The 57,671-nt window shown below is 66.3% G+C and carries 43 protein-coding genes and 1 pseudogene (2 of these 44 cut by a window edge); 29 read left to right on the top strand and 15 right to left on the bottom strand.

Annotation, left to right across the window (positions count from 1 at the left end; genetic code table 11):
* The 5 genes from ARC78_RS01705 to ARC78_RS01685 form a co-directional block, all read right to left on the bottom strand.
* On the bottom strand, positions 1 to 1,856 hold the 5' portion of the coding sequence (locus ARC78_RS01705) for a TonB-dependent receptor (protein ID WP_057505602.1). 985 nt of this gene lie to the left of the window's left edge; the window shows 1,856 of its 2,841 coding nt (coding positions 1-1,856); its start codon is at positions 1,854 to 1,856; the stop codon falls past the left edge of the window.
* Positions 1,857 to 1,922: 66 nt separating this feature from the next.
* The gene (locus ARC78_RS01700; RefSeq protein WP_057505601.1) at positions 1,923 to 2,804 is read right to left on the bottom strand and encodes a helix-turn-helix domain-containing protein; all 882 of its coding nucleotides are present in this window, start codon (positions 2,802 to 2,804) and stop codon (positions 1,923 to 1,925) included.
* A 115-nt stretch (positions 2,805 to 2,919) separates the two neighbouring features.
* Positions 2,920 to 5,223, bottom strand: coding sequence for a winged helix-turn-helix domain-containing protein (locus tag ARC78_RS01695; protein ID WP_054658727.1), 2,304 nt, complete (start codon positions 5,221 to 5,223; stop codon positions 2,920 to 2,922).
* Between the two features lie 250 nt (positions 5,224 to 5,473).
* Entirely contained in the window at positions 5,474 to 6,160 is a 687-nt protein-coding gene (locus ARC78_RS01690) for an ion channel (RefSeq protein ID WP_054658729.1), read from the bottom strand.
* A gap of 20 nt (positions 6,161 to 6,180) precedes the next feature.
* The gene (locus ARC78_RS01685) at positions 6,181 to 6,762 is read right to left on the bottom strand and encodes a DUF4136 domain-containing protein (RefSeq protein ID WP_054658731.1); all 582 of its coding nucleotides are present in this window, start codon (positions 6,760 to 6,762) and stop codon (positions 6,181 to 6,183) included.
* Between the two features lie 540 nt (positions 6,763 to 7,302).
* Here ARC78_RS01685 and ARC78_RS01680 point away from each other — a divergent pair.
* The gene (locus ARC78_RS01680) at positions 7,303 to 8,865 is read left to right on the top strand and encodes a BCCT family transporter (RefSeq protein ID WP_057505600.1); all 1,563 of its coding nucleotides are present in this window, start codon (positions 7,303 to 7,305) and stop codon (positions 8,863 to 8,865) included.
* Between the two features lie 188 nt (positions 8,866 to 9,053).
* Here the strand turns inward: ARC78_RS01680 and ggt are convergent, their stop codons facing one another.
* Positions 9,054 to 10,760 (bottom strand): gamma-glutamyltransferase, encoded by a 1,707-nt coding sequence (ggt, locus tag ARC78_RS01675; protein WP_054659775.1) that lies wholly within the window; start codon positions 10,758 to 10,760, stop codon positions 9,054 to 9,056.
* Between the two features lie 158 nt (positions 10,761 to 10,918).
* Here ggt and ARC78_RS01670 point away from each other — a divergent pair, with 158 nt between their 5' ends.
* From ARC78_RS01670 to ARC78_RS01600, 15 genes are all read left to right on the top strand, one after another.
* On the top strand, positions 10,919 to 11,722 hold the full coding sequence (locus ARC78_RS01670) for a prepilin-type N-terminal cleavage/methylation domain-containing protein (protein WP_057505599.1): 804 nt from the start codon (positions 10,919 to 10,921) through the stop codon (positions 11,720 to 11,722).
* A 5-nt stretch (positions 11,723 to 11,727) separates the two neighbouring features.
* Positions 11,728 to 12,294: a hypothetical protein gene (locus ARC78_RS01665; RefSeq protein WP_054660178.1), complete on the top strand. Its 567-nt coding sequence runs from the start codon at positions 11,728 to 11,730 to the stop codon at positions 12,292 to 12,294.
* Positions 12,291 to 13,676 carry a hypothetical protein gene (locus ARC78_RS01660; RefSeq protein ID WP_145974263.1) on the top strand — a complete coding sequence of 462 codons (1,386 nt, stop codon included), beginning with the start codon at positions 12,291 to 12,293 and terminating at the stop codon, positions 13,674 to 13,676. The genes ARC78_RS01665 and ARC78_RS01660 overlap by 4 nt, the downstream gene beginning before the upstream one ends.
* Positions 13,673 to 14,182: a hypothetical protein gene (locus tag ARC78_RS01655; RefSeq protein WP_054660174.1), complete on the top strand. Its 510-nt coding sequence runs from the start codon at positions 13,673 to 13,675 to the stop codon at positions 14,180 to 14,182. Before ARC78_RS01660 ends, ARC78_RS01655 begins: the two co-directional genes overlap by 4 nt.
* A complete protein-coding gene (locus ARC78_RS01650; protein WP_057505598.1) occupies positions 14,179 to 14,784 on the top strand; it encodes a hypothetical protein in 606 nt (201 codons plus the stop codon). Before ARC78_RS01655 ends, ARC78_RS01650 begins: the two co-directional genes overlap by 4 nt.
* A 1-nt stretch (position 14,785) precedes the next feature.
* Entirely contained in the window at positions 14,786 to 15,589 is an 804-nt protein-coding gene (locus ARC78_RS01645) for a type II secretion system protein (protein ID WP_054660153.1), read from the top strand.
* 33 nt (positions 15,590 to 15,622) lie between these two features.
* Positions 15,623 to 17,344: a pilus (MSHA type) biogenesis protein MshL gene (gene mshL / locus ARC78_RS01640; protein ID WP_199398885.1), complete on the top strand. Its 1,722-nt coding sequence runs from the start codon at positions 15,623 to 15,625 to the stop codon at positions 17,342 to 17,344.
* A gap of 317 nt (positions 17,345 to 17,661) precedes the next feature.
* A complete protein-coding gene (locus tag ARC78_RS01635; RefSeq protein WP_057505597.1) occupies positions 17,662 to 18,258 on the top strand; it encodes a hypothetical protein in 597 nt (198 codons plus the stop codon).
* 8 nt (positions 18,259 to 18,266) lie between these two features.
* On the top strand, positions 18,267 to 19,649 hold the full coding sequence (locus ARC78_RS01630) for an ExeA family protein (RefSeq protein WP_158499971.1): 1,383 nt from the start codon (positions 18,267 to 18,269) through the stop codon (positions 19,647 to 19,649).
* Positions 19,636 to 21,351: a GspE/PulE family protein gene (locus ARC78_RS01625; protein WP_199398884.1), complete on the top strand. Its 1,716-nt coding sequence runs from the start codon at positions 19,636 to 19,638 to the stop codon at positions 21,349 to 21,351. The genes ARC78_RS01630 and ARC78_RS01625 overlap by 14 nt, the downstream gene beginning before the upstream one ends.
* A complete protein-coding gene (locus ARC78_RS01620) occupies positions 21,348 to 22,604 on the top strand; it encodes a type II secretion system F family protein (protein WP_057505596.1) in 1,257 nt (418 codons plus the stop codon). The genes ARC78_RS01625 and ARC78_RS01620 overlap by 4 nt, the downstream gene beginning before the upstream one ends.
* Before the next feature lie 13 nt (positions 22,605 to 22,617).
* On the top strand, positions 22,618 to 23,301 hold the full coding sequence (locus ARC78_RS01615; RefSeq protein ID WP_054659372.1) for a prepilin-type N-terminal cleavage/methylation domain-containing protein: 684 nt from the start codon (positions 22,618 to 22,620) through the stop codon (positions 23,299 to 23,301).
* A 12-nt stretch (positions 23,302 to 23,313) separates the two neighbouring features.
* On the top strand, positions 23,314 to 25,962 hold the full coding sequence (locus ARC78_RS01610; protein ID WP_057505595.1) for a hypothetical protein: 2,649 nt from the start codon (positions 23,314 to 23,316) through the stop codon (positions 25,960 to 25,962).
* On the top strand, positions 25,959 to 27,053 hold the full coding sequence (locus ARC78_RS01605) for a prepilin-type N-terminal cleavage/methylation domain-containing protein (protein WP_057505594.1): 1,095 nt from the start codon (positions 25,959 to 25,961) through the stop codon (positions 27,051 to 27,053). Before ARC78_RS01610 ends, ARC78_RS01605 begins: the two co-directional genes overlap by 4 nt.
* Positions 27,050 to 28,372 carry a prepilin-type N-terminal cleavage/methylation domain-containing protein gene (locus tag ARC78_RS01600; protein ID WP_145974262.1) on the top strand — a complete coding sequence of 441 codons (1,323 nt, stop codon included), beginning with the start codon at positions 27,050 to 27,052 and terminating at the stop codon, positions 28,370 to 28,372. Before ARC78_RS01605 ends, ARC78_RS01600 begins: the two co-directional genes overlap by 4 nt.
* Positions 28,373 to 28,602: 230 nt before the next feature.
* On the opposite strand, the gene ARC78_RS01595 is transcribed toward ARC78_RS01600, so the two are convergent.
* Positions 28,603 to 29,460 (bottom strand): AfsR/SARP family transcriptional regulator, encoded by an 858-nt coding sequence (locus tag ARC78_RS01595; RefSeq protein ID WP_083468463.1) that lies wholly within the window; start codon positions 29,458 to 29,460, stop codon positions 28,603 to 28,605.
* A gap of 628 nt (positions 29,461 to 30,088) precedes the next feature.
* Here ARC78_RS01595 and ilvC point away from each other — a divergent pair.
* The 9 genes from ilvC to gdhA all read left to right on the top strand — a co-directional run bounded on the left by ilvC (position 30,089) and on the right by gdhA (position 40,380).
* Positions 30,089 to 31,063, top strand: a complete 975-nt coding sequence (ilvC, locus tag ARC78_RS01590; protein WP_054658905.1) for a ketol-acid reductoisomerase — start codon at positions 30,089 to 30,091, stop codon at positions 31,061 to 31,063.
* A 39-nt stretch (positions 31,064 to 31,102) separates the two neighbouring features.
* A complete protein-coding gene (gene ilvG, locus ARC78_RS01585; RefSeq protein ID WP_057505592.1) occupies positions 31,103 to 32,830 on the top strand; it encodes an acetolactate synthase 2 catalytic subunit in 1,728 nt (575 codons plus the stop codon).
* Positions 32,814 to 33,065: an ACT domain-containing protein gene (locus ARC78_RS01580; protein WP_054658906.1), complete on the top strand. Its 252-nt coding sequence runs from the start codon at positions 32,814 to 32,816 to the stop codon at positions 33,063 to 33,065. The genes ilvG and ARC78_RS01580 overlap by 17 nt, the downstream gene beginning before the upstream one ends.
* A 111-nt stretch (positions 33,066 to 33,176) precedes the next feature.
* The gene (locus ARC78_RS01575) at positions 33,177 to 34,277 is read left to right on the top strand and encodes a threonine dehydratase (protein WP_057505591.1); all 1,101 of its coding nucleotides are present in this window, start codon (positions 33,177 to 33,179) and stop codon (positions 34,275 to 34,277) included.
* Positions 34,274 to 35,830, top strand: a complete 1,557-nt coding sequence (locus ARC78_RS01570; protein ID WP_057505590.1) for a 2-isopropylmalate synthase — start codon at positions 34,274 to 34,276, stop codon at positions 35,828 to 35,830. The genes ARC78_RS01575 and ARC78_RS01570 overlap by 4 nt, the downstream gene beginning before the upstream one ends.
* Before the next feature lie 35 nt (positions 35,831 to 35,865).
* Positions 35,866 to 37,284, top strand: coding sequence for a 3-isopropylmalate dehydratase large subunit (gene leuC / locus ARC78_RS01565; protein WP_054657435.1), 1,419 nt, complete (start codon positions 35,866 to 35,868; stop codon positions 37,282 to 37,284).
* Positions 37,284 to 37,862 (top strand): 3-isopropylmalate dehydratase small subunit, encoded by a 579-nt coding sequence (gene leuD / locus ARC78_RS01560; protein WP_054657433.1) that lies wholly within the window; start codon positions 37,284 to 37,286, stop codon positions 37,860 to 37,862. The genes leuC and leuD overlap by 1 nt, the downstream gene beginning before the upstream one ends.
* Positions 37,852 to 38,913 (top strand): 3-isopropylmalate dehydrogenase, encoded by a 1,062-nt coding sequence (gene leuB / locus ARC78_RS01555; protein ID WP_057505589.1) that lies wholly within the window; start codon positions 37,852 to 37,854, stop codon positions 38,911 to 38,913. Before leuD ends, leuB begins: the two co-directional genes overlap by 11 nt.
* Positions 38,914 to 39,036: 123 nt before the next feature.
* Positions 39,037 to 40,380, top strand: a complete 1,344-nt coding sequence (gene gdhA, locus ARC78_RS01550) for an NADP-specific glutamate dehydrogenase (protein WP_054657431.1) — start codon at positions 39,037 to 39,039, stop codon at positions 40,378 to 40,380.
* Between the two features lie 31 nt (positions 40,381 to 40,411).
* Here gdhA and ARC78_RS01545 read toward each other — a convergent pair whose 3' ends face one another.
* From ARC78_RS01545 to ARC78_RS01535, 3 genes and pseudogenes are all read right to left on the bottom strand, one after another.
* Positions 40,412 to 43,297, bottom strand: coding sequence for a ligand-binding sensor domain-containing diguanylate cyclase (locus ARC78_RS01545; RefSeq protein WP_057505588.1), 2,886 nt, complete (start codon positions 43,295 to 43,297; stop codon positions 40,412 to 40,414).
* Positions 43,298 to 43,470: 173 nt separating this feature from the next.
* A complete protein-coding gene (locus ARC78_RS01540) occupies positions 43,471 to 46,632 on the bottom strand; it encodes an efflux RND transporter permease subunit (protein WP_057505587.1) in 3,162 nt (1,053 codons plus the stop codon).
* Between the two features lie 3 nt (positions 46,633 to 46,635).
* Positions 46,636 to 47,760 (bottom strand): annotated as a pseudogene (locus ARC78_RS01535) (efflux RND transporter periplasmic adaptor subunit).
* Positions 47,761 to 47,869: 109 nt separating this feature from the next.
* Here ARC78_RS01535 and ARC78_RS01530 point away from each other — a divergent pair.
* From ARC78_RS01530 to ARC78_RS01520, 3 genes are all read left to right on the top strand, one after another.
* A complete protein-coding gene (locus ARC78_RS01530) occupies positions 47,870 to 48,532 on the top strand; it encodes a TetR/AcrR family transcriptional regulator (protein WP_054657425.1) in 663 nt (220 codons plus the stop codon).
* Positions 48,533 to 48,667: 135 nt separating this feature from the next.
* Complete coding sequence (locus ARC78_RS01525; RefSeq protein ID WP_054657423.1) at positions 48,668 to 49,315, top strand: protein-L-isoaspartate O-methyltransferase family protein; 648 nt, start codon at positions 48,668 to 48,670, stop codon at positions 49,313 to 49,315.
* Between the two features lie 19 nt (positions 49,316 to 49,334).
* The gene (locus tag ARC78_RS01520; RefSeq protein WP_054657421.1) at positions 49,335 to 50,693 is read left to right on the top strand and encodes a TolC family outer membrane protein; all 1,359 of its coding nucleotides are present in this window, start codon (positions 49,335 to 49,337) and stop codon (positions 50,691 to 50,693) included.
* Between the two features lie 78 nt (positions 50,694 to 50,771).
* Here ARC78_RS01520 and waaA read toward each other — a convergent pair whose 3' ends face one another.
* Positions 50,772 to 52,067, bottom strand: a complete 1,296-nt coding sequence (gene waaA / locus ARC78_RS01515; protein ID WP_057505586.1) for a lipid IV(A) 3-deoxy-D-manno-octulosonic acid transferase — start codon at positions 52,065 to 52,067, stop codon at positions 50,772 to 50,774.
* 75 nt (positions 52,068 to 52,142) lie between these two features.
* Here waaA and ARC78_RS01510 point away from each other — a divergent pair, with 75 nt between their 5' ends.
* The gene (locus ARC78_RS01510; protein ID WP_054660620.1) at positions 52,143 to 53,063 is read left to right on the top strand and encodes an LpxL/LpxP family Kdo(2)-lipid IV(A) lauroyl/palmitoleoyl acyltransferase; all 921 of its coding nucleotides are present in this window, start codon (positions 52,143 to 52,145) and stop codon (positions 53,061 to 53,063) included.
* Between the two features lie 24 nt (positions 53,064 to 53,087).
* Here ARC78_RS01510 and ARC78_RS01505 read toward each other — a convergent pair whose 3' ends face one another.
* The 4 genes from ARC78_RS01505 to ARC78_RS01490 form a co-directional block, all read right to left on the bottom strand.
* Positions 53,088 to 54,425 carry an O-antigen ligase family protein gene (locus ARC78_RS01505; protein ID WP_057505585.1) on the bottom strand — a complete coding sequence of 446 codons (1,338 nt, stop codon included), beginning with the start codon at positions 54,423 to 54,425 and terminating at the stop codon, positions 53,088 to 53,090.
* Positions 54,406 to 55,518, bottom strand: a complete 1,113-nt coding sequence (locus ARC78_RS01500) for a glycosyltransferase (RefSeq protein ID WP_054659757.1) — start codon at positions 55,516 to 55,518, stop codon at positions 54,406 to 54,408. Before ARC78_RS01500 ends, ARC78_RS01505 begins: the two co-directional genes overlap by 20 nt.
* Positions 55,519 to 55,526: 8 nt before the next feature.
* On the bottom strand, positions 55,527 to 55,724 hold the full coding sequence (locus ARC78_RS01495) for a zinc-finger domain-containing protein (protein ID WP_054659759.1): 198 nt from the start codon (positions 55,722 to 55,724) through the stop codon (positions 55,527 to 55,529).
* A 112-nt stretch (positions 55,725 to 55,836) separates the two neighbouring features.
* Positions 55,837 to 57,671 carry the 3' portion of an NADP-dependent malic enzyme gene (locus tag ARC78_RS01490; RefSeq protein WP_054659761.1) on the bottom strand. 460 nt of this gene lie beyond the right edge of the window, so the window shows 1,835 of its 2,295 coding nt (coding positions 461-2,295); its start codon lies beyond the right edge, outside the window; it ends in the stop codon at positions 55,837 to 55,839.

Below are 57,671 nucleotides of genomic sequence, written 5' to 3'. Positions count from 1 at the left end.
ATCGACGGCGCGCGGAAGCCCTCGGCGTAGGTGCCGCGGACCAGCAGTTCATCCAGCGGACGCCAGGTGACGCCGAACTTGCCGTTCACGGTGTCGCCGAAGTTGCTGTAATCCGAGTAACGGCCGGCAACGTTGACGGTCAGTTCCTTGGCGAAGGCCATGTCGGCCAGCACCGGGATGTTCAGCTCGAGGTAGACCTCGTCCAGGTCGTACTTGCCGTTGGTGGTGCTCTGCGCCAGACCGGTGTACTGGCCCGACTGCATGAACGCATCCGGCACGTAGCGTGCGTCTTCTTCGCGGTGTTCGATACCGACGGCGAAGCCCAGGTCGCCGGCCGGCAGGGTCATGATCGAACCGGCCAGGTCAGCGGTGAACGCGGTGGTCTTGGAGACACCGGTGGTGGTGAAGGTCGGGAACAGGAATTCCTGCAGATCCTTGTCCGCCAGCGAGCCCGGGCCAGCCACGCCGATCGGCAGCAGCGGATTCCAGGCCAGGCAGCCGTCGATCGGCTTGGCGGCGGTGCCACAACGGGCAACGCCATTGGCGTCGATGAACGACGGGCCCAGCGCCTGACGTGCAGCGATCAGGCTCATGTCGCCGTGGTTGCTCTTGACCGACTCGTTGCGGTTGAACAGCGCGCCGACATTCCAGTCAAACGACTTGCCGGCAAAATCGAAGAAGCCGCTGACCGACGGCGCGAAGCGCAGGGTCTTGAGCTGGCTGTCGGTGGTGCGCGGCACTTCCGAAAGACGACGACGGAAGTCGATCTGCTCGCCGATCGGGTTGAACACCGAGTCGGCGGACATCGGGGTATTGATGGCCTTGGATGCCGACTGGTACGGATAACCGGCGATCTGCTGGTCGGTATTGCGCTCGTTGTACAGGATGTCCGCGTTGAACGAGATGTTGTCGGTGAAGTCGTAGGTGCCGTTGACGTAGACCGACTTGCGCTCGATACCGGTCTGCAGGCTCATCTCGGTATTGGCGTTGGTGTACTCATCCTGGGTGATCGGATGGTAGTCCGCAACGTTGTTCGGATTGCCGCCTTCGTTCAGGGTGCACCATGCATCGGCGCCGCCCGGGCCGCACGGGCCCAACCAGCTGCCCTTGTTGGTCAGCGCACTCCAGTCAGCCGAGGTCGAGTTCGGACCCAGGCTGCCATCACGCGAGTACCAGCGATCCTTGGCCATCACCGGATCCTGCTTGCTGTACTCGGCCGACAGGGTCAGGCTGCCACGCTCGCCGGTGGCGCCCATGGTGAAGGAGTACTGCTCCAGGTCACCGTCGCCTTCGCCGTACTGGCCGATATGGACGTTGGCTTCGGCGCCGTCGAAGTTCTTGCGGGTGATCACGTTGACCACGCCGGCGATGGCGTCCGAACCGTAGATGGCCGAGGCACCGTCCTTCAGGACTTCAATGCGCTCGATGGCCGACATCGGGATCTGGCTCAGATCCTGGTAGCCGCCGGAGGTGGCGCCCAGGCGCTTGCCGTTCATCAGTACCAGGGTGCGGTTGGCGCCCAGATTGCGGATGTCGATGTAATAGCCACCCACATTCTCGCCCGAAGCCAGCGATTCCGAACGCGAGATGGCCGGGGAGCCGGCCGAGGTCATGTTCTGCAGCACATCGGCAACCGAAGTGAAGCCCTGCTTTTCCAGGTTTTCACGGCTCAGCGTCAGGATCGGCTGCTGGGTCTCCATGTTGGCACCGCGGATGCGCGAGCCGGTGACTTCCAGGCGGTCCAGCGTGGTGGCGCCAGCAGCGGCGTCCTGCGCCGAGGCAAAAGCCGGGGTCAGCGCAATGGCAATGCCGGCCGGGAGCAAGCCCAACCGCACAGCGGGAGTACGAAAATTCATCAATCTCTCCGATTACGTTAGTGGTGCGTTAAACACCCCTGAACGTTACGTTCGAGTCGCATCGTTTTATTTGCGCAACCCAATCGGAAACTTTGCCGATTCTGGCGGCAACATTTCCATCGCCTCGCGATAGCGGGTGGCCGAGGTGCCGTACTTGGAGCGGAATGCCCGCGCAAAGCTGCAGCAATTGTCAAAGCCACTGGCAGCGGCCACTTCACCGATCATCATGTCGGTATCGCGCAGCAACATGGCCGCACGTTCAAGACGCAGGCGTGCAGACAACGACTGCGGACTTTCCTCGTACAGGCTCTGGAACGTCTTGGACAGGTACCAGCTGGAGAAGTTGGTCAGCTCGGCCAGTTCACCGATACGCACCACCCGGTGGCTGTTGCCTTCCAGGTACATGCGCGCCCGCTGCATCCGCCCGAACACCTGCCGCTTGCGCATGCGTGACCGTCCCGGGCACCGCTGCACGCCGCCGGACATCTCCCGCTGCAGCGAGGCGATATGCAGCAGCAACGGCCGCAGGTGATGGATGCTGGTACCCGGCCCTTGCGCTTCGCGCCACAGGCGCAGTGCCAGCCGGGCCTCGGCCTGGGTCATGCGGCCACGGCCGGTATAGACGCTGCTGTCGGCCAGCGTTCCGAGCATGCGCAGCGCGTCACTGTCGAGGCTCACGCCGATACACATCCCGTCGCGCCCGGCCTGGATCAACGGCCGCGACTCCTTCTCGAACGCGATCCACTCGCGCTGGCGCAGGCGGAACTTGCCTTCCTTGGACTCCACCCAGGCGCTGCCACGCAACTGCAACCACACCGTGAACACCGTTCCGGAGGTCTGCAGACTGCCCAGCCGGGCAACTCCCACACAATTGGGTCGCTCGCCCTCTTCAGCCTGCTTCTCGAATGACACCGACTGGCCGCGATCGACCCAGGATACCTGCCGCATGTGACACACCATCATTTGCCGTCAATGGCCGATGGTTTTGCCAACTCTGGCGCCCCAGGTCAGGAAGTTCCGGCGAGTTTGCTCCGAAAATTTCCAGATGCCACTTGCGAAAGAATCACGAAAGCGGTTTTTTCAACCAGGGCAACCACTTGGCCGCACCAAGCGAAGGCCACGGCACACGCTCCGCTACCGGCATCAGACCGATATCGGTGCCGTCGGCGATGGCCAAAGCGACATAAACAGCGCTGCCATCGGGTGCCATGCTCAAACCGTTGCGCGATCCGTAGCGTCGCGCGTCCAGACACAGGCTGCGATCCGGCTGCTCAATGGCGGTGAGCTGACTGGCACAGTCCGGAGCGATATGCAGATAGTGCACCTTGCCGGTGCCCGTCACCGCCCACGTGCGATAACGCCAGCGCGTAGGCGCCTCCGTGCTGAGCAGCCTGATACTGCTCTGGGCCAACGTCGGGCCCACCTGCCACAAGCCGGCGTGCGCCAGCCGCGTGAACAGAACACGATCTCCTGCCCTGTCCAGCCGTACCTGGGACACCCCCTCCATCGAGGCAAGGCGCCGCCATGGCTGCTGCCGGCGGTCGAACAGGGTCAACCGCATCCGGTCATCGTTGTCGCGCTCGAGCACCAGCACGCTGCCCGGTTGTGATCCATAGATCGCCTGCAACGGCTCATGCACCGGCACCGGCAATTTCTTCCAGTGCCCCTCTTCGGGCGTCACCTCATAGATGCCGGGCATGCCCTCGCCGTCACGCCCGGCAACCAGCAGGCTGTGGCCATCGGCGGACCAGTCCATCGGCTGCCGCGCTTCCGGACGGAAACCTTCGATCACCTGCAACGAATCGGGATCATCCAGCCTTCCCCACCACAGCGCGAACGTGCCCGAGCGGTTGGAGGTGAATGCAAGGCGTTTGCCGTCTGGCGACACCATCGGCTGACCGTCCCGCCCCGAAGATGCGAACAACCGCTGCGGCTTGCCGCCTTGCTCTCCCAATGGAAACCGGAACAGCGCGTACCTGGGGTGGTCCCGCTTGAACGCCAGGCTGCGTCCCTGCCGCGACACCGACGGGCTGTCGGCGTCATCCACGCCCAGATCACGCAGCAGGCCGGTTGTCACATCCAGGCGATACAGACGGGACTCGCTGTCCACACGTCGGCCGAACACCAACTCGGTCGCACCGAGCCAGCTCCAGCCGCGTATTTCCGCCGCATCCTCGGTCACACGCCTGGCGTTGCGACCATCGGCATCCATCACCCACAGATCCCCCACCTGCGGATTGCGCACGAAACCGATCCGCTTGCCATCGGGCGAGTAACGCGGCGCGTAGTCGAAATCGTCATTGCCCGTTTCATAGCGCAACGACGACCAACGGCCGGATACCAGATCCAGTACCCGGATACCCCGGCTGGCCTGGCTGCCTGTCATCGAGCCGAAGAGCAGGCTGCGCCCGTCGGGCGACCAGTCGAAGCTGAGCATCTCGGTGCCATCACAACGCGCCACCCGCCGCGCACTGCCCCCTGTCGCCGACACCAGCAACACCTCGCACATGTCCCCCGGATGGAATCGCGCGAATGCGATCTCGCGCCCATCCGGCGACCATGCCGGAAAGCGGTCGGAAGCCTGCGCAGGTGGCGCGACAAGCGGCGCGGCGGCGGTATTGCCCGTGCTCTGTATCCACAGACTGGAAAGCCCCTCCTCCTCCTTGGCGAACACCACCAGCGAACCGTCGGGCGACAGGGCCGGACTGGTCTCGAAGGCTGCGGTAGAGGTGATGAGCCGGTAGGGGCGCTCCGGACTACCCACCACACGGGTACCACGGGTATTGACCACATCCGGATCGGCAACCGCCGGCGCGGTCCACAACAACCAGAACATCACCACCGTACTGGCCAGCAGCGCAAGGCCGACAGCAATCAACACCTGGCGTCGCAGCCGCCGGCGTATCGAGCGCCTGGGCACATCGGCCGCATGCGTTGCGCCAGCTTGCGCGCCGTGAACCAGCGCCGTTTCGCTTAACGGCGACCGTCCCGCAGGAATAGAACCCTGGCCCTCCCACGACACCGGTGCCAGCAAGCGGTAACCGGTCTTGGCGATGGTTTCGATATACGCCGCGCCATCAATTCCGCTCTCGCCCGAAGTGAAGGCCTTGCGCAAATGCGTGACCGCCTGGGTGAGCACATCGTTGGTCGGCATGGTGTCCGGCCACACCTCGGCGAACAGCTCATCACGCGTGACGACCTGGCCGGCCTTGCGGACCAGCACCAGCAGCACTCCGATACTTTTGGGCGTCAATCGGCGCAACCGCCGTGCGCCGGGCACATGCACCTCACGCGAGGACAGCACCACGACACATTCACCGATCAGCAAGCGATCGGACACCGGTTTTTCGTTGTTGGATATATCCATGCCACTCAGGGAAGGAATTGCCGGAGGACACAATCCTGTGTCCGCCCCCTGGAAGCAGGGCTACCAGTGAACCGCCAAAGTCCGCAAACGGCGTCAACGCAAAGCGCAAATGAATTAGATCGAGCAAATATTAGCCTATCGAGGTTCCTCGCGTATCCACGCGGGACGACATCAGGCTCTCTCTCGCCGACGAATACACATAATCTGCTGCAAAATTCGCGCCTCCGGGCGCGAAATTTTTATCTGGCGTTCATTTTTTTCCGGCTTTGTGGATCGTCAGTCCGACCAGTCGGGAAACAACCAGAGCCACATACATCACGCCTGAAAACTGCTCCAGCATCACCAGCGCGCGGGCCTGCGGCAGCACCGGCACGACATCACTCAGGCCCACTCCCGAGAGCAAGCTGAAGCTGAGATAAAGCAGCTCCGTCCACGTCCGGAAATCGCCCTCGCTGGTGGCGACAAAGCTGCCGGGGATCCAGTGCTGGCAGACCGAAAACGCGAAAGCGAATGCCCAGGCCAGCAGGGTGAAGGTCGCGCCGGCGGCGAACAGCTCATCGCGGGTGACCTTGTGATCCTGCAACATGTAGGCGATCAGGCTCCATGTCGTATAGAAGTACAGCAGACATTCGAATAACTGCGCCACCATCGTCACCGAATAGCGATCTAGCAAGGCGCCGGCGACCGAGAAAATCACGGCCGGTATCGCCAGCACCAGTGCAATCCAGATGGTGAGCGGACTGCGACGCACCACCCACACCGACAAGCCCAGCACCGCCATGCCGAAGGCGCCGAACACCGCACGTCCTGCCGGCATGTTTTCCATCACCGGATACAGCAGCACGCCCAGCAGCTGCACGCCCAGCAACCAGGCAGACGGGTGCTTGCGTGCCAGTACGATCCATCTCAGCTGGGCGCGCGCGAAAGCACCGGACATCCTCGCCATGCGACGGGACTCTAGGGGGTGGTGGCGGCCGCACGATAGGGGTATTCGGCAAATATCGCCGCCACGGCCGCGTCGATCCGCTCGCCGCGACGCTGCGGATCGGAACGGCCGACGGTGCCAACCGCGATGCCTTCCCAGACCAGCCGCTTCAGACGGGCATCGATCACATCCACATTGAGTGTGCCCTCGGTGTACTGGTACACATCGGTACGGTCACGCCAGTAAGGCACAGCCACATAGCCGCGGGCGCGATAGCTGTAGTAATAGTCGTAGTCCACTTCCGGCATCGTGGTGACACGCGTCTTGTCTTGCAGGTACGCGTTGAGGTTCACCCACAAATCCGGATTGCGCTCATCGAACACATAACCCCGCGCCTCCATCTGGGTACGAACCGCCGCACGGATGCGGTTGCTGGTGATGGTGGTGTAACCGTGCTGCTCCAGGGCCAGCGGTGTGTAGAACGCGAAACTACGGTAGCGCGAGAAGTCCGCGCTGGGATCCGCCTGGCTGGCCACACGCGGGGTGCTGGCGCAGGCGGCAAGCATCAGTACCAAGGACAGCCCGACAAGCCGGAAAACGGTGCGAAGTTCCATGACGACTTCCCAGTGGTGGACGGAAGAACGCTAGCACGTCCAACCGGTGCCGGCGGTCAAACAGCCGCCGGATGCGCTGTGCCCGGACCTCCGGGCAATGGCGGGTGTTGGAAAGGGATAACCGGGCCCGCGCGCGGGGACTTGAGGGTCTCCGCCCTGCCGGGGTGTGGCGCCCCCACCCCGTCCACGGCTTGCCCGATCACCCTCACCCGCTGCCCCGGTGAGGGTGACCTGACTGGGATGCGTCACTCCATGCCATGTCCTCGCAGCGGACTCATCGCCCCATCGGCAACGCCGCGCAACGCCGCGCAACGCAGGACGGTGCCGTGTCAGCCGGTCACCGCCGCACCACGCCCCGTCATCGACCGCTAACAAAATGGTGACATTCCGTTCAGTAGCATGATGATCGTCGCGCCAATTCCAGTGGCCCTACTCCGGGCTCGCCTGCAGCGCCTTGCCGCGCCTGCCCGCGGAGAACCCCCTGCTGCGCAGATACCGGCTCAGCTCCCTTCAATCCCCTTTGACTGGAGAAGCTCCTTTATGGTGTTTCGTGTCTCCATCGCACTGGTTGCCCTGCTGGTGCTCATCGCCGGTATCGCACCCGGTCCGTTCAACGAGGTGGTGCAGACCGCGCTGACCGAGGTGGTACGCGGCGCCGGCTGGCTGTATCTGCTGATCGTGTTTCTGACGCTGCTGTTCCTGCTGTATCTGGCCTTCGGCCGACTGGGCAACCTGCGCATCGGCGGCGAGGATGCCGAACCGGATTTCTCCCGCGCCAGCTGGCTGTCGATGCTGTTTGCCGCCGGCATGGGAATCGGCCTGGTGTTCTGGGGTGCCGCCGAGCCGATCTCGCACTTCGTTACTCCGCCCGAGGGCCTGCCACCGCAAAGCATGGACGCGGCGCGCGCTTCGATGCGCTATGCGTTCTTCCACTGGGGCCTGCACCCGTGGGCAATCTATGCGCTGATCGGGCTGGCGATGGCCTGGTTCCAGTACAACCGCAATGGACGGGGACTGATCAGCGACATGCTGCAACCGGTCATCGGACATCATCACCGCGGCTGGTTCGGCAAGCTGGTGAACATCACCGCTGTGGTGGCCACCGCCATCGGCGTAGCCACGACACTGGGCTTTGGCACCATCCAGATCGCCGCCGGCCTGCAACGGGTGTTCGGGGTGAGTGCCGGCGTCCCATTGCAACTGACCGTGATAGTGGTGGCGTTCGTGCTGTACATGGCCTCCACCGCCAGCGGCGTGGAACGGGGCATCAAGTGGCTGTCCAACTTCAACCTCGCCCTGGCGGCGGTGCTGCTGCTCGGCCCCACCGGCTTCATCTTCGATACGTTCACCACCACGCTGGGCTCCTATCTGAACCAGCTGGTGACAATGAGCCTGCGCATGTCGCCCTTCTCCGGCAGCACCTGGGTGGCGGACTGGACGATCTTCTATTGGGCGTGGTGGATCGCATGGGCGCCTTTCGTCGGCTCGTTCATCGCGCGCGTTTCACGGGGTCGCAGCGTGCGGGAATTCGTGGTGGGCGTGGTGCTGGCTCCCACGCTGCTCGGCTTCCTGTGGTTCTCCGTGTTCGGTGGAACCGCACTGTGGTCGCAGCTGTTCGGTCATGCCGATCTGGTACAGGCATTGGGCAACGGCTATGAGACGGTGCTGTTCACGATGTTCGACAGCCTGCCCGCCTCACTGCTTCTTTCCGTCCTTGCGCTGGTACTGCTGACCATCTTTTTCGTTACCTCGGCCGATTCGGCGGTCCTGGTGCTGGCCAGCATGTCCATTGACGAAGCCGGCGACCCGCCGCTGTCGCGCAAACTGGTCTGGGGCGTGGCCGTTGCGCTCATCGCCGCAGTCCTACTGCTGGCCGGCGGACTGGACGCATTGCAAAGCATGATCACCATCGCGGCGCTGCCCTTCGCATTGCTGATGGTGCTGGTGATGGTGTCGCTGTACCGGGTACTGGATGCCGAACACCACCGGCAGCGCCGCCTGGCACAGCGCACCCGGCACATCATCGAGGCATGGATAGAACGCGAACAGATGGCCCAGGAGGACGCCCGGGCCAAGGCGGAACGCACCGTGGGCGGTGATTGAGCGGCGCCCACACCTGGGCGGTGCGTGCCATCGCTGAGCAAAGCGGCCCGCCGCTTTCCGTCCGGGAACGCAGGGCGGCGGATCAGTGACACGCATGGCCTGCGTGTCTGCGAGGACAGCCCCCAAGCGCGCTTGCCTGCGCTGCCGTCAGTCCCGCCCGTTGCCGGCGGCGGCCTTCCCAGCCGGACTCAGTAGCCAGCCGCCTGCCCGTCCTTGCGGCTCTCCGATGCGCCGTAATACACCCCGCTGTCCGGGTCACGCAGGATCGCCTGATAGCCACCATAGGGACCGTCGGCGAATACCACCCGGTGGCCTTTGCGCATCAGCGCGCGGATGGTTTCGTACGGGAACCCGGTTTCCAGATTGACCTCGCCGCCGTCGCTCATCGCCAGCGCCTGTCCGGTCGGCTCGGTCGAACCTTCGTGCTGGATGCGCGGGGCATCGCCGGCCTCCTGCAGGTTCATGCCGAAATCCACCAGGTTCATCACGATCTGCGCATGCCCCTGTGGCTGCATCGCGCCGCCCATCACGCCAAAGCTCGCATAGGGCTTGCCGTCCTTGGTGATGAACGCCGGGATGATGGTCTGGAACGGCCGCTTGCCGGGTGCATAGCCGTTGGGATGATCCTTCTGCAGGACGAACATCTCGCCACGATCCTGCAGGATGAAGCCCAGCCCCGGCGGCGCCATGCCACTGCCCATGCCGCGATAGTTGGACTGGATCAGTGACACCATCATGCCGTCGGCATCGGCCACGGTCATGTAGATGGTGTCGCCCTCCTCCAGCTGACGGGGCGTGCCCGGCTGCACTTGCGTCAACGCTTTGTCTGGCGAGATCAACGCGCGCCGCTGCGCGGCGTAGTCCTTGGAAATCAGCCGCTGCACCGGCGCCGGTGAGAACGCCGGGTCGGCATAGAAGCGCGCCCGATCGGCGAAGGCCAGTTTCTTGGCCTCCACGAACAGGTGGACATGTTCGGGCGAGCCGAACGGGATCTTCGAGAAGTCGTAGCCCTCCAGGATATTGAGGATCTGCAGCGCGGCGATGCCCTGGCTGTTGGGCGGCAGTTCCCAGACGTCATATCCCCGGTAGTTGCTGCTGACCGGCTCCACCCACTCGCCGTGGTGGCTGGCCAGGTCCTCGTAGCTGAGATAGCCGCCATTGGCCTTGAAGTAGGCGCCGATGGTGCGGGCGATCGGCCCCTTGTAGAACGCGTCACGACCGCCCTCAGCAATCTGCTGCAGTGTGTCGGCCAGATTCGGATTGCGCCAGATCTCGCCCTTGCGCGGGGCGCGACCGTCGATGGTGAACTGTTCCTTGAACCCGGGATACGACGACAGCTTGGGCACCGAACGGTCCCAGTAATAGGCGATCACCTCCGCCACCGGATGGCCGTCACGGGCGTAGCCGATGGCGGGTGCGAGGTTGTCGGCCATCGGCTTGCGGCCGAAGCGCTCATGCAGCGCGAACCAGCCATCCACCGTGCCGGGCACCGATACCGGCAGCGGCCCGGTGGCCGGGATCTCCTTCAGTCCCCGGCGCTGGAGTTCGGCCAGGGTCAACGAACGCGGCGAACGGCCCGAGCCGTTGTAGCCATACAGCTTCTGCGTCTTCGGATCCCAGACGATCGCGAACAGGTCCCCGCCGATCCCGTTGCCGGTCGGCTCCATCAAACCGAGTGCGGCATTGGCGGCGATGGCCGCGTCCACCGCCGAGCCGCCGGACTTCATCACCTCCAGCGCGATCTGCGTGGCCAGCGGCTGCGAGGTCGCCGCCATCGCATGCGGCGCGATGACCTCCGAACGGGTGGCAAACCCGGTACCGGTGATGCGGTCGGCGGCAAATGAGAACGTCGCGGGAACCACGGCCATGGCCAGCAACAGCACGCTACGGATCATCGGAAGGTACCTGTCGGGAATACCCAGAAGATAGTCCAGCGCCCCGCGTTCGCCCAGCTCTTACGCGTGTCTTACGACGCTCCCGTATCTAGTCGCCTGAAACACACCACCCGCGCCAGCAACAGCGGGCACACCGGTTCTTCCAAAGGGGCTCTTCAATGCAAATCCGATCCAACCGCCGCCAAGGCGGCTTCACGCTGGTCGAAATGGCCGTGGTGCTGGTCATCATTGGTGTAATCATCGGCGCAGTGATGATCGGCCGCGATGTCCAGCGCAACGCCGAGTACACCCGGATCAAGCAGAAGTTCGTCGACCAGTGGGTGGTGGGTTACAACAGCTACCACCAGCGTTTCGGCGCCCCGGTGGGTGACAACCAGGCCGCGCCGCGGCTGATGGTCGCCGGTATCGACTTCAACGGTGCCGCCGGTTCGCTGTCCGGCGGCGACATGGCCGGCGCGACCTCGCCCGGTGCCATCTGCAATGCCGCCGCCCCGCAGGGCATCACCGCGGCAAGCACCAATGGCCTGCAGCTGCGCGACATGATGCGCCGCGCCGGCATCAGCCTGCCGCCGGGTCGCGGCGAAGGTTTTGAAGACCGCTATGTCTACCTGGATACCAACGGCAATCCGCAGGAAGTGCAGGTCTGCTTCCAGTGGAATCCGCCGGGTACCGGCTCCGGCTCGGGCAACGTGATGGTCATCTCCGGCCTGACCCCGGACCTGGCGCGCTCACTGGACCAGATGATCGATGGCAAGCCCGATCCGCAATCCGGCGCGTTCCGCCAGCAGGGCGTCGCCGCCAAGACCGCCACGGACAATGCCAACACCGCCGGTATCGAATGGCAGGGCAACAACACCGAGGCCTTCAATACCTCCGGCTCCGGCACGGCTGGCGCAAACGGCACCAACACCGATACCGAACAGGTGTTGACGATGACCGCCCACTACAAGATGAACCAGTAATAGCCATGGCCATCGCCTCGCCGCTGGGCCGGCTGCGCCGGTCACGTCGTCTCTCCCTGCTGGTGTTCGCCGGGACGCTTCTAGCCCTGGTCGCCGCCGCCGCGTGGTTCATCACCGCACGGACCGGGCTGGCAACGGCCTATGACCAGCTCAGCAACCGCAACGAGTTGCTGGCGCTGGCGAAAATGCACCAGCAAGAGGCACAACTGAAGGTCGACAACGCGCGTTCGGCGGGCCAGCTGATGGATCAGCTGGCGGCGCTGGACATGCGCCCGGAGGTCTGGGGCGAACGCCTGATCAACCTGAACCAGACGCAGCTTTCGCGCGCGGACGCCAGTTCGCTGTTGGCCGGCATCGCCCCGGCACCGGAGCGGATCTTCGGTGCCGATACCTTCGAACTTTCAGTAACCCATGTCGAAGAAGGGCTGTTCCATCTGCCACTGGAGCTTGGTGACCGGCCTCCGGCGCCGTTATCGCTGACATTGCGCGGCAGCCTGCTGTTCCGCACCGCCGGCCCGCCCGATACCACCGGCATCGTTGCGCAGACCACCCACGCGAGCGCCCAACCATGAGCATGCAAAGCATCGTCCAGCTCCACGGCCGCTGGCTGGCATTCGGCCACGATACCGTGGCGGTCACCGACAGCCGTCCACGCCTGGAAGGACCGGCCTGGCTGTTCGCCGAATTCGAAGGCGGCGTCAGCAGCGTCATCTCGCTGGAAGGCAGCCCCGCCCATGCGGTTGCCCTGATCGAAAAGCGCTTGCGCGCTGACGGCATGATCGACGGCGAGGGCAAGATCCTGATCCACAAGAACCGCTCCATGGGAGCCGGCTATCAATCGCTGTTCACCGCGGTACCGCTCGAGCTCTGGCAGCAGACCTATGCGTGGGCCGAGGCCCAGCCGGACCACTGTCTGGTGGTGCCCCTGACCTCGCTGATGTGGAGCGCGATCAAGAGTGGCGAAGGTCTGGTCATCCATGCCGGGCGGCAGCTGTGCGTGCTGGCGGTACGCAAGCACGACATCATCTGCCGTTCCTCGATGGCCTACAGCGAGGATGTCACCGACCTGACGATGACCGCCGGTGCCCTCGCCCAGCAGGTCGCCGATGACCTGGCACGCGGCGACGAGGATGCCGAGCCGCTGCAGTTCCAGTGGTGTTCGCTGTTTGTTCCCGCGGCCGAACCGGGCCAGGTACCGATGAACGAGGCGCTGGCGGAGATCTTTTCCGTCAACACCGGTGCGCGCGTCACCCAGGTTCCGATGCGGACTTTCAGCGATGCCGAGGGCCGGCGCTGGTCCAGTGGCATCGACTGGGTACGTGCCCATGCCTCCACCCGCGACGCGGTCAACCCGTTGCCCAGCCGTGCCGCCTATCTGGCCGAGTGGGCCTTGCCACTGGCTTCCGCAGCCTCGTTGCTGATCACCATCGCACTGGGTGCGCTCGGCGCGCGGTGGACCCTCAGCGCCAACGACGCCGAAACGCGCAGTGAGGCCATCTCCGCTGAAATCGCGGCACTTGAGAGCCAGACCCTGCAATTGGCCGGTGACGCTGCACTACCGGCCGGATTCGACAACGCGCTGCAGTTCGTCGAGAAAGCCAAGGGTCTTGCCGACAGGGTGAATCCGGTCAGCGGCCTGGAGGCCGTCCGTCGCGCCGCCAGTGATGAGGTGCGGATCCTGCGCGTGCGGGTGGAACAACCGCCCAGCCAGCCCGGCATGCCGGTACTGCCGGGGGCTGGACCACAGCGCACCCTGCGCGTGGATGGAATGGTGGATGCCGGGCGCGGCACACCCGGCATGCAGGTGGCCACGTTCGTGGAGCGCCTGCGCCGTGAAGGTTTCGATCCAGTCCCGCTGGATCCGCAGTCTGGCGGCGGCACCCGCGCCGGAGGGGGCGTCTTTTCCTATCTGCTCAAAACCGTTGCCACGGGCACGCCGGAGCCGACACCGTGAAGAAAAAGTACATCGCGATGACCGCACTGACGCTCTGGCTTGGTGTTTCGGGCTGGCTGGCGTCAATGGTGATCGTCAAACCGGCGGTGCTGTTCCTCGGCAACAACGCCGAGGAAAGCACGCAAGCGGCGCAACTGCGCGCATCGATCAACCGCAACCGCCAGGTGCTGGAGCTGGTCGCGCGGCTGCGCCCGGTTACCACCCCAAGCGCGGGAGAATCCCTCATCGCCCTGCCGCCGGCCACCGACGCGGCGCCGTCCCTCACGGACGGCAGCGCCACCGGCCCCGACACATTCGCAGGCCCGGTCAGCGTGTCCATGGTTCTTGTCACCAACGGCCGCAGCAGTGCCGTGGTCAACGGCCAACCGGTGAGAACCGGCTCGCGGCTGGACGATGGCTCGCGCGTGCTGGCGATCGGCCGTGACTGGGTGCGGCTGCGCAGCGCCGATGGCCAGACCAGCGTGCTGAAGGTACGCAATCCGGTCATGAGTGGAGACACGCTGTGAAGCCGGCAGCAAAGATCGTGCTGGGCGCCGGCGCCCTGGCACTGGTGGGCGTGCTGCTGGTCGCCGGCTTGCAGCGACAGCCCTCCGCCGCCGTGGCGCCCGCGCAATCCGCTGTGGAAACCGTGTCCAGCGGGCTCCCGCCAGCCGCGACCGCCACGCAGGACACGGTGGCCCCGTGGCAGAGCAGCGGCGCCGCGCAGACAGCCACGCCGGATACCGGTATCGCCACGGCACCCGCGTTTCCCCGCCGTCCGGCCAAACCGGCCGCCGCCACACAGCTGAGCCTGCAGCAGATGGACCAGCAGCTTGCACAGAACGAAGCCCAGGCACAGGCATTGCTGCGCCAGCTCGATACGGCCGCTGCCACGGGCTCATTGCCAGCCAACGTCAATATCGAAGCGGCACGCGCCAACATCCAGATCGCGTTGCAGGCGCAACGGCTCGGCCGCGAGATGGCCATGCTGATCCAGCAGCCCGACTCGCCGCAGCGGCAGGCACGCATCTCCCAGGTCAGTGACGAGCTGGGCCGCCTGCGGGCCCAGTTGCGCTATGACATCTCCAGTGCGGCATCCGCGGCACCGGCCCCGGCGGCCCCCCGCTGATATGGCTTTGCCGCGCCGCCAACGGGGATTCAACCTGGTCGAGCTGTCGGTGGTCACCGGCATCATCGGCCTGCTGAGCGCGCTGGGCGTGGGCGCCTTCGAGCTGTACGGGCAATCGCGTGACCACGCCCGCGCGCAGGCGGAGCTGGCCGAAGCACGCAATGCGCTGCGTGCCTTCCTCGTGCGCAATAAACGGCTGCCCTGTCCGGACAGCAGCGAGGCCGCCGGCAGCAGCCATCTCGGCCGCGAAACCCCGGGCACGGGCACCGCCGTTGCAAGCTGCCCGGCGGCACTGCGTGTGGGCTGGCTGCCGTACGAATCGCTGGGCCTGAGCCTGCCACCGCTCGAACAACGGCTGCGTTATGCCGTCTACCGGAAAGCCGGCACCGACCTGACCCGCCCGCTCCCCCGGTCCGCCGAATTCACCGATCAGGATGGCACCGCAGGCCTGTTGGCCACGCTGGCCGACGTGACGGCTCAACCCGGATCAACCGGCCAGCCGTACTACAAGGTCCCCGCTGGCACGGCCTTCTATCCGGCCGATCCCGCCGGCGCGACTCCGGCCTGCGACGAGGCCGGCGACACCGTCAATCCTGCATTCGCACTGGTAGCCCCCGGCCGCGACAGGGACGGCGACAGCGCCAGCCCGCATCCGCGCTTCGATACCGTCAACAACGGCTTTGCCTCGGGAAGTTCCCTGTGCATGGCCAATCCCGACCGCCCTTCCAGTTTCCGCCATGACGACCTGGTGCTGGCCGAAAGCGCCGGAACCCTGCTCGGCTGGCTGACCGCCCTTGAACGCTGAGCTCACCACCCCGTCTTCTCCGAGGTTCATCCCATGACGCATCTGTCCCGCTCCACGACGCCCACATCGCCACAGACCATGCCGTTACCCCGCCTGCTGGTGGCCGGCATCGGCAGCCTGCTGCTGGGCGCCTGCGCCAACATGCCTCCGCGCAGCGTGCAGGACCTGCCGCCGGTCGAACACAAGGCCCTGGAGAAGACGGGCACGGCAATCGCCGATGAGTCGGCCAAGCTGCTCCAGGCGCAGGACCGCCGTTTGGAAAGCATCGAGCGCAAGGCCCCGCTCGGCACCGTCACCACGCCGCTGGCGCCGGCCTACGACCCGCTGGAGCACAGCGTGGTCAGCATCAGCATGTTCGATGCCGACGTCGGCCAGCTGCTGTGGGCGCTGGCCGGCGAGTTGAAGATGAACCTCATCGTCGACCCCAAGGTGCTCGAGCAGAAACAGCGCTCCAGCCTGCACCTGAGCAATGTTTCGGCACGCGAGGTGTTCAACCACATCCTGGAAGCGTTCGACCTGCATGGCGAACTGCGCGGCGGGGCACTGGTCGTCAGCCAGACCAAGGAGCGCATCTTCAACGTGGACATGCTCAATTCGGTCACGTCACTGGACCTGGCCACCGGTGGCGACGTGTTCGGTGCCGGCATGGCCGGCGAAGGCGGGGGGCAGTCACTGCGCGGTGCACTGTCGATGATCGGCACGGTCGGCAAGGAAAGCGACCCGTACAAGCAGCTCGGCGCGGCATTGGATGTCATCCTGGAGATCGAGAAGGCCAAGCAGAACACCGCACCGACCACGCCCGACGCGCCCAAGCCGGCCGCGGTTGCCAGCTACAACCTGGATCCGAACAGCGGCACCCTGTTCGTGCGCGGTCGCCCCTCGCAGATCCGTGCGGTGGAGGAGCTGGTCGAGCACAACAAGAAGAAGCTGCGCCGCCAGGTGCTGGTCGAAGCCCAGATCCTGGATGTGTCGCTCAACGACAACAGCAATTTCGGGGTGGACTGGAACCTGCTGCGTGATCGCGTTGCCGGCATCTATGCCGACACGCCGGCAACGATTCTGCCGGCCGCCGATTCCGTCCTCGGCTATGACGGCCTGACCCGTCTGAACGAGCAGGCACGCACGATCACGTTCCCCAACCAGACCCTGGGCTCCGCCCTGGGACGCGCGATGGGGCTGAGCTATATGGGCGACACGTTCTCGGCGGCGGTCAACGTGCTGCGCGGCTTCGGCAACGTCAAGGTGCTGTCCAACCCGAGTGTGCGTGTGCGCAACGGCAGTCCGGCCTACCTGAGTGTGGGCACCAACATCCGCTATGTCACCAAATCCACCAGCAACTTCTCCAACACTGGCGGCGGTGCTTCCAACCAGTCCACCGACATCCAGACCGATTCACTATTCTCCGGCGTGGTGATCGGCGTGGCGCCGATGATCCACGACAACGGTACCGTCGAGTTGCTGGTGCATCCGATGCAGACCGAGGTCGATACCGCCAGCCTGGCGCTGAAGGAATTCCCGAACGGCAATGCGGTCACCCTGCCGCAGGTCAACGTCAAGGGCATCACCACCACCCTCAACCTGCGCGACGGCGACACGGTGATGCTCGGCGGGCTGATCGACCAGAACGCGTCCCTGGATGATCGTGGCGTGCCCGGTCTGTCCGACGTGCCGGTGTTCGGCCGCATGTTCGGTTCCCGCGCCAAGCGCCACACCACCCGCGAGCTGGTGCTGGTGCTGAGGGTGAAAGTGCTGTGAGCCTGATCTACGACGCACTGCGGCAGAGCAACGCCCTGCCCGCGCGATCTTCGCCCGCGGCCGTACCTGCCGCGCGGCCGGTTGCGCATGCGTCACGCCACCGCCCACGGCTTGTGTGGGCAGCGGCGGTGATGGCCGGCGGTTTGGCTGCAGGCCTGTTCTATACCAAGGCAACCGCTCCGCGCCGCGCCGCGCCTCAGCCAGTCGCGTCAGTGGCGACCGCCCCCGTGCCCGCGCAAAAGGCACCTGCCATCCGGCAGGTGGCAGCCACGCCGTCACCGGCACCTGGTTTGCCGACACTGCCGCCGCCAACGCCCATGGACCGGGATACCGGCACCGCCGCCATTCCGGCATCGCCGGCACCCTCGCCTTCGGCAGTCGTGCCGGCATCACCGCCGGCATCGGCCCCTGCGGTGGCGCCGGCGGCGACGGGGGGGGCCACGACCGACACCGTGGTGGACGTACAGGCGCAGCAGCTGAGCATCACCGTCAGCCGCCGCGACAGCGGCACTCAGGCCCCGGCCATGGCGGCACCGGCCACGTCCTCTTCCGCGCAGATTCCGGCGCTGCTCAAGTCGCTGGAAGCGGCGGTGGCACGGGACGATGCAGCCGCGATCGAGGCCGGACTGGCGCTGCTGCGTTCGCAGCTGCCGGGCGACAGCCTGACCCTGCTGCGTACCGAAGCCTGGGTGGCCCATACCCGGGGTGAGCTGGTGGCCGCAGAGGAAAGCTATCGGCAGATCCTGGCGCGTATCGCCAACGACGAGCAGGCCGGCGTCAACCTCGCGCTGCTGGAAGCCGGCCGTGGCGAAGCGGAAGCCGCGCAGACCCGGTTGCGGCGCTTGGCCGCGGAAAACGGCAACTCGGCGCTGATCCGCCGGGCGCTGGCGCAGCTGCAGGGAGCCAGCCAATGAACCCGGCCATGATCCGGCACCTGGAGCTGCTGGGACTGCAACGCTCGCCGTTCCCGCCCACGCCCGATACCACCGGCTACTTCCAGACCCTGGCACTGGAGCGCGACCTGGTCGAAGCAGGCCATTGCCTGCGCACCCGCGCCGGATTCGTACTGCTGACCGGCGAAGTCGGCACGGGCAAGACCACCTTCCTGCGCAAGCTGATCGCCGGGCTGGAGCAGGACGGGATGGTGGTCTCGCTGGTGTTCAATACATTCCTTCAGGGCGGCGACCTGCTGGCTGCGGTGCTGCGCGATTTCGCGCTGATGCCGCAGGGCAACCCGGCCGCGGATATCGAGACACTCAACCGTTTCCTGCTGCAATGCTGGCAACGGCAGACCACCTGCGTGCTGGTCATCGACGATGCACAGAACCTGGATATCGAAAGCCTGGAGTTGCTGCGGCTGCTGACCTGCCTGGAATCCGGGCAGGAGAAGCTGCTGCAGATCGTGCTGGCGGGCCAGCCGGAGCTGCTGACGCTGCTCGCGCAGCCGGGCATCCGCCAGCTCACCAGCCGCATCAGCAAACATGCCTGCCTGGACCCGTTGCCCGCTGGAAGTGTTCGCGCCTATGTGCAGCACCGGCTGCAGGCTGCCGGCGGCAACGACCGCTTCAGCCTGCACGAGGACGCTGCCGCCGCCCTGTACCAGGCAACGGGCGGCAACCCGCGACACATCCACCTGATCATGGACCGCTGCCTGTACGGCCTGTACGCCGACAACGGGGCACAGCGCACGATCGATGCAACGCTGGTCCAGGCCGCTGCCGCTGAGGCAGGGGTACGGCAACCACGCGCGAAGCGCCGCCATGCGCCGTCGTGGGCCATCGCCGCCTCACTGGCCGCCCTGTGCGGCATCGCCACCACCACACTGCTGCGCAGCGGTGACAGCCACGCCGAACCGGCTCCGGCCGCGGCGGTCGCGCAGGTTCCCCAGGACCACGCCTGGGAGCGCTGCATCGCGAAGATCGATCCGGCGGTACGGGTACGCCAGTCCGTTCCGGCCCAGACCGCGGCCCTGTTGCAGACGCATGGCGGCCGCTGCCTGCGCAGCACCGGTACGCAGGCGGAAATCGCCTTCGGCGCACCGGCCATGTCACAGCCGCTCGACGCAGTACCCGGACAGATACGGCATCTGCAGCAGCAGCTGCGGGAGGCGGGCCACTACGACGGCCACATTGATGGCCGCCTGGGCCCCCTGACCCATCGCGCCATCGCCCGGCTGCAGCTGCGCTATCACCTGCCCGGCACCGGCATCGCCGATCCGCTCACCCTGCATCTGCTCGACAGCCTCCCCTCCGGCGCCTCCACCTCTTCGAACCCCACGGATATCCCACCCTATGGCCACGGCTGATTCCCGTATCCCCGCCGCCTCGGCGAACACCACCCAGGGGCTGGTGAGCCTCGAACAGGCGCGCCTCGGGGTATTGCTGAACGAACAGGGACTGCTGGACCCGATCCAGCTGCTGTACGCCCGCCAGAAGAACCTCGTCGAGCAGCAGAGCTTCGGCCGCCTGCTGATCCGCCACGGGCTGGCCAACGAATCGGACATCGTCCGTACCCATGCCGGCATGATGGGCATCGAGTTCGCCGCGGTGGAAACGCTGCCCGTGGCGGACCCGCAGATCCTGGCGATGTTCAACCGCGAGCTGTGCCAGATGCGCCAGTTCCTGCCGCTGCGCCGCAACGGCGACCAGCTCGAGGTGCTGCTGGGCGACGCCGATGCCGCCGCCGTGGCCCAGCTGGTGCTGCAGCGCTGCGGTTTGCGCTGCCACTTCCTGCAGGGCGAGTACGGCAAGGTCGCGCGCCTGATCCGGCAGACCTACTACTTCGCGCAGAACCCGATCGAGAGCCTGCTGGAGAAGGAGATCCGCCGCTTGGCGGTGGACAACGACCACGCCTACAGCCCTGAAAAACTGCTCGACTACCTGCTCCATCTGGCGGTACGCGAACGCACCACCGACATCCACATCGCCCCGTCCGAGCACAGTCTGCACGTGCTGTTCCGTGTCGATGGCGTGTTGCGGCCGATGTGGGCGATGCCGAACACGCTCAACCGCCTGCTGGGCTACATCAAGCTGGCCTCGGAAATGGACATCTCCGAACAGCGCCGCCCGCAGGACGGCAGCTTCCGCGCCACCGTGCTGGACTCCGCGCTCACCGTCCGTGTCTCCACGCTGATCACCGAATCGGGCGAGCGCATGGTCATGCGTCTGCTGCCCGAGCACAGCGATCTGGCCGGGCTGGAGGAGATGGGCTTTTTCCCGGAAGACGTGGCACTGCTGGAACGGCTGTTCGCCAAGCCGGCCGGGCTGATCCTGATCACCGGTCCCACCGGTTCGGGCAAGAGCTCGTCCCTGCACGCGGCGCTGCGCATGCAGTCGCTGATCGAACGCAACGTGCTGACGGTGGAGGATCCGATCGAATACCGCGTCCCCGGCGCCGGGCAGACCGAGGTCAACCGCCGTGCCGGCTATGAATTCGGCTCGGCGCTGCGCCACTTCCTGCGCCACGATCCGGACGTGATCCTGCTCGGAGAAATGCGTGATGCCGAAACCGCGCAGGCCGCCGTCGAGGCCGCGGCCACCGGCCACCTGGTGCTCTCGACCCTGCACGTCACCACCGTATTCGGCGTGGTACCGCGCCTGCGCCCGCTGGGACTGGAAGCGCAGGTGATCGCCGACAACCTGCTGGCCGTGGTCAACCAGCGTTTGGTCCGCCAGGTCTGTCCGTTCTGCGCCACCGAAGCCCCGTTCTCGGCCAAGGAATGCGACTGGCTGGGTGTACCGCCCGGTTCCATGGGCCGGCGCGGGCCGGGCTGTGACCGCTGCCGTGGCAGTGGCTACTTCGGGCGTTTGCCGGTGTACGACATCATGATCGTCGATGACGCGCTGGCCAACGGGATTGCCGATGACGTGGGCCGCGAGAACCTGCGCAGCCTGGCGATGGCCTCCGGCTTCAAGAGCATCGAGCAGGTCGCCCGGACCCGGGTGATCGCCGGACAGACCACCAGCGAGGAAGTGCTGCGTGTGGTCGGCGTGGGGCCGGCGCCATGAACGTCTATTACTACAAGCTGCTGCTGTCCAACGGCCGCGTGCGCAGCGGTGTCACCCAGCTGGCCGTCGAGCATGACGCCTCGGCCCGGCTATGGCTGGAAAAGAACTTCGACGCCGTGGTGCTGACGCTCCACCGTTTTCCCGGCTGGCTGGCCGAAACCCAGCGCTCGCTCTCCCACCTGATCAAGCCGACCATCAAACCGGTCGAGCTGTCGGGGATGCTCCGCGACCTGGCGGTGATGACCAGCAGCGGCATTCCCGTGATGGAAGCGTTGCGGGCGGTCGCCAACGAGGTCGGCCAGGGCCGCGCCTCGAACCCGGCCCGCCTGGCCCGCCGCCTGCTCGAAGAGCTCGATGCCGGCGCCTCGCTCAGCGACGCGTTCAGCCGCTATCCGGATGCGTTTCCCGAAACGGTGCGCAACCTGGTGATGATCGGCGACGAGACCGGCAGCATGGACAAGATGCTCAAAGAGGCCGCCGACCACGTCGAACGGATCTCGCGGATGACCGCCGATACCCAGCAGGCGCTGATCTATCCGGCCTTCGTGTTCTCGGCGATCTTCGCCGCCGGCGGTTTCTGGATCTACTACGTGGTCCCGAACCTGGCCGATCTTTTCAAACAGATGAACGCCAAGCTGCCGCCGCTGACCGTGGCGGTGATGAAAGGCTCGGAGTGGCTGATCTCGCATGTGGGCTACATCCTCGTGGCGCTGGTGCTGGCGGCCTTCGCGCTGTGGGTCAGCTGGCGCTACAGCCGCGCCTTCCGCCGCGCAACCCACTACACGCTGCACCGGCTGCCGATTGCCAAGACCATCATGTTCTCTTCCGGACTGGCATTCTTCACCGAGTACATGGCGTTGTTGATCCGCGCCGGCGTGGACATGGTGTCCAGCCTGCAGGTGATGGAACGGGCGATGCGCGACGAGTACTACCGCGACCGCATCATCGCCATCCGCCAGGTGCTCGAACGCGGCGACCGGGTGTCCTCGGCGATGCGCCAGGTCGGCGGCTTTCCCTCGATGATGGTGCGCATGATCAGTGTCGGCGAAGACACCGGCACCCTGGACAGCCAGTTCTCGCGGCTGTCGGAGGAATACAGCCTGCGCCTGCAGCGGCTGATCACCAACCTGTCGGAAATCATCAAGCCGGTGGTCGTGCTGCTGGCAGGTGGCATGTTCGTATTTCTGATCGTCGCGCTGTTGCTGCCGGTCTATGACCTGGTGCAGCAGGCGATCACCTCGCCGCAGATGTAAGGAAACCCGATCCATGAAATCAATCTATCGCGCGCGTGGTTTCACCCTGATGGAGATGTCGGTGGTGCTGGTGATCATCGCCATCATCATCGGTGCCGTGACCGTGGGCCGCGACGTCTACCGCAGCGCCGTGGCCGAGCGCATCAGCAGCCAGTTCGTACAAGGCTGGATCCTGGCCTACGACCGTTACACCACCCAGACCGGCAGCGTGCCCGGCGACACCACGCTCAGCGGGATTGTCGGCGGCGCCACCACGGCCACGGCGCTGTGCGGCAAGGATCTGGTCGATGAAATGCTCAAACGTGGCGTCACCCTCCCCGACGGGGCAGCCGAGGGCCGCCAGGATGCCTACGTCTACCAGGATCGCAATGGCATCCCGCAGCGCATCGAAGTGTGTCTGATGGCGGTGTCCGACTGGGCCGAGCCGATAAGTTCCAGCGGCTATCAAGGGCGCGTGCGCAACGTGATGCGGCTGAGCAACCTGACCCCCGAGCTGGCCCAACAGCTGGACCAGCGCCTCGACGGCCGTGTCGATGCGCGCTTCGGACGGATGCGCGAAGTCGGTCGCCAGGGCGCCACCAGCGGTGCGCTCGTCGCCGATGCGGGTCTGTGGTCCCGGCACGAGCAAAGTGCCGCAGGTGCCAATGTGGATGCGCAGATTGCGGTGGTGCAGGCCTACATCAAGATGAACCAGTAAGCGGAGTCAGCCATGTCGATCCATCTCCCGGTGCCGGACATCGGCACGCCCGCCCCCGCTGCCGGCGGCCGCCAGCGCGGATTCGGCCTGCTGCAAGCCATGTTGGTGCTGATGCTGCTCGGCGCGGTCGTCGCCGCTGCCGCGCTGATGTTGCAATCCGGACGCCCACTGGAGCAGGCCGCCAACCAGCAGGAACAGCTGCGCTGGGCCGATGAGGCACTGATGGCCTATGCGGCGGCCCATTCACGGCTGCCCTGTCCGGCCCGCAACTGGAGCGAGGACCCGGTCAAGGGGGCGGAGGACTGCGCGCTGTCGTCCGGGTTCCTGCCCATCGCGCGGCTGCCGGGTGCCAACGAACAAGCGCTGGCCGCCGGGCCGGTGCGCTACACCGCATCGCAGGGAACGCAGCGCAGCATCGCCGGCGCCCCGATGGTCTTCCCCTCACTGCGCGAACCCGGCGATGCCTACCTCATCCCCGACGCCTACGGTGAGCCGCTGGAAGAAGCCGCCCCGGCCGGTCCCCCCGCCTTGTTCGGGACAACCGGCAGTACGCCTGCGGTCGTCGGCAATGGGCTGGACTTCTGCGCCGCGCTGCATCGCAATTCACTTTCCCAGGGCGATGCCAGCGCTGCCAATACGGTCGATGCCGCCGGTGCGCGTTACAACATCGCCTACGGATTGACGGCTGCCGGCACCCAGCCGGGCCGACATGGCCGTTTCGACAGCGCGGACAGCATCGCGCTGCCAAGTCCGGCGCAACCCGGCGATGCCGACTACGACGACCGGGTGCGGGTACGCACATTCGAATCGATGGCGCACAGCCTGGGCTGCCGCCAGTTTGCCGATACCACCTCGCCCGACCAGGCCCCGCCGAGTGTTGGAATCATGGCCATGGATGCCCTGGCCGGCGCGGTGGCGATCCATACCACCATTGGCGAGTTGCAGGAAAACAACATCGGCAATGGTGAGCTGGGTGTGATCGATGCCACCTTCACCCAGGCCACGACCATCGCCGCCATTGCCCTGAACGTGGGCGGGATCTACGACGCACTGAGCAGCACCTATCTGTCGGCAGGCGAACTGGTTCGCGCAGTTGCCACCTGCATTGCCTCGCTGGGCATCACCTGCTGGGAAGTGGCGTTCAAGATCACCGCACTGGTGACCGCGGTCGTCTCGGCCGTCAGCGGCACCGTTGCCCTGGGATTGAATACGGCCGCGCTGATCCCGGTCGGCATGGCCCTGGACGCCAGCGTCAAGGCCCGCGACCGGGCCAGAAGGGCGGTGAAGCCACAGGCCCAGTCGGTGGAGGATGTGCTCAAGCAGCTGGAGGTGACCCTGTTCGGCGCCATGGTGGAAACCTGCGAGTACAAGCTCGGGGCCGACCATTTCCCGATTCCGGTGATGAAAGACGGGAAGGTCGTGTTCGACGAGAACGGTCAGCCGGTCTACGAATGCCTGAGCAAGAAAACCGAATTCCAGGACGGCCTGAAGCAACAGGTGGACAAGGCCAGGGCCGAGGAGAACCGGACGCTGGCGGTCGAGAACGCGTACTACACCCATCGCATCTCGCCCTTCAATGAGCGCACCATCGAACCGTACCGCATCAATGTCGGTGCATCAGACGCGCGCTACCAGGAATGGCGTTGCGAAGCGACCGGCGGCGGCAGCCTGAACAGCTCCTGCACACTGCCCGCGTCCGGGGAGAATGCCGGCTACAGCTGGAAGGTCTATCTCAAACCCAGCGCGAAGGTCGATGCCCTCAAGCGCCTGCGGCTGGCCGAGCAGTGGTCCGATGCAAAGCGCTACGTGGAAGAGATGACCGATGCGGTCGACGAGCTGAAAAAGCAGAAGGACAGCTTCGCCACGCTGCTGCAGATGGCCCGTGACGATGCCAGCAAGATCTGCGGAAAAGCCACATCGCAGGAGGACAAGATCCGTTGCGACAACTCCAACAACCAGGTCCGCTATCTGGATACCTGCCAGAGCACCCAGTACGAGAACGGCAAGCTGACGGTTGTCGACGAGATGCAGAAGAATCCGCGCGACTACAACCTGCAGTGCAAGCCGATGATCGCCGCCAATCTGGCCAGGGCGGAGAGTGAACTGAAGACCTACCAGGCACTGCTCAAGACGATCCGGAAAGCCTACGACGACCAGCCCTCCCCTTACATCGAGTACCCCAAGCAATGGGTGTTCGAGAAGATGCTGATCGAGGAGGACACCGGGGCCTACACCTGGTGCGGCTACCAGAACCGCAGCGCTGCTTGCACCCGGGCGGGCAAAGACAGCTCCAGCGAGAAGCGGACCCGCTACTACGACGATTTCTCCCAGGAATCGGGCAAACGCGGAATGCCGCTGCTGGATCCGGCACCTTCGTTCATTTGCATGATTTCTGGAGGATGCAGGTATTACACCTACGCGCAGGCCTATTCCGACTGGCAGCGGTCCCGGGCGCAAAGCGAGCAGGCGACCACCAACCGGGAAAACCTGCAGGCCCGCTACAACGACCTGCGGCAAAAGTATGAGGATCTGAAAGCCGCGCAGACCGCCATCGGCAGCGGCCAGGAAAGCCCGATCGTGATCGGTGCCGGCAACCTGATCCTCAAGGCCGACCAGCGGGGCGCGGTTGGCCCGTTGGCACCGGCCGGAGCAGGCCGATGAGGCCGATCTCCTCGCGCCACCACCGAGGCTTCAGCCTGCTGGAACTGGCGGTGGTGCTGGTGATCGCCGCATTGCTCACCGCGGTGGCGGTGAGCTTTATTCCGCTCGGCAAGCAGGTGCTGGGCCGCGATGCCGGCCAGCAGCAACTGGCCCAGGCCGAGCAGGCCATGCTTGGCCACTTGCGCGGCAACCTCCGCTTGCCGGCCGCCGACACCGATGGCGACGGTAAGGCCGACGCCGGCGCCACGGCGGGCTGGCTGCCGGTCCGCGACCTGGGCCTTTCAACGAGGCTGCGCCTGTTGTACCAGGTGCAGCCGGCGCTGCTGGTCCCACCGGCCGACCTGTTCGTGCCGCAGCTGGCCGGCGCCTATGCCGGCACCCCCGCCCCGGCACCGAACGCACTGGACCTGTGCCTGAAGCTTTTCGGCCTGCAGACGGCGGCACCGCTGCTGCCCGGGCTGGAGAGCAGCGCCGCCTATGCGCTGGGCGCGCGCGATGGCTCACCACTGCAAGGCACCCCAGTGGCCGCCGCCGCAACGTTGCGGCTGCCCGGAAGCAGCGATGCCGATGCGTCCATGGCGGTGCAGGCCGCCGGATTCGGCGAACTGGCCAGCCGCCTGTCCTGCAGCGATCGGGTTGCCCGCACACAAGGCGCGGCGCAAAGCGCACTGGCCGCTCACAGCATCATGGAGGTCACCGCCTATACGGCCCGCTTCCGCAAGTTCGACGCGCGCACCGCGCAGATCGTCATGGTCCAGGCCGAAACCGGTATGGCATCGGCGGTTACCGGCCTGGCGTTCGCCATCTTCGACGAGGCCATCGCCATCGTCCTCACCGCCGCAGGATTCCCACCGGATCCGCTGGGAATAGCCATCGGCATCGGCGAGCAGGCCACTGCCCTGGCCTCGATCGGCTATGCCGCCCATTCGGTGGAACTGGCCAAGGCAGACATCGCCAGCGCCAAAGAAGGTATCGAAGCGGCCAACACCGCCTTGATGTATGCCAACCAGCAGCGTGATCGGGCACACGTGATGTACGACACGGCAAGCCGGACCGCGATTGCCCTGGATCAAGCCGGAGTAGACAGATGACACGATTCCACAGGCGTTCGCGACAACGCATGGGCGGCTTCTCGCTGGTCGAGTTGAGCGTGGTGCTGGTGGTGCTGGGCATTGCCGGGGTGCTGCTGGTGCGTTGGCTGACCTATGCCCACGCCGAGCAGAAGCAGGTGCTGCAACGCACGCTTCTACAACGCGCCGACGACGCGCTGCTTGCCTATGTCTCCGCCCGGCACCACCTGCCCTGCCCGGCGGCGGGAATCGACGGGATCGCCAACTGCACGCTGAGCACCGGCTTCCTGCCGCATGCCGAACTCGGGCTGCCCGAACCGCGTGCCGGACGCATCCGCTATGCGGTGTACCGCAATCCTGCGATCACTGGCGTCGATCCGGACCTCGCCTCGGTGGCAGGTGACCTGGCGGTGGCCGTGGACCGCGCCCCTGTCCTGCAGATGCTCGGCAACGCCACCTCCGGCAGTATCAGTGCGCAGGTCGCGCTGCCGACCGGTTGCGCCACGCTTGCTGGCGTGGACTGCACCGCGGTACCGGCGCTGAAAAGCAACGGCCTGGACTTCTGCTATGCCCTGCGCACGGCAATGAACGCCCCGGCGCTGGGCAACCAGGCCCACACCATCGGCAGTAGCGGCCGGGTCACAAACGTCGCCTATGCGCTGGCGCTGACCGATCCTGCGACAAGCGCGCCGATGGCCATCAACAAGGGCCACACCTTCGCATCACCGCGGCGGGAAGCCGGCAACGACTATCAGGACAAGGTGCGGGCGGTCGGCATGGAGCAGCTGTGGAGCCGGCTGCGCTGCGGCGAATCGCTGGGAAGCGCGATGCATGCGCACGCCAATGCCGCCGCGGCCGCTTCGCTGAACGTACCGGCGATGGACGACTATCAGGAGCAGATCGAGATCATGGTCGATCTTGCCCATGCCGGTGATCTGGGTGCAGACGCCGCCATCGTCCTGTCGGTGGCACAGATCTTCAGCGCCACTGCCGGCATCTTCGATTCGATCGGCGAGACGGCGAACTCCATTGGCGGCTGGAGCTGGCGCGTGCCCTTGTCGACGGTCGGACTCGGCAGTGCGCTGGGCGCGACGACGGCATCGGCCGCGTTCAAGGCCAAGAGCGTGGAAAACGTGAAAAAGACCGCCCAGCTCCGCAGCGCGTTTCTCGACGGCACCCCTGCCAGCGATGATCCGGACGGCGGCATCTATCCGTTGCAGCTCCGCGCAACCGCACTGTATCGGGCGGTCTCCCTGCAGGCCCAGCGTGCCGACATGCTCGGCATCACGCCCGGACCGGCCGAGCGCGCCGAGATCGGCAAGATCGGTGCGACCCCCTGATCATCCACAGCCTCCCGGCACCCAGGCGTACGGTTCAACCGCATCGGCGTAGCCATCGCGTTCCGGCCCCGCAGACAAACCGCAGGGCATGGACGTGCCGGCTGCGCCACCAGCGGCCCGGGGCGGACACCGCGCACACAGGGTTGACGCGGACCGGCGCATTGCAGGCAAATGGAAATGGCAGCCATAGGGCTGCCATCGGGAGCAACATGACAGGAGCAACCGCGGGTTCAGCCGGCCATACGCAAACCGGTCTTCACCGCCCTGATTCCGGCCGCTACCGCCACCGGAGAGGGAGCGCGGCGCTGGGCAGGGGAACCACTGGATATGCGGGTAAACAGCCGCCGGGTTTCCACATCCGGCTCCAGGCCCAGCTCCCGCTGAAGCTCCAACTCGAAATGCTGGTAGATCGTCACCGCCACACTGTGCAACCCACAGCCGGCATGGGCGTGCATCAGCCGGCGGGCATGCGCGTTGTTCCAAGGGTCACGCAGACTCAGCGCGCGGGCCACATCGATGGCCCGCTCCCACTGTTCGGCCGCCAACAGTCCATCACAGCAATTCTCCGCCGCACCAACCAGCCGGGCCTCCAGCATCTGCCGGGTGGTTTCCAGCCATGACTGGAAGTTGGAATCGGCGATGTCGTCCATGCCATCCATGAAGACGCGCTGCTCGGTCAGCAGGTGCAACGACTGGCATGGCGCGGCCAGCAGCAGATCAATGTCGAACCGCGGCGCCTCGCTGCGCATCAGGCCGACGGCGGTGCGTTCGATACGCAGGATGTCCGGCCCCAGCTTGGCCTTGCAGAAGCGGTTGAGGTTGCTCAGCACCTGGCGCAGGTTGGTCAGCGCGCTGCTTTCACCCAGGGTGGGCCACAGCAGCGCTGCCAGCGAGACCCGCGAGTGCATGCGATTGGACTCTACCGCCAGATAGCCCAGCAACGCCCAGCCCTTGCGATAGATGATCGGCGCCGGCAGCCCGTCGCCGGAGGCCATCAGCGGCACCAGCGCCGGGCCGCGGTCAGTTAACGCGCTGTTGCACGGGGCACCGCAGCCATGCCTCGTCTCCCGCTCCAAATCCAATGCCATGAGTTCCCCCGGTCCGAAACAGAAATTGCCCTGTACTTGTTAAACCGGCAAAAGCGTCGGAATCCGATCATCGCCCCCCCATTTTCCCGAACCGCGTGTCACGGGCGCGGCTTTCCGCGCAACCAGGTCCGATGAATTCCGTGCAGGCACTAAGTTTCAAGAGCAACCAAGCCGCTGTGGCGGGCATTGCCGGCCCATTGCCGGTGATCACATCTGCAAGCGTTGACATGCGCACCGTGGGGATGGTTATCTCGGTTCCATGTTGCAACGCCACACCACCGCCGCCCACCTGTCATCGAGCCCGACTCCGGTCGCGGCATCGCTGCTTGTACTCGTACTTATTACCGAACCCACAGGTGCGGGACGAGCTGGCGCGTAGCAGAAAACTGCCAGATTCGATCAAAGACCCCGCGCCGACCCCGGTGCGGGGTTTTTCGTTTCCAGCTTCTATTTCATCTGAAACCATGTCTCCGACCCCTGACACCACCAACAAACACACCGCCAACGCTGCCACCTGCAGCGCTGCCCCCTGCATGGTGTCTGCCCCGCCCGCCCCGGCCGCTGCGTCCTGACGCAACGGCCGTTTTCATTTCTGCAGTCTCTCTTCATTGCAAGGAACCCAAGCACCATGAGCACCAACGAACTGCCCCAGATCAAAATCGCCGTCGTCGGTTACGGCAGCCAGGGCCGCGCCCATGCCATGAACCTGCGTGAATCCGGCTTCGACGTGGTCGTCGGCCTGCGCGCTGGTGGCCCCACCGAGGTCAAAGCCCAGGCCGACGGCTTCACCGTCAAGAGCCCGGCCGAAGCGGTCAAGGACGCCGATCTGGTCGCCGTGCTGACCCCGGACATGGTGCAGAAGAAGCTGTACAACGAGGTGCTGGCGCCGAACATGAAGCAGGGCGCCTGCCTGCTGTTCGCGCACGGCCTGAACGTGCACTTCGGCATGATCGAGCCGCGCGCCGATCTGGACGTGGTGCTGGTCGCACCGAAGGGCCCGGGCGCACTGGTGCGTCGCGAGTATGAGATCGGCCGTGGCGTGCCGTGCATCTATGCGGTCCACCAGGACAAGAGCGGCAAGGCCGAGCAGCTGGCGCTGGCCTACGCCGCCGGGCTGGGCGGCGCCCGCGCCAACATCATCAAGACCACCTTCAAGGAAGAGACCGAAACCGACCTGTTCGGCGAGCAGGCCGTGCTGTGCGGCGGTGCCTCGGCGCTGGTGCAGGCCGGCTTCGAGACGCTGGTGGAAGCCGGCTACCAGCCGGAAATCGCCTACTACGAAGTGCTGCACGAACTGAAGCTGATCGTGGACCTGTTCTACGAAGGCGGCATCACCCGCATGCTGGAGTTCATCTCCGAAACCGCCCAGTACGGCGATTTCGTCTCCGGCCCGCGCGTGATCGACGCCTCGGTGAAGGCACGCATGAAGGACGTGCTGACCGACATCCAGAACGGCACCTTCACCCGGAACTGGGAAGCCGAGTACGAAGCCGGGCTGCCGAACTACAGGAAGTTCCAGCAGGCCGACATGGACCATCCGATCGAAAAGGTGGGCAAGGAGCTCCGCGCCAAGATGGTCTGGCTGCAAGCACAGAACGCGTAACCCCGCGGTCCCCCACCCGCAACAGGCAAAGGTCGCTGCATGAACACATCCACCCCCGGTGCGCCGCGCAATGGCGCACGCTGGCTGACGCAGGCCCTGGAAGCCGAAGGCGTGCAAACGCTGTTCGGCTACCCGGGCGGCACCATCATGCCGTTCTACGACGCATTGGTGGACTCCAGCCTCAAGCACATCCTGGTACGCCACGAGCAGGGCGCGGCGCTGGCCGCCAACGGTTACGCCCGCGCAAGCGGCAAGGTCGGTGTCTGCGTGGCCACCTCCGGCCCCGGTGCGTCCAACCTGGTCACCGGTATCGCCGATGCGATGCTCGATTCGGTACCGATGGTGTGCCTGACCGGCCAGGTCGGCACCCCGCTACTGGGTACCGATGCGTTCCAGGAACTGGATGTGTTCGGCATGACCATGCCGATCGTCAAGCACAGCTGGCTGGTGCGCAGTGTCGAGGAACTGCCACAGGTGGTGGCCGAAGCATTCCGTGTCGCCCGCGAAGGACGGCCCGGTCCGGTGCTGATCGACCTGCCCAAGGACGTGCAGCTGGCCGATGCCTCGCATCTGCCCGATCACAGGCCGGCCACGGTGGATCCGGTGCCGGCGCCGGAGGCGGAGCGTCTGGCCGCGGCGATCGAACTGATCGCCGCGGCCGAGAAGCCCGTCATCTACGGCGGCGGCGGCATCGGCTTGGCCGATGCGGTCGGCGAGTTCCGCCAGTTCGTCGAAGCCTCCGGTATTCCGACCGTGCTGACCCTGCGTGGTCTGGGCGCGCTGCCGGCCAATCATCCGCAGTACCTGGGCATGCTCGGCATGCACGGCACCCGGGCGGCCAACATGGCGGTGCAGGAATCGGACCTGCTGATCGTGGTCGGCGCCCGTTTCGATGATCGCGCCACCGGCAAGCTGACCGAGTTCGCCCCTTTCGCCCGCGTCATCCACCTGGATGCCGATGCCTATGAGATCGCCAAGCTGCGCAGCGTCGATGTCGCCATTCCAGGCAATGTCGCCACCGCGCTGCGGGCACTGACTCCCCTGCGCGGCAACTGCAACGCCTGGCGCGCCCGCTGCGCGGCCAACCGCGAGAAGTTCACCGCCCGCTACGACGCCCCAGGCCAGGACATCTACGCGCCGGCGCTGCTCAAGCGGCTGAGCGAAGTGGCGCCAGCCGACACCGTGATCGCCTGCGACGTCGGCCAGCACCAGATGTGGGTGGCGCAGCATTGCCGCTTCAACCACCCGCGCAACCACCTGACCTCTGGCGCGCTGGGCACGATGGGCTTCGGCCTTCCGGCGGCGATGGGCGCACAGTTCGCCTGCCCGGAGCGCACCGTGGTGCTGGTCTCCGGCGATGGCAGTTTCATGATGAACGTGCAGGAGCTGGTCACCATCGCCCGCTGCCGCCTGCCGGTGAAGATCGTGCTGCTGGACAACTCCTCGCTGGGCATGGTGCGCCAGTGGCAGGAACTGTTCTTCGCCGAGCGTTACAGCGAGATCGACCTGTCCGACAACCCGGATTTCGCCGCGCTGGCGCAGGTGTTCGGCATTCCCGCCACCCGCATCACCCAGCGCGCGCAGGTCGAGGATGCGCTGGCCGCGCTGCTGGACACGCCCGGCCCGGCACTGCTGCATGTGTCCATCGATGCCCGCGCCAATGTCTGGCCACTGGTGCCGCCCAACAACGCCAACAGCACCATGCTCGACAGCAACCCCGCCCACGCCAAGGCAACGCAGGAGAGTTCCAATGCAATACCGGCTTGACCTGGTGCTGAAGCCGGCCGAAGGCGCGCTGGTGCGCGTGATCGGCATGGTCGAACGCCGTGGTTTTTCGCCCAGCAACATCGCCGGCAACCGCAACGCCGACGATGCCGGCCGCTGGCATGTGCAGATGGACATCCATGGCACACGTCCGCCGGAAACGCTGTGCCACCAGCTGCGCAAGGTTTACGACTGCGAATCGGTACAGGTGGTACCGGTAGCGGGTACCCCGGTATGAGCAGCGAGGTAAGTGGCGTACCGGTAGTACGCCGCCGCCGCCTGCGGAGGCGTCTTCTTCCATCCGGGCATCGGCAACGCGGCCCGTCCGTCCGCGGTGACGGCCACGTACATGGCTGACCGTGGCCGCCCCGTTGCAACTGCCGCGTACGCTGGCGACATCCACGTCAGCGTCGCCGATGTGCTGGCCGCCCAGGCGCGTCTGCGCCGCTTCCTGCCGCCCACCCCGCTGCACTATGCCGAGCGTTTCGGCACCTGGTTGAAGCTGGAAAACCTGCAGCGCACCGGCTCCTACAAGGTCCGGGGCGCGCTCAACGCGATGCTGGCGGCGCTGGAGCGCGGCGACGAACGCACCGTGATCTGCGCCTCCGCGGGTAATCATGCCCAGGGCGTGGCCTGGGCTTCGCACCGGCTGGGCGTGCAGGCCATCACGGTGATGCCGCACGGCGCACCGGCCACCAAGATTGCCGGCGTCCAGCACTGGGGCGCCACCGTGCGCCAGCACGGCAACAGCTACGACGAAGCCTTCGCCTTCGCCCGCGAGCTGGCCGAACAGAACGGCTACCGCTTTCTGTCCGCCTTCGATGATCCGGACGTGATCGCCGGCCAGGGCACGCTGGGCATCGAGCTGGCCCCGCATGCCCCGGACGTGGTGATCGTGCCGATCGGCGGTGGCGGCCTGGCCTCCGGCGTGGCGCTGGCCCTGAAGTCGCAGGGCGTGCGCATCATCGGGGCCCAGGTCGAGGGCGTCGATTCGATGGCCCGGGCGATCCGCGGCGATGTGCGCGAAATCGATCCGGTGCCGACCCTGGCCGACGGGGTCAAGGTCAAGATTCCCGGCTTCATCACCCGCCGCCTGTGCGCCAGCCTGCTCGACGACGTGGTCATCGTGCGCGAGGCCGAGCTGCGTGAAACCCTGGTGCGGCTGGCGCTGGAAGAACACCTGATCGCCGAAGGCGCCGGTGCGCTGGCCCTGGCCGCCGGTCGCCGCGTGGCCGGCAAGCGCAAGTGCGCGGTGGTGTCCGGCGGCAACATCGATGCCGCGGTGCTGTCCATGCTGCTGTCGGAAGTCCGACCGCGCCCGCCGCGCAAGCCGCGGCAACGCAATACCGAGCGACTTAGAAGCCGCGCCGTCATACCGGCCTCGCGCACCGCCAAAGCCGACATCCCCAATCTTTCCGTTACCGCCGCAGTCGAGGAGACCCTCTGGTGAATACTCCAACCAACAACACCCCGCGAATTACCATCTTCGACACGACCCTGCGTGACGGTGAGCAATCACCCGGCTGCAGCATGACGCCACCGCAGAAGCTGGTGATGGCAAGGGCGCTGGCGGAACTGGGCGTGGACGTGATCGAAACCGGCTTCCCCGCAAGTTCGCAGTCCGACCGCGACGCCATGGCCCTGATCGGCCGCGAAGTGCGCCAGCCGGTGCTGGCGGTGCTGTCGCGCTGTCTGGCCGGCGATATCGAAACCTCGGTCAAGGCGCTGGAGGCTGCAGCACGCCCGCGCCTGCACGTGTTCCTGTCGACCAGCCCGCTGCATCGCGAGCACAAGCTGCGCATGAGCCGGGAGCAGGTGCTGGAATCGGTGCACAGGCATGTGAGCATGGCGCGCGGCTATCTGGATGACATCGAGTTCTCCGCCGAAGACGCCACCCGCACCGAACTGGACTTCCTGACCGAAGTCGCCCAGGTCGCCATCGCTGCCGGCGCAAGCACCATCAACCTGCCCGACACCGTCGGCTTCACCACGCCGGAAGAAATCCGTGCGATGTTCCAGCATGTCATCGCCAATGCGGCCGGTGCCGACAAAGTGGTGTTCAGCACCCACTGCCACAATGACCTGGGTCTGGCGGTAGCCAACTCGCTGGCCGCGATCGAAGGAGGGGCGCGCCAGGTGGAAGGCTCGATCAACGGCATCGGCGAGCGCGCCGGCAACTGCGCGCTGGAAGAAATCGCGATGGTGCTGAAAGTCCGCAACGCCTTCTACAACAACTTCGATACCGGCTTCGACACCCGCCGCATCGTGCCCACCTCGCAGCTGCTGCAGCGCCTGGTCGGCATGCCGGTCCAGCGCAACAAGGCCATCGTCGGCGCCAACGCCTTCGCGCACGAGTCCGGCATCCACCAGCACGGCATGCTGCGCAACCGCAACACCTACGAGATCATGCGTCCAGAAGACGTGGGCTGGGAATCCTCGCAGATGGTGCTGGGCCGCCACAGCGGCCGCGCCGCGGTCGAGGCACGGCTGCGGGCGCTGGGCTACCTGCTGGAAGAGGAAGAGCTGAAGCTGGTCTTCGAGCAGTTCAAGGCCCTGTGCGAGCAGCAGCGGGTGGTCACCGATGCCGACCTGCAGACCCTGATGCAGGGCACCTCCAGCAGCGACGGCTACCGCCTGGCCTCGATGACCATCAGCGACGTCGGCAGCCGCGCCAATGCGCTGGTCGAGCTGTCCGATCCGGAAGGCAACCGCGTGTCCGAGACCGCACAGGGCGATGGCCCGGTCGATGCGCTGTTCTCGGCGCTGTCGGCGGCCACCGGCGTGCAACTGACCCTGGACAGCTACCATGTGCACAGTGTCGGCATCGGTGCCGATGCGCGCGGTGAGGCCAACCTGAGCGTGCGCCACGAAGGCGAGATCCTCGAAGGCACCGGCACCAGCCGCGACATCATCGAAGCCAGCGCACTTGCCTGGCTGGATGTCACCAATCGCCTGCTGCGCCATCGCGAAAGCAGCACCTGCGAGGAAGCCGTCAGCGCCTGAGCGCGACGGCAGAACATAGGCAACGGAACGAACTGATGAGCGCCGCACCCAAAACCCTGTACGACAAACTGTGGGATGCCCACGTCGTGGTCCCCGAATCCGACAGCGCGCCGGCCGTGCTGTATATCGACCTGCACCTGATCCATGAAGTGACCTCGCCGCAGGCCTTCACCGAGCTGCGCGAGCGCGGGCTGAAGCCGCGCCGGCCGGATCGCACCAAGGCGACGATGGACCACTCCACGCCGACCCTGCCGGCCGGTCCGGACGGCACGCTGCCCTACGCCAGCAAGGCCTCCGAAGCGCAGGTCGAAACCCTCGCCAAGAACTGCGCCGAATACGGCATCGAACTGTTCGACATGGCCTCGGCCAGCCGTGGCATCGTCCACGTCATCGCCCCGGAGCAGGGCTTCACCCAGCCAGGCATGACCATCGTCTGTGGTGACAGCCACACCTCCACCCACGGCGCGTTCGGCGCGCTGGCCTTCGGTATCGGCACCAGCGAAGTCGGCCATGTGCTGGCCACGCAGTGCCTGCTGCAGCGCAAAGCCAGGACCATGGCCATCACCGTCGATGGCGAACTGGCCCCGGGCGTGGGCGCCAAGGACGTGGTGCTGCATATCATCGGCGTGATCGGGGTCAACGGCGGCACCGGCCATGTGCTGGAATTCCGCGGCTCGGCAATCCGCGCGATGGACATGGAGCAGCGCATGACCCTGTGCAACATGTCGATCGAAGCCGGCGCCCGCGCCGGCATGGTCGCACCGGACCAGGTCACCTTCGACTGGATTGCCAGGACCCCGCGCGGCCCCAAGGACGCCGACTTCGACAAGGCCGTGGCGTACTGGGCGTCGTTAAACAGTGACGAGGCCGCGCACTTCGACAGCGAAGTCCATATCGATGCCGGCGACATCCGTCCGACCCTGACCTGGGGCACACATCCCGGAACCGCGATCGCGGTGGATGCGCCGATCCCGGCCGCCAACGACGCCGCCGCGCAGAAGGGCCTGGATTACATGAAATTCGAAGCCGGCCACAGTTTGATCGGCACGCCGGTGGACGTGGTGTTCGTTGGTTCCTGCACCAATGGCCGGCTGAGCGACATGCGCGAAGTGGCACAGGTGCTGCGCGGCCGCCGCATCGCCGATGGCGTGCGCATGCTGGTGGTGCCGGGCTCGGAAATCGTCAAACGCGAGGCCGAGGCCGAAGGCATCCACGAAGTTGTGCGTGCGGCCGGTGCTGAATGGCGCGAGCCGGGCTGCTCGATGTGCATCGCCATGAACGGCGATCTGGTGGCCCCCGGCCAGCTGGCGGTGAGCACCAGCAACCGCAATTTCGAAGGACGTCAGGGCCCCGGTTCGCGTACCTTGCTGGCATCGCCGATGAGCGCGGCGTGGGCGGCGGTGAACGGCCGTGTCGCCGACCCGCGTGAGCTGTTTGCCAAGGAGGTGGCGTGATGGCCGCACTGACCCGCATCGTTTCGCGCAGCGTGGTGCTGCGCCAGACCAATATCGACACCGACCAGATCATCCCGGCGCGTTTCCTGTCCACCACCGAGCGTGCCGGTCTGGGCAAGCATGCGTTCAACGACTGGCGCTGGCAGGCCGATGGCTCGCCGAACCCGGAATTCGCCTTCAACCAGCCGCAGAACGCCGGGCGTTCGATCCTGCTGGCCGGGCGCAACTTCGGCTGCGGCTCCTCGCGCGAACATGCGCCGTGGGCGCTGACCGATCTGGGACTGAGCGCCATCGTCAGCAGCGAGATCGCCGATATCTTCCGTGGCAACGCGCTGAAGAACGGGCTGCTGCCGATTGTGCTGGACGAGGCCGACGTGCAAGCGCTGATGCAGAACCCGGATGACGAGCTGACCGTGGATGTGGCCGCGCGCGAGCTGCGCACTTCCAGCGGCAAGGCCTATCCGTTCCCGCTGGACGGCTTCTCGCAGACCTGCCTGCTCGAAGGCGTTGACCAGCTGGGTTACCTGCTGGGCCGTACGACTGAAATCGAACGTTACGAGAGTGAACATGCACGCTGAAATCGTCGTATTGCCGGGTGACGGCATCGGCCCTGAAATCACCGCCGCCGCGGTCGATGTGCTCAAAGCCATCGCCACCCGCTTCGGCCACAGCTTGAACTTTGTCGAACACGATATCGGCGGCATCGCCATCGACACGTACGGCCAGCCGTTGCCGCCGGCCACGCTGGAGGCCTGCCGCAAGGCCGATGCGGTGCTGCTCGGCGCCGTGGGTGGCCCCAAGTGGTCCGATCCCAATGCCAAGGTACGTCCGGAGCAGGGCCTGCTGGCCATTCGCAAGGCGCTGGGGTTGTTCGCCAACCTGCGTCCGGTGCGTACCCATCCCGCGGCGTTGCACGCCTCGCCGATCAAGGCCGAGCTGCTGCAGGACGTGGACTTCGTGGTCGTGCGCGAGCTCACCGGCGGCATCTATTTCGGCGACAAGACCCGCGATGCCGACAGCGCCAGCGATCTGTGCCGCTACACCACGGTCGAAATCGAACGCGTGCTGCGCAGCGCCTTCCGTCTTGCCCAGCAACGTCGCGGCAAGCTGACCTCGGTGGACAAGGCCAATGTGCTGGAAACCTCGCGGCTGTGGCGGGACATCGCCGCCCGCATCGGCCGCGAGGAATTCCCGGACGTGGAACTGGAACACCAGCTGGTCGATTCGATGGCCATGCACCTGATCGCCAAGCCGCGCGCCTACGATGTGATCGTCACCGAGAACATGTTCGGCGACATCCTCACCGACGAAGCCTCGATGCTGGCCGGCTCGCTGGGCCTGCTGCCGTCGGCCTCGCTCGGCGAACAGGGCCAGGTCGGCATCTTTGAGCCGATCCATGGCTCGGCCCCGGATATCGCCGGCAAGGGGATCGCCAACCCCTACGCCACCATTCTCAGCGCGGCCATGCTGCTGCGCCACTCGCTGGGACTGGAGGCCGAGGCGGCCGCCATCGAGCAGGCGGTCAGCGCCGCGCTGGATGCGGGCCATTTCACCGCCGACCTGGCGGCACAGGGACAGGCGCTGTCCACGCAACGGGCCGCGCAGGCGGTGCTTGCGCAGCTGAACTAGCTTTACCTGGACGCGGCCATAGGCCGCGTCTTTGTTCTGGCGGCCCGTTTCCGCCCGGTGGATTGAACGCTCCCTCCACATTTGGACTTGTTGCTTCAAGTCCCTCTCCTGAAAGGAACGCCCTTGAAATATCGCACTCCCGACGACTTCCTGGCCCATGTGGCCAAGCGCGACCCTTACCAGCCCGAATTCCTGCAGGCGGCAAAGGAAGTGATGCTCAGCCTGTGGCCGTTCCTGCAGCAGAATCCCAAGTACCTGCAGTACGGCATGCTGGAACGGCTGGTCGAGCCCGAACGCGTGATCCAGTTCCGCGTGACCTGGACGGACGACCACGGCCAGACCCACGTCAATCGCGCCTGGCGCGTACAGCACAGCTCGGCGATCGGTTCGTTCAAGGGCGGCATGCGCTTTCATCCCTCGGTCAACCTGTCGATCCTGAAGTTCCTGGCGTTCGAGCAGACCTTCAAGAACGCACTGACCACCCTGCCGATGGGGGGCGGCAAGGGCGGCGCGGATTTCGATCCCAAAGGCAAGAGCGACGGCGAAGTGATGCGCTTCTGCCAGGCGCTGATGCTGGAGCTGCACCGCCATCTCGGCCCCAACACCGATGTGCCAGCCGGGGATATCGGGGTGGGCGCACGCGAAGTCGGCTTCATGGCCGGCATGATGAAGAAACTCAGCAACGATGCCTCGTGTGTGTTCACCGGCAAGGGCCTGGCCTACGGTGGCAGCCTGATGCGCCCGGAGGCCACCGGTTATGGCACGGTCTACTTCGTCGAGCAGATGCTGCACCATGCCCGACGCCAGACCCATGGGGCCAAGGTGCTGGTATCCGGCTCGGGCAACGTTGCCCAGTACGCTGCCGCCAAGGCGGCCGATCTGGGCGCGCGCGTGCTCACTTTCTCCGACTCCGGCGGCACGCTGTATGCACGCGATGGTTTCGATGAGCAGGGCCTGCTGGATGTGATGGCATTGAAGAACGAGCGTCGTGGCCGCCTGGCCGAGCTGGCCGACGATCCCCGCTTCGAATTCCTGGTCGACCGCCGGCCCTGGCACATCCCGGCCGATATCGCCCTGCCCTGCGCGACCCAGAACGAGCTGGACGAAACCGATGCGCGCACCCTGGTCCACAACGGCGTGCTGTGCGTGGCCGAAGGCGCCAACATGCCCTCGACGCTGGAGGCGGTGGAGGTGTTCCTGCAGGCCGGCACGCTGTATGCACCCGGCAAGGCCAGCAATGCCGGCGGCGTGGCCACCTCGGGCCTGGAGATGTCACAGAACGCGCTGCGACTGTCCTGGCGTCACGCCGATGTCGATGAACGCCTGCACGTGATCATGAAGGAGATCCACGCCAACTGCGTGCAACATGGCGTGCGCAAAGATGGCAGCGTCAACTATGTCGACGGCGCCAATATCGCCGGTTTCGTCAAAGTGGCCGACGCGATGCTGGCCCAGGGCCTGTACTGACCCGTGCGGATCGCGTCCTGGCCCGGAACGCTCAGGACAGGACGCGATTGCGGCCCGTATTCTTGGCCCGGTACAGCTGTCGATCCGCAGCGGCGATCAGCGTGTGCGTCGTCTCCTGCTCCGGCCCGCGCTCGGCGGCACCGATACTGACCGTGATCGTCGCCTCCGCATCCACATCCTCCAGCCGCAGACGCGCAACCCGCGTACGCAGCGCCTGCAGCACCGGCAACGCCTCGCTCAACCCCATTCCGCGCAGCACGATCAGGAATTCCTCGCCACCATGGCGGGAGATGAACTGCCCCTCGCCCAGCTGCAACTGCAACAGCCACGCCACATCCCGCAGCACACGATCACCCACCTCGTGGCCGTAGACGTCATTGATGCGTTTGAAGTGGTCGATATCGACCAGCGCCACGGTCAACGGCGAGGCCGGATCGTCACGCAAGGCCAGCTGCAGATGCGCGTCGGCGGCGCGACGGTTCGGCAATCCGGTCAACGCATCGTGGGTGGCCTGATGGGCCAGCCGTTTCAGCAGCGCGTCCCGTTCGGCATCGGCCTGCTCCAGCGCCCGGTTTTTCTCGCTCAGCTCCTGCGTCCTCACCGCGATCTCGTCATCGAGTTGCCGCTGCCGGCGTCGATAGCTGGCCGTCCGCCAGCTGATGAGTGCCACTACCAGGCCGATCAGCGCCAGCGCCAGCAGGGCCAGTGCCCAGGGCCGCCGCCAGTAGGGCGTGGCCACTTCCAGCGTCAATACGGTCTCGCCAATCCGCGCGGCATCGGCCCAGTCCAGCGGCAGCGCCATCGCCTGTATGCGCAGCCGGTAACTGCCCGGTGGAAGGTTGGTGTAGACCGCTTCGGTGCGTGTATCGGCGTCTACCCAGTCCGCGTCGAAACCCTCCAGCCGGTAGCGGTAGCGCATCTTGTCCGGCGCGCGGAAGCCCAGCCCGCTGTAGGCGACCCCGATGCGTTCGACCTCGCTGGGAAGCTGGTAGCGCTCACGCATCTGCTGCTGCGCGCCATCGACGATGACGCTCTCGATGGCAACCGGCGCGGTCTGCAGACGCTGCTGTCCCACGCGTTGCGGATCGATCACGGCCAAGCCGCCCGATGTCGCAAACAGCAGCTGTCCCTGGCCGGTCATCCAGCTGGACGGTGAGGAGGCGCCGTTGGTCTGGCGGCTGGGCATGCCGTCGGTATGATCCACGACGTGGACCGCCAGCTGCGCACGCGCGCCGGCCGCCACGCCGACCAGATCATTGCGATCCAGGCGGAACACACCTTGATTGCTGGACAGCCACAGATGGTTCTGCCCGTCATCGAGAATGCGGAAGATCTTGTCGCGCGGCAGCCCGCGGGCGTGATCGAAGGCCTGGATCGACAATCCCCGACGCCGCAGCAGGCCATGGTCGGTCGCGATCCACAGGTCGCCGTTGGCATCGCCCAGGAAGTCGAACACGTACCGCGCCGGGAAATCGGCCGCGTTTGCCGGCCATACCCGGAGCTTTTGCGCCGCATCGAGCGAGGCCATGCCGTTGCTGGTGCCGATCCACAATACGCCGGCCTGATCACGGTACAGCGCATGCACCGCCGCCGCTGGCGGCAAGCCGTCCAGCGTCCCGTAGTGGCGCAGGCTACCGTGACGGTACCGGTACAACCCGTCGGCGCAACCAATCCACACGGTGCCATCGGCCTCGGCCAGCAGCGCGCGCACGAGCGGCTGCACGAGTCCCGGCAGCGTCACCCGCTGCTGGATACGCCCGTTGCTGTCCAGCGCGAACACGCCCTGGTTGTAGGTGCCTACCCATAGGGTTTGGTCGCGTTGGGCCAGCGCCAGCACCGAAGCATCGCGCTGCGCATCCGCAAGCAGCGGCACCTTGGCCAGTTGCCCGTTGTACTGGCGCTCCAGCCCTTCGGAATGGCCGATCCAGATCGCTCCATCGGGGGTCTGCATCACCGCGCGAATATAGTTCGAGCGCAGGCCATCGGCGACTGTCAGCCCGCTGGCCGCCCCCTCGTCGATCCGGAACAGGCCATCGGTGCTACCCGACCACACCAGTCCCTCACGATCGATCATCAGCGCCGGACTGACCTGGCCATGCACCGGCAGGCGCTCGACCACGCCATCGGCATAACGTTCGAGCCGGCCTGCGGACAGACTCATCCACAGCGCACCGGCAGCATCGCGGCGCACCGCGTCCACCCGCTCGCCGCGTTTGAGGTGTTCGACGCGACCGTTGCCGTGCAGCCAGTGGATACCGTCATCGGCCGCCACAACCCAGCCGCCGGCACCATCGTCGACCAGATCGCGCACGCGCCATGCCTGGCTGTTGCGCCACGGCTGCAGGCGTTGCTGCGCAAGACGGAAGATCCCCACCTCGGTGGCGATCAGCATGCCGCCACTCGGGTCATGGCGCAGCGCGGTGACCGGTACGACAGGCAAGCCCATCGCCGCGCTGGCGTCTTCCAGCACACCACTCACCGAGAGCCGCAGCAGACGTTCATTGGTGGCGATCCACAGCGAGCCATCGTGGTCACGCAGCATCGCCACCACCGACAACTGCCGGGCATCGGCGCCGCCCAGCGGCTGCCACGCCCCCTTGTGATAGCGATAGACCCCGTCGGAAGCGGTTCCGAACAGCATCGCGCCATCGGCCTCGGCAAGGATGCTCAGGATTCCGGACAACTCCACCCCGGGGGTGTTCTGCCGGTCGAAGACGGTAAAGCTGCGGCCGTTGAAACGGACCACACCTTCCCAGGTCCCGATCCAGATGAAGCCGTCCGTGCCCTGCGCCAGCGACTGCACCAGGTTGTGCGGCAGCCCCTGCGCCATGTCCCAGCTGGCGACGGTGTGCCGGCCGGCCTGGGCCCATGACGGGAAAAAGCCGGCGACCACCAGCACCAGCGTGACCAGCCACACCCGCGTCCACCGCCGCGCCGGCGCGCACGGTTGGCAGGAGTACCGATCACGTGGGGAAATCGCCAAACCCGCCTCCTGCAGGCACGCCGGCGGTGCACCGGCGTGCCAATCTAACATTCGCCGTGCCCGGCTCCCTGCGGCGCGGGACACAGGGGCCGGAGATCATCGTCGATTCAGCTGCCGGCTTCGTCCGGGCGTACCCGGAACCAGGCCGCGTACAGCGCCGGCAGGAACACCAGGGTCAGCACCGTGCCGACAATCAAGCCGCCCATGATCGAGATCGCCATCGAGCCGTAGAAAGCGCTGCGCGAGAGCGGGATCATCGCCAGCACCGCCGCCAGGGCGGTCAGTACGATCGGCCGGAAGCGGCGCACGGTGGCATCGATGATCGCGTGCCAGCGGTCATGCCCGGCGTCGATGTCCTGCTGGATCTGGTCGATCAGGATCACCGAGTTGCGCATGATCATGCCGGCCAAGGCGATCGTTCCGAGCATCGCCACGAACCCGAACGGCACCCGGAACAGCAGCAGGAACAGGGTTGCGCCGATAATGCCCAGCGGTGCGGTCACCAGCACCATCGCCGCCCGCGAGAAACTGCGCAGCTGCAGCATCAGCAAAGTCGCCACCACCGCCAGGAACAGCGGCAAGCCGGCCTTGATCGAGTCCTGGCCGCGCGCCGAATCCTCCACCGTGCCGCCCGTTTCCAGCAGGTAGCCGTCCGGCAGCGCCTCGCGGATCTTCGCCAGCGTCGGCACGATCTGCTCCACCACGCCCACCGGCTGGGTGCCGTCGCCGATATCGGCGCGCACGGTGACCGTGGGCAGGCGGTCGCGATGCCAGATGATCCCGTCCTCGAAGGTGGATTCCAGCCTCGCCACCTGCGACAGCGGCACCGACGTGCCACCCGCCGTGGGAATGGCCAGGCTGGCGAGCATGTCCAGCTGCGTACGTTCGTCATCCGGTCCGCGCAGCAGCATGCCGATCTGGCGGTTGCCTTCGCGGTAGGTGCTCACGCTCATGCCCGACAGCGAGCTGGTCAGGAACTGGGCGATCTGCGCGCTGCTCACGCCCAGCACGCGGGCGCGCTCCTGGTCCACCACCAGCCGCACCACCTTGCTCGGTTCGGACCAGTTGAGGTTGACGTTGGTGGTATGCGGGTTCTCGCGCACCTTCGCCATCACCTGGCGGGCGATGGCCTGGACCCGGTCGATGTGCTCGCCAGAGACGCGGAACTGCACCGGATAGCCCACCGGCGGGCCGTTCTCCAGCCGGGTGACACGCAGCTGCACGTCGCCGAACTGCGGCACGACCTCATCGATCAGCCACTGGCGCACGTCTTCGCGCGCCTGGATGTCATCGGCCAGCACCACGAACTGGGCGAAATTGGTCGCCGGCAACTGCTGGTCCAGCGGCAGGTAGAAGCGCGGCGACCCGCTGCCGACATAGCCGACGAAATTGGCGATGCCGGGGCGCTGCTTGAGCAACGCCTCGAACTTCTCCGCCTGCGCCTGGGTGGCCTTCAGCGAGGCGCCCTCGGCCAGTTCGATATCCACCATCAGTTCCGGCCGGGTCGAATCCGGGAAGAACTGCTGTGGCACGAAGCGGAACATCACCAGCGAGAACACGAACAGGCCGATGGTGGCGAAGATCACCAGCCAGCGCCGGCGCAGACAGGCGTCGAGGAAGCGGCGGAAGCGCTGGTAGAACGCGCTCTTGTACGGGTCATGGTCGTGCGCCAGCTGTCTGGGCTTGATCAGGTTGGCCAGCGCCGGGTTGCGGTCGGCCCAGCGCAGCCGCAGCGCATGCCAGCGTCCGGCAAGGCTGCCCGGCTTGGGCGGCTGCGGGTTGTGCAGGTCCGGCAGCATCTTGTCACCCAGGTAAGGGATGAACAGCACCGCCGCGATCCACGACACCACCAGCGCGATGGTCACCACCTGGAACAGCGAGCGCGTGTACTCGCCCGTGCTCGAGGCGGCCGTGGCGATCGGCAGGAAACCGGCGGCGGTGATCAGCGTGCCGGTCAGCATCGGGAAGGCGGTGCTGGTCCAGGCGAAACTGGCCGCACGCAGGCGGTCGTAGCCCTGCTCCATCTTGGTGGCCATCATCTCCACCGCGATGATCGCGTCATCCACCAGCAGGCCCAGCGCCAGCACCAGCGCGCCAAGTGAAATCTTGTGCAGGCCGATATCGAAGTAGTGCATGACGAAGAAGGTCATCGCCAGCACCAGCGGAATGGTCACACCCACCACCAGCCCGGTGCGTAGCCCCAGCGAGAAGAAGCTCACCAGCAGCACGATGATCACCGCCTCGGCCAGCACCTGCACGAACTCGCCGACCGATTCCTCCACCGCATGCGGCTGGTCGGACACCTTGCGCAGCTCCATCCCCGCCGGCAGGGTCTTCTGCAAGCGCCCGAACTCGGCATCCAGCGTCGCGCCCAGCTGGAGGATGTCGCCGCCCTGCTTCATCGCCACGGCGATACCGATCGCCTCCTCGCCCATGAAGCGCATCTTCGGCGAGGCCGGATCGGCGAAGCCGCGTTTGACCTGGGCGATATCGCCCAGATGGATCGTGCGGTCGCCCGCCTGGATCGGGAACTGCCTGATCGCCTCGACCGAGTCGAACTGACCGCTCACACGCAGCTGCACGCGGTCGCTGAAGGTTTCAAAGAAGCTGGCCGGTGCCACCGCGTTCTGCTGCGCCAGCGCCTGCTGTACCTGCTGCAGCGAGATGCCCAGCGTGGCCAGCTTGGTGTTGGACAGCTCGATCCAGATCTTCTCGTCCTGCAGGCCGAGCAGATCCACCTTGCCCACATCGGCCACGCGCTGCAGCTCCAGCTGGATGCGATCGGCGTAGTCGCGCATCAGCGCGTAATCGAAGCCCTTGCCGGTCAGCGCGTAGATGTTGCCGAAGGTGTCGCCGAACTCGTCATTGAAAAATGGCCCCACGGCTTCGGCCGGCAACGTGCCGCGGATGTCGCCGACCTTCTTGCGCACCTGGTAGAACAGCTCGGGCACATCCTTGGAGCGCATCGAATCGCGCGCCATGAAGATCACCTGTGATTCGCCCGGTCGCGAGTACGACTGGATGAACTCGTACTGCCCGGTGTTCATCAGCGCCTTCTCGATCGGCTCGGTCACCTGCCGCGAGACCTGCTCGGCGGTGGCACCTGGCCACATCGTCTGCACCACCATCGCCTTGAAGGTGAACGGTGGATCCTCGGACTGGCCGAGATGCTTGTAGGACCATGCGCCGATGACCGCCATGGCGATCATCACGAAGAGCACCAGCGGGCGGTTGTTGAGCGCCCATTCGGAAAGATTGAAGCGGCGCACGCCTCACTCCCCCTGCTTGGCGGCAGCAGCCGGCGCGATCACCGGCTGGTTCTTGCGGTCCACCGCGATCACCGCCTGTCCTTCGCGCAGCAGATGGCCGCCAGCGGCCACCACCCAGTCATCGGCCTTCAACCCCGACAACACCGGAACGTCCTGCGCGCCATAGGCGCCCAGCGACACCGCGCGCGCCTGCAAGGTGGCGCTGGCCGGATCCACCACCCAGACGCTGGCCTGTTGCGCTGATTTGCCCTGTTGCACGGCCGCCAGCGGCACCGTCAATCCCGCGTTCTTTTCATGGGCGATGAACACCCGCGCGCTCTGTCCCAGCTCGACCTGGCCCCATGCCTCCGGCGCCAGACCCACGCGGGTGGCATAGGTGCGCGCCTAGGCATCGGCCGCCGGTGCAATCTCGCGGATGCTGCCCGGCCACCGCCGGCCCGGCTGGTTCCACAACTCGACCTGCACCGCCTGGCCGACGCTGTAGTCACGGATGCCGCTTTCCGGCAGCGCAATGGCGACCTCGCGCGCGCCGGCGGCCGCCAGCGTGTAGACCGTCTGTCCGGCGGCGAGCACCTGTCCGGCCTCGGCCTGGCGGCTGGCGATCACGCCGTCTTCGGGAGCGCGCAATTCCGCGTAGGCGGCCTGATTGCGGGCGACCTCCAGATTGGAGCGGGCCGCGTTGGCCTGGGCCTGCGCGGCCTTGAATGCCGCAGTCTGCGCATCCAGCGCCGAGCGGCTCACCAGCTGCTGCGCAGCCAGCGTCTCGTAGCGCTTCTGTTCGTCCCGGGCACGCACCAGATCCGCCTCGGCCGCCGCGTACTGCGCCTGCGCGGCGCGGGCCTGCAAGGCGTAATCGGCCACATCCAGCTCGGCCAGCAGCTGCCCCCGCTTTACCTGATCGCCCGCATCGACATGCCGGCGCAGCAGCTTGCCGCCGACCCGGAACGAAAGCGCCGTTTCCTCGCGGGCCCGTACCTCACCCGGGAAAGCACTGATGCCCGCCCCCACGCTGTCGCCGGGATGCACCACCAGCACGGGAACCGGCGCCACCGGCGCGGGTTCGGACTTTCCACAGGCACCAAGCACGGCCAGCAGCAGGATGACGCCAATCCATCGAACGTTTTTCATCGGAGGGGTCGCAGAAGCGGGAGGAAAGGGAAGCGGCCGGGACGTCACCGCCATTACTGAACGACACGGTATAGTATAAATATCGAACCAGCTGGTCTAGTATTAAACGATGTCTTCCTCCTCGTCCGCCAACGCTCCCGAGAAGCCCGTTGCACGTGGCGCCGGCCCCGGTCGTCCCAAGGACCTGGGCAAGCGCGCGGCGATCCTCGATGCGGCCAAGGAACTGTTCATCGAACAGGGCTTCAACGGCATCAGCATGGACGGCATCGCTGCCGCGGCAGGCGTTTCCAAGCTCACCGTGTACAGCCATTTCGGTGACAAGGAGACCTTGTTCACCGAAGCGATCCAGGCCAAGTGCGTGGAGATGATGCCCGACGAGCTGTTTGTGACCGATAACGAAGGCCCGTTGCGCGACCAGCTGCTGGGGATCGGCGATGCGTTTTTCACGCTGATCAGCAGCGACGCGGCCATCGCCACCCAGCGCATGATGATGACCCCGGACACCGACGACCGCATCCGCCAGATGTTCTGGCAGGCCGGCCCGGCGCGGACCGAAGCGGCGCTGGCCGACTTCCTGGGCGCCCGCGTGGCCCGCCAGGAACTGGTCATCGATGACCTGGCACTGGCCGCCCGCCAGTTCTTCTGCCTGATCAAGGGCGAAGTGCATACCCATATGATGTGCGGCCTGTGCTCGGCACCGGCGGTACCCGATGCCCGCGCGCATATCGCCGCCTGCGTCGATTTCTTCCTGCGCGCCTATGCGCCGCGCTGACAACCTGAACGAACCGGAGGTCCCGATGACTTCCGGCACTGCGGACCGCACAGGGTGGCAGCGATGCTTGCCCCGCACCGTCCACTCCTAACCGGTAAAATGGCCGGCCCACTGCGCCGGAATGATGAGCTTCCCATGACGATCGATTACTCCCACGCCCGCGAAATGATGGTTGAACAGCAGATACGTCCCTGGGACGTGCTGGACACCCGCGTGCTGGACGTTCTGGCGCGGCTGCCGCGCGAGGCCTTTGTCGCCGAGGCCAACCGCGCGTTGGCCTACGCCGATATCGAGCTGCCGCTCGGCCACGGCCAGAAGATGATGAAGCCGGTCATCGAAGGTCGCATGCTGCAGGCACTGGCGCTGCAGCCGGGCGAGGAAGTGCTGGAAATCGGCACCGGCAGCGGCTTCATCAGCGCCTGTCTGGGCGATCTGGCCCGCGAAGTGCTGAGCCTGGAAATCCATCCGGAACTGGCCGAAACCGCGCGTCAGCGCCTGGACGCGGCCAAGCTCGGCAACAACGTGCGCATCGAGGTTGCCGATGCCCTGAACTGGCAGACCGAGCGCCACTTCGACGCCATCTGCATCACCGCCGCGGTAGAAACCATCCCGACCCAGCTGCTGAAGCTGCTGCGCCCGGGCGGCCGCATGTTCGTCATCCAGGGCAAATCCCCGGTGATGGAGGCGGTGCTGGTCAAGGCCGACGGCAGCATCGAATCGCTGTTTGAAACCGATATCGACTATCTGCTGGGCGCCGCTCCAGCCCCGCAATTCCAACTCTGAAACGTCCAAGGAAGCCGCAATGATTCGCCGATCCCTCGCCCTTGCGCTGGCCGTCGCCCTCACCCCGCTGACCTCCCATGCCGCCGACCTGTTGCAGGTCTACGAAATGGCCCGCAACGGCGACCCGCAGCTGTCCTCCGCCGAGTCCAACCGGCTGTATACCAAGGAGGGCCAGGTGCAGGCGCGCGCGGCACTGCTGCCACAGATCAACGGCGAGGCCTCGCTGAACCGCTCACGGGTGGAACTTGACGGCGTCAGCGGCTCGAGCACCAGCAAGAGCCGCGATTACCGCGTCTCCGGCAGCCAGACCCTGTTCAACTGGAGCCAGTTCGCCACCCTGCGGGCGCAGCGCGACATCAGCAAGGCGGCCGACTTCACCCTGGACTCGGCCAATGACGATCTGATCGTGCGTTCGGCCACGACCTACTTCAACGTGCTGGTGGCGATCGAATCGCTGACCGCCGCGCAGACCAACGAGGCGGCGGCCAAGAAGCAGTTCGACTACGCCGACAAGCGCCTGGAAGTGGGCCTGGCCCCGATCACCGATGTCCACGAAGCCCGCGCCCAGTACGACCAGGCCCGCGCCAACACCATCCTGGCCCGCAATGCGCTGGAAGACGCCTATCAGGCGCTGACCGAGCTGACCGGCCAGCCGGTCCGCGGCCTGCGCGGCCTGCCGGAGGACTTCCGCCCGGAACTGCCGGCCAACCGCAGCAATGTCGACCAGCTGGTGGCCGAAGCCGTGGCGCAGAACCCGGCCCTTAAGGCCCAGGAACTGCAGGTCAGCGCGGCCGAATCCAACGTCTCGGCTGCACGCGGCAACCACTATCCGACCCTGTCGCTGGGCGGTGCCTGGGGCAAGAACGCCAGCTGGGGCGACAGCATCGGCGGCTCCTCGCGTACGCCGGACAGCACCAGCAACTCGATCGGCCTGACCCTGAGCGTGCCGATCTTCGCCGGCGGCGCCACCCAGTCGCGCGTGCGCCAGGCACTGGCCCAGCGTGACATCACCCAGGATGCGTACGAGCAGCAGAAGCGCGCACTGGACCGCAACACCCGCAACGCCTGGCAGACGGTCGTGGCCGGGATCAGCGAGGTTGAAGCACGCCGCCTGGCCGTGGTCTCGGCGCAGAGTGCCTATGACGCCTCGCAGGTCGGCCTGGAGGTTGGCACCCGCACCGTGCTGGACGTGGTGCAGAACCAGCGCACCCTGTTCCAGGCACAGCTGGACTATGCACAGGCTCGCTACAGCTTCCTGCTCAGCCGTCTGCAGCTGAGCCAGGCCGTCGGCGCGGTGGACGTGGCCGAGGTGCAGGAAATCAACCGCCTGCTCACCCAGGATGCCGAGGCCAAGCTGCAGCCGGAAAGCGTGCAGTAACCGCCCACGCCAATCCGATGGAACGCAAAAGGCGGGCTTCGGCCCGCCTTTTGCATGGGTGCGGCGGTTCGGAAAATCTCAGGCCTGTGCCGGCAGCGCCGGGCCAATCAGCGCCAGGGTCTGTTCCAGCGCCCCGCGACCGTTGGCAACCAGGGCCCGCCCCGCCTGGACCATGCGCTCACGCGCCACGGTGTCGTCCAGCAGGTGCTCGATCGCCTGCGCCACCGCGTTTCCATCCGCACAGATCCGCACCGCCCCGGCCTCGGACATGCGCTTCGAAATCTCGGCGAAGTTGTGCAGATGTGGCCCGGTCACCGCCGCGGTTCCCATCGCCGCCGGCTCCAGCAGGTTGTGCCCACCAATGGGCTGCAGGCTGCCACCGACAAAGGCCACCGTCGCGCAGGCATAGAACGCCATCAGCTCGCCCAGGGTGTCGATCACGAATACCCCGGTGCCGGCCGGCGGCCACTGCTGGGCACTGCGCGTGGCGACCTGCCAGCCCTGCTCGCGCGCCAGCGCCTCGACCCGGGCGAACCGCTCCGGATGGCGCGGCGCCCACAAGAGCAGCGCCTGCGGATGCCGTGCCAGCAGACGCGTGTGGATGTCGACCACCGCCTGCTCTTCCCCTTCATGGGTGCTGGCGGCGATCCACACCGGTCGATCTGCCGGTACATGGCGGCCGAACGCCGCCCGCACCGCCGACGGATCCGGCGGATGGATATCGAATTTCAGGTTGCCCAGCGCGCGCACCTGCTGCGGCATTGCCCCCAGCGCGATGAAACGCCCGGCATCGTCCTGCGATTGTGCCGCCACGCAGGTCACCGTGCGCAATGCACGCCCCACCAGCGGCCGCAGCAGGCGATAGCCCTTCAGCGAGCGCGCCGACAGGCGCGCGTTGAGGATGTACACGGGAATGCCGCGATCACGGCAGCCGAACAGCAGATTCGGCCACAGCTCGGTTTCCAGGATCAGCGCCAGACTCGGCCGGAAGTGCTCGAGAAAACGCCCGACACTGCCCGGCACGTCATACGGCAGATAGACGTGATCCACCGCATCGCCCCACAGCGCACGCACCCGCTGCGAACCGGTCGGGGTGATCGTGGTGATGATCCAGCGGATATCCGGACGTTGCTGCCGCAGCGCGTTGACCAGCGGCGCGGCGGCGTTCACCTCACCCACGGACACCGCATGCAGCCACACCCGCGGCTCGCTGCCACTTTCCGGATACGAGGCATAGCGCTCGTCCCAACGCTTGAAGTATTCGCGCACCCGGAACCCGCGCCACACCAGGTGGTACACCGTGATCGGCAACAACAGATACAACACGGCCGAATACAGACCGCGCAGCAATATTTCAACGGGATCCTTGCGCATGCGGGAAGGATACGGGAGCGGCCGCTGCAACGCATGGCAAAACCGGTTGGGTCATGCATCACTTAGAATCCTCCCATGTCCGATTCTCCCACCACCGCCACCCGCCCTTCGCTGGGCGATCCCCGGCATTGGCCGACCTTCGCCTGGCTGGGTATCGCCGCGCTGGCCGCGCGCCTGCCATGGACGCTGCAACGCGCACTGGGTCGAGGCATCGGCTGGCTGGCCCTGCACCTGGCCCGCAGCCGCCGCCGCGCGGCGGAAGTGAACCTTCAACTGTGCTTTCCCGAACAGGACCAGGCGTGGCGCCAGCGCCTGCTGCGCGACAGCTTCGATGCGCTGGGCGTGGGGGTTTTCGAGTTCGCCCGGGCCTGGTGGGGCAGCATCGAGGTCATCCGCCCGAAGGTGGAAATGGAAGGCCTGGAACATCTGCGCGCCCTGCAGGCCCAAGGCCGCGGCGTGCTGCTGGTGTCCGGGCACTTCATGACCTTGGAAATGTGCGGCCGGCTGCTGTGTGATCACGTGCCGCTGGCCGGCATGTACCGCAGGTACCGCAACCCGGTGATGGAGTGGGCGGTCAAAAGCGGGCGGCTGAAGTACGCCTGCGCGATGTTCGCCAACGAAGACATCCGCCCCACCGTGCGCCATCTGAAGAAGGGCGGAGTTCTCTGGTACGCGCCCGACCAGGACATGCGCGGCAAGGATTCGGTGTTCGTGCCGTTCTTCGGCATGCCTGCCTCCACCATCACCGCGACCCACCAGTTCGCGCGCATGACCGGCTGCGCGGTGGTGCCGTTCTTCCATCGCCGCGTCGGTGGCCGCTATGTGCTGAAGATCGCGCCTCCGTTGCCAGATTTCCCCACCGACGATCCGGTCGCCGACACCGCGCGGGTAAATGCCGCGATCGAGCAGATGGTGCGCGAGGCACCGGACCAGTACCTGTGGATCCACCGCCGCTTCAAGCGCCAGCCCGAAGGCCGCAGCCACTTCTACGACTGACACCCGCACCGCGGGCGTCACCACTCAGCGCGCGCCGCCCGGCTCTTCGGCCAGCAGCGCGCCGGCGTACAGGGCCGCCAGCAGCAGCGTCAGCCCACCCCAGAACGCCGAATAGAACGCCAGATGGGTGTTCAGCGGGAACACCGTCACCGCCAGCGCCAGTGCCGCCGGCCGCGCACGCTCCCGCGCGGCGGCACTGGCATAACGCCACGCACGCAGTGCCATCGCCGCCCCGGCCAGCCACAGCAGCAGGCCCACCACACCGGTTTCGGCAAGGATTTCCAGCACGATCTGATGCGCGTGCAGCGCCGGCCCCTGGCCCCAGGCCGCGGTCTGCGCAGGAGCCGGATCACACTCCGGCCAGGCATCGCGGAAGCCACGCGTGCCCACCCCGTTGACCGGATGTTCGCGCACCATGCACAGGGCTGCGCCCCAGATCTGGCTGCGCCCGGACAACGCCTCGTTCACGCTGGCACGGTCGCCACTGAGCGCCAGCGTGGTCCGCGCGATACGTTCACGCACCTGCGGTGAGCCGGCCCCCAGTGCGGCCACGCCCACCACGCCGGCCAGCAGCAGCAGCAGCAGCGCCATCCACTTGCCACCGAGCAGGCGCCAGCCCGAGAACAGCAGCACCAGGCCATAGGTGATCCACGACGCGCGCGAACCGGCCAGCACCACCACCGCGCCGATCAATACCGCCGCCAGCAGCCAGCCCCAGCGCCGCCAACGTGCGGCCACGGCAAACAGTGCGAACGGCGCCATGCTCGCCAGCACCTGACCGAACTTCAGGTTGCAGGGGCCGAACACGCCACTGAGCCGGTCTACTGCGGCGAGGTCTTCTGCACTGCACAGACCGCGGCCATTGATCAGCCACTTGAGCTGGTCCATTGACCAGAACAGTGGACTGGTTCCAAACAGCGCCTGCGCCAGTGCATCCAGCGTCCACAGTCCAACGATCACCGCCAGTCCGATGAATGTCGTCCGCCGCCGACCACTGGTGGCCACGGCAACGGCCACCAGCCACATGAAGGGCAGATAGCGCAGCCCGCCGGCCACCTTGCCCCAGGCCTTGGCCGGATCGGCCGCGTCCATCGCCGAGAACAGCTGCGGCAACCAGTAGGCCAGGAACAGCACGCCGGTCAGCGCCCACGCCGGCACGCTGAGCAAGGGCGCGATGCCACCCCTTGCCCGCAGCTGCAGCAGGCGCACCACCGTGAACAGCGCGCCCAGCACCAGCACCGCCTCGGCGATCCCCGGCGCCGGCCACAGCGCGACGAAAGCGATCACCCAGGCCGGCGCCCAGCGCCCCGGAAGACGCGCGGCGGGCGGCAGCGAAGCGGCATCAGCGAACGAGTTCACCATAGACATCCAAAGTGGCGCGCTGCATCGCCTGCAGCGTGAAAGGCATACGGGCGGGCAACGCCGGCGGATGCAGCAGCAGCGCGCGTGCCCGTTGCAGCAATGCGGCCTCGTCTGCCGGCACGACCGCTCCAGAAGGCTGCAGCTGTCCCAGCAGCTCCCCGGTACCGCCATGGTTCCAGCCCAGCACCGGACGCCCGACCGACAGCGCCTCCAGCACGGTGCGTCCGAACGCCTCCGGCTTGTCGGACAGCTGCAGCACCAGATCGCTGGCGGCGTAGGCCTGGGCGATACGGGACGTGGGCTCGCTGATCACCAGCGCCTCGGCAACGCCGAGCCTCTGCGCCGACTGCTCCAGCTCGCGCACATAGGCCTCGCGACCGGGTTCACGTGCACCGGGCATCCACAGCACCGCCGGCACACCCTCGCCACGCAACGCCGTCAGCAGCCGCAACGCGTAGGCATGCCCTTTCAACCGCGTGCCGCGACCGGGCAGCAGCAGCAGGGGGCCATCGCCAGCGAGGAGCGGATACTGCGCGGCGACCGCCAGCCGTGCGCGGCGATCACTACGGGCAACGCGCGGAAACTGCGCGACATCCACTCCCCGCGGTATCACCCGCAGCGCCGCCGAATCGGTGTGCGGATAGTTGGCCAGCAGGTAGTCGCGCACGGTCTGCGACACGCAGATCACACGCTCGCCACTGGCCATGATCGCGCTGTAGCGCCCGGGCGAATTGAGCCCGTGCATCGTCGTCACCCAGTGCGGACGCTGAGCGGCTGGCAACCCGCGCAACGCGTACCAGCCCAGCCACGCCGGCAGCCGCGAGCGCGCATGCACGATATCGGCCCCGGTTTCGACAAACAGCTGGCGCAGGCTGGCCACGTGCCGCAGCGTCAGCAGCGACTTGCGGCCGATCTCCAGAGTGAGATGCTCGGCACCGCTGTCCAGCAGCGGTTGCACCAGGCGTCCACCCGCCGACACCACGATGGCGCGGTGGCCGGCGGCGACCAGCGCCTGGGCAATCTCCAACGTCGAGCGCTCGACACCGCCGGAGTGCAGCGCCGGCAGCAACTGCACCACAGTCAGGCGGCGCATCGGCAGGATCAATCAGCCAGCACGAACACCGAGCCGCAGTACGGGCACGCGGCCTCGCCATTGGGCTCGTTCTCGATCGGCAGGTACACGCGCGGGTGCGAATTCCACAGCGCCATTTCCGGCGTCGGGCAGCTCAGCGGCAGGTCGGCGCGGTGCACGGTGTAACGCTTTTCGGCGTTGGCGGGCGCGTTGGCGGTATGGCTCATGGCTAGGCACGGAACTGGATTGCGAGAAGCCAATTCTAGCAGCGCCGGCCCCAGAAACACGAAAGGGACCGGGCAATGCCCGGTCCCTTTGGATAGGCGGTGAACCGCCCGGTCAGCCGTTGCCGCGCTCGGCTTCCATCTGCTTGCGGATCTGCGCATCCACCGCGGCGATCGCGGTCATGTTCAGCACCCGGCGCACGCTGGCGCTGCTGGTGAGGATATGCACCGGCTTGGAGATGCCCATCAGGATCGGCCCGATCGCAACGCCGTTGGTGAACACACGCACCAGGTTGTAGGCGATGTTGGCCGCTTCCAGGTTGGGCAGCACGAACAGGTTGGCGCGACCCTTGAGCGTGCTGTTGGGCAGCAGCTTCTCGCGCAGCGCCTCGTCCCACGCGGTATCGCCCTGCATCTCGCCATCCACGTTCAGACGCGGATTGCGCTTGAGCAGCGCCTCGCGCACCTGGCGCATCTTCAGCGCGTCCTTGGAATCGTGGCTGCCGAAGTTCGAATGCGACAGCAGCGCGATCTTCGGCTCGATGCCGAACAGCTTCATGCGGTAGGCCGCCTGCAGCGTGGACTCGACGATCTGCTCGACGGTCGGGTCTTCCTGCACATGCGTATCGACAAAGAAGAACACGCCCTGGTTGTTGATCACGCCGGTCATCGCCGAGGTCGAGCTGACCTTGGCTTCCAGCGGAATCACGCTGCGCACATAGCCCAGCTTCTTGTGGAAGCGGCCGACCAGGCCCGACAGCATCGCATCGGCTTCGCCGCGGGCGACCATCACCGCCGCGATCAGCGTCGGCCGCGAGCGCATCAGGTTCTTGGCCGCGGCCACGGTGACGCCCTTGCGGCCGGTCATCTCGTGGTAGTACTGCCAGTACTCGTTGAAGCGTGGATCATCGTTGATGTTGGTGATCTCGTAGTCCACGCCGGCCTGCATGCGCAGCCCCAGGCGCTCCACGCGCGATTCGATCACCTCCGGGCGGCCGATCAGGATCGGGAAAGCCACGCCCTCGTCAATCACGTTCTGCACCGCGCGCAGCACCACTTCCTCTTCGCCCTCGGCATAGGCCACGCGCTGCTTGTCGCAGCGGGCACGGTCATACACCGGCTTCATGAACAGGCTGGTGCGGTAGACGAACTGCGCCAGCTTGTCGCGGTAGGCGGCCATGTCGGCGATCGGGCGGGTTGCCACGCCCGAATCCATCGCCGCCTGGGCCACCGCGGCGGACAGTTCGACCAGCAGGCGACGGTCGAACGGACGCGGAATCAGGTAGTCGCGACCGAAACTGGGCGATTCGCCACCGTAGGCGGCGCCCAGATCCGAGGCCTCCTTGCGCGCCAGCGCGGCAATCGCGCGCACACAGGCGATCTTCATTTCCTCGTTGATCCCGGTCGCGCCGACATCAAGCGCGCCACGGAACAGATACGGGAAGCACAGCGCGTTGTTGATCTGGTTCGGATAGTCCGAACGGCCGGTACCCATGATCACGTCCGGACGCACCGACTTGGCGTCTTCGGGCAGGATTTCCGGGTACGGATTGGCCAGCGCGAAGATCACCGGATCACGCGCCATCGTCGCAACCATCTCCTTGGTCAGGATGCCGCCGGCGGACAGGCCGAGGAAGATATCGGCACCATCGACAATTTCGGCCAGCGTGCGCTTGTCGGTATCGCGGGCGTAGCGGGCCTTTTCCGGATCCAGATCGGTACGACCGGTGTGGATCACGCCGTCGCGGTCGAAGGCCAGGATGTTCTCCGGCTTCAGGCCCAGCTGCACCAGCATGTTCACGCAGGAGATGCCGGCCGCGCCCATGCCGGTGGTGGCCAGCTTGACCTCTTCGATCTTCTTGCCGGTGATCACCATGGCGTTGAGCACCGCCGCACCGACGATGATCGCGGTGCCGTGCTGGTCGTCATGGAATACCGGGATGTTCATCC

Source organism: Stenotrophomonas pictorum JCM 9942 (assembly GCF_001431585.1).
In the GTDB taxonomy this organism is placed as follows: Bacteria; Pseudomonadota; Gammaproteobacteria; order Xanthomonadales; family Xanthomonadaceae; genus Stenotrophomonas; species Stenotrophomonas pictorum.
This window is presented reverse-complemented; position numbering and strand designations above follow the sequence as displayed.

Coding starts and splice junctions, on each gene's coding strand:
- ARC78_RS01700 (WP_057505601.1), bottom strand. CDS start 2,804: ATGCGGCAGGTATCCTGGGTCGATCGCGGCCAGTCGGTGTCATTCGAG.
- ARC78_RS01695 (WP_054658727.1), bottom strand. CDS start 5,223: ATGGATATATCCAACAACGAAAAACCGGTGTCCGATCGCTTGCTGATC.
- ARC78_RS01690 (WP_054658729.1), bottom strand. CDS start 6,160: ATGTCCGGTGCTTTCGCGCGCGCCCAGCTGAGATGGATCGTACTGGCA.
- ARC78_RS01685 (WP_054658731.1), bottom strand. CDS start 6,762: ATGGAACTTCGCACCGTTTTCCGGCTTGTCGGGCTGTCCTTGGTACTG.
- ARC78_RS01680 (WP_057505600.1), top strand. CDS start 7,303: ATGGTGTTTCGTGTCTCCATCGCACTGGTTGCCCTGCTGGTGCTCATC.
- ggt (WP_054659775.1), bottom strand. CDS start 10,760: ATGATCCGTAGCGTGCTGTTGCTGGCCATGGCCGTGGTTCCCGCGACG.
- ARC78_RS01670 (WP_057505599.1), top strand. CDS start 10,919: ATGCAAATCCGATCCAACCGCCGCCAAGGCGGCTTCACGCTGGTCGAA.
- ARC78_RS01665 (WP_054660178.1), top strand. CDS start 11,728: ATGGCCATCGCCTCGCCGCTGGGCCGGCTGCGCCGGTCACGTCGTCTC.
- ARC78_RS01660 (WP_145974263.1), top strand. CDS start 12,291: ATGAGCATGCAAAGCATCGTCCAGCTCCACGGCCGCTGGCTGGCATTC.
- ARC78_RS01645 (WP_054660153.1), top strand. CDS start 14,786: ATGGCTTTGCCGCGCCGCCAACGGGGATTCAACCTGGTCGAGCTGTCG.
- mshL (WP_199398885.1), top strand. CDS start 15,623: ATGACGCATCTGTCCCGCTCCACGACGCCCACATCGCCACAGACCATG.
- ARC78_RS01635 (WP_057505597.1), top strand. CDS start 17,662: ATGGACCGGGATACCGGCACCGCCGCCATTCCGGCATCGCCGGCACCC.
- ARC78_RS01630 (WP_158499971.1), top strand. CDS start 18,267: ATGATCCGGCACCTGGAGCTGCTGGGACTGCAACGCTCGCCGTTCCCG.
- ARC78_RS01625 (WP_199398884.1), top strand. CDS start 19,636: ATGGCCACGGCTGATTCCCGTATCCCCGCCGCCTCGGCGAACACCACC.
- ARC78_RS01620 (WP_057505596.1), top strand. CDS start 21,348: ATGAACGTCTATTACTACAAGCTGCTGCTGTCCAACGGCCGCGTGCGC.
- ARC78_RS01615 (WP_054659372.1), top strand. CDS start 22,618: ATGAAATCAATCTATCGCGCGCGTGGTTTCACCCTGATGGAGATGTCG.
- ARC78_RS01610 (WP_057505595.1), top strand. CDS start 23,314: ATGTCGATCCATCTCCCGGTGCCGGACATCGGCACGCCCGCCCCCGCT.
- ARC78_RS01605 (WP_057505594.1), top strand. CDS start 25,959: ATGAGGCCGATCTCCTCGCGCCACCACCGAGGCTTCAGCCTGCTGGAA.
- ARC78_RS01600 (WP_145974262.1), top strand. CDS start 27,050: ATGACACGATTCCACAGGCGTTCGCGACAACGCATGGGCGGCTTCTCG.
- ARC78_RS01595 (WP_083468463.1), bottom strand. CDS start 29,460: ATGGCATTGGATTTGGAGCGGGAGACGAGGCATGGCTGCGGTGCCCCG.
- ilvC (WP_054658905.1), top strand. CDS start 30,089: ATGAGCACCAACGAACTGCCCCAGATCAAAATCGCCGTCGTCGGTTAC.
- ilvG (WP_057505592.1), top strand. CDS start 31,103: ATGAACACATCCACCCCCGGTGCGCCGCGCAATGGCGCACGCTGGCTG.
- ARC78_RS01580 (WP_054658906.1), top strand. CDS start 32,814: ATGCAATACCGGCTTGACCTGGTGCTGAAGCCGGCCGAAGGCGCGCTG.
- ARC78_RS01575 (WP_057505591.1), top strand. CDS start 33,177: ATGGCTGACCGTGGCCGCCCCGTTGCAACTGCCGCGTACGCTGGCGAC.
- leuC (WP_054657435.1), top strand. CDS start 35,866: ATGAGCGCCGCACCCAAAACCCTGTACGACAAACTGTGGGATGCCCAC.
- leuD (WP_054657433.1), top strand. CDS start 37,284: ATGGCCGCACTGACCCGCATCGTTTCGCGCAGCGTGGTGCTGCGCCAG.
- leuB (WP_057505589.1), top strand. CDS start 37,852: ATGCACGCTGAAATCGTCGTATTGCCGGGTGACGGCATCGGCCCTGAA.
- ARC78_RS01530 (WP_054657425.1), top strand. CDS start 47,870: ATGTCTTCCTCCTCGTCCGCCAACGCTCCCGAGAAGCCCGTTGCACGT.
- ARC78_RS01525 (WP_054657423.1), top strand. CDS start 48,668: ATGACGATCGATTACTCCCACGCCCGCGAAATGATGGTTGAACAGCAG.
- ARC78_RS01520 (WP_054657421.1), top strand. CDS start 49,335: ATGATTCGCCGATCCCTCGCCCTTGCGCTGGCCGTCGCCCTCACCCCG.
- waaA (WP_057505586.1), bottom strand. CDS start 52,067: ATGCGCAAGGATCCCGTTGAAATATTGCTGCGCGGTCTGTATTCGGCC.
- ARC78_RS01510 (WP_054660620.1), top strand. CDS start 52,143: ATGTCCGATTCTCCCACCACCGCCACCCGCCCTTCGCTGGGCGATCCC.
- ARC78_RS01505 (WP_057505585.1), bottom strand. CDS start 54,425: ATGGTGAACTCGTTCGCTGATGCCGCTTCGCTGCCGCCCGCCGCGCGT.
- ARC78_RS01500 (WP_054659757.1), bottom strand. CDS start 55,518: ATGCGCCGCCTGACTGTGGTGCAGTTGCTGCCGGCGCTGCACTCCGGC.
- ARC78_RS01495 (WP_054659759.1), bottom strand. CDS start 55,724: ATGAGCCATACCGCCAACGCGCCCGCCAACGCCGAAAAGCGTTACACC.